This window comes from Paraburkholderia sp. SIMBA_054 (assembly GCF_046534875.1).
In the GTDB taxonomy this organism is placed as follows: Bacteria; Pseudomonadota; Gammaproteobacteria; order Burkholderiales; family Burkholderiaceae; genus Paraburkholderia; species Paraburkholderia hospita.
This window is the reverse complement of record NZ_JAWRXV010000022.1, coordinates 1-57,671: the sequence shown is the minus strand read 5'-3', so window position 1 is coordinate 57,671 and position 57,671 is coordinate 1. Positions and strand designations below refer to the sequence as shown.

At 60.8% G+C, this 57,671-nt stretch carries 45 protein-coding genes and 2 pseudogenes (1 of these 47 running past the window's edge); 18 read left to right on the top strand and 29 right to left on the bottom strand.

The window, feature by feature from the left end; translation table 11 throughout:
* Window positions 1–83, top strand: partial view of a hypothetical protein gene (locus tag SB822_RS25690; RefSeq protein WP_007584519.1) — the 3' portion only. It extends 124 nt beyond the left edge of the window; only the last 83 of its 207 coding nucleotides appear in the window; its start codon lies beyond the left edge, outside the window; its stop codon occupies window positions 81–83.
* Between the two features lie 114 nt (window positions 84–197).
* On the opposite strand, the gene SB822_RS25685 is transcribed toward SB822_RS25690, so the two are convergent.
* The 3 genes and pseudogenes from SB822_RS25685 to SB822_RS25675 form a co-directional block, all read right to left on the bottom strand.
* Window positions 198–500: a transposase gene (locus tag SB822_RS25685; protein ID WP_407671917.1), complete on the bottom strand. Its 303-nt coding sequence runs from the start codon at window positions 498–500 to the stop codon at window positions 198–200.
* Window positions 500–1,397: pseudogene (locus tag SB822_RS25680) on the bottom strand (acyl-CoA desaturase); the annotation flags it as partial. The gene SB822_RS25685 and the pseudogene SB822_RS25680, both read right to left, overlap by 1 nt.
* A 305-nt stretch (window positions 1,398–1,702) precedes the next feature.
* Window positions 1,703–10,300 carry a GH36-type glycosyl hydrolase domain-containing protein gene (locus SB822_RS25675; protein ID WP_410855914.1) on the bottom strand — a complete coding sequence of 2,866 codons (8,598 nt, stop codon included), beginning with the start codon at window positions 10,298–10,300 and terminating at the stop codon, window positions 1,703–1,705.
* A 1,135-nt stretch (window positions 10,301–11,435) separates the two neighbouring features.
* Here SB822_RS25675 and SB822_RS25670 point away from each other — a divergent pair.
* Entirely contained in the window at window positions 11,436–12,155 is a 720-nt protein-coding gene (locus tag SB822_RS25670) for a Crp/Fnr family transcriptional regulator (protein ID WP_007738321.1), read from the top strand.
* 151 nt (window positions 12,156–12,306) lie between these two features.
* Here SB822_RS25670 and SB822_RS25665 read toward each other — a convergent pair whose 3' ends face one another.
* Window positions 12,307–13,134, bottom strand: a complete 828-nt coding sequence (locus SB822_RS25665; RefSeq protein ID WP_410855913.1) for a PRC-barrel domain-containing protein — start codon at window positions 13,132–13,134, stop codon at window positions 12,307–12,309.
* A 94-nt stretch (window positions 13,135–13,228) separates the two neighbouring features.
* The gene (locus SB822_RS25660; RefSeq protein WP_094298329.1) at window positions 13,229–13,819 is read right to left on the bottom strand and encodes a YSC84-related protein; all 591 of its coding nucleotides are present in this window, start codon (window positions 13,817–13,819) and stop codon (window positions 13,229–13,231) included.
* 714 nt (window positions 13,820–14,533) lie between these two features.
* On the opposite strand from SB822_RS25660, the gene SB822_RS25655 reads away from it, so the two are divergent.
* Window positions 14,534–14,692 carry a hypothetical protein gene (locus tag SB822_RS25655; RefSeq protein WP_158660551.1) on the top strand — a complete coding sequence of 53 codons (159 nt, stop codon included), beginning with the start codon at window positions 14,534–14,536 and terminating at the stop codon, window positions 14,690–14,692.
* A gap of 365 nt (window positions 14,693–15,057) precedes the next feature.
* Here the strand turns inward: SB822_RS25655 and SB822_RS25650 are convergent, their stop codons facing one another.
* From SB822_RS25650 to SB822_RS25640, 3 genes are all read right to left on the bottom strand, one after another.
* Entirely contained in the window at window positions 15,058–15,264 is a 207-nt protein-coding gene (locus tag SB822_RS25650) for a hypothetical protein (protein WP_007584503.1), read from the bottom strand.
* A gap of 755 nt (window positions 15,265–16,019) precedes the next feature.
* On the bottom strand, window positions 16,020–16,394 hold the full coding sequence (locus SB822_RS25645) for a HicB family protein (RefSeq protein WP_410855912.1): 375 nt from the start codon (window positions 16,392–16,394) through the stop codon (window positions 16,020–16,022).
* A 43-nt stretch (window positions 16,395–16,437) separates the two neighbouring features.
* Entirely contained in the window at window positions 16,438–16,710 is a 273-nt protein-coding gene (locus SB822_RS25640; protein WP_007738330.1) for a hypothetical protein, read from the bottom strand.
* Between the two features lie 706 nt (window positions 16,711–17,416).
* On the opposite strand from SB822_RS25640, the pseudogene SB822_RS25635 reads away from it, so the two are divergent.
* A pseudogene (locus tag SB822_RS25635) lies at window positions 17,417–17,557 on the top strand (IS6 family transposase); the annotation flags it as partial.
* A 75-nt stretch (window positions 17,558–17,632) separates the two neighbouring features.
* On the opposite strand, the gene SB822_RS25630 reads toward SB822_RS25635, so the two are convergent.
* From SB822_RS25630 to SB822_RS25600, 7 genes are all read right to left on the bottom strand, one after another.
* Window positions 17,633–18,589, bottom strand: coding sequence for a ribokinase (locus SB822_RS25630; RefSeq protein WP_079491223.1), 957 nt, complete (start codon window positions 18,587–18,589; stop codon window positions 17,633–17,635).
* Window positions 18,586–19,362, bottom strand: coding sequence for a BtpA/SgcQ family protein (locus SB822_RS25625; RefSeq protein ID WP_410855911.1), 777 nt, complete (start codon window positions 19,360–19,362; stop codon window positions 18,586–18,588). The genes SB822_RS25630 and SB822_RS25625 overlap by 4 nt, the downstream gene beginning before the upstream one ends.
* 91 nt (window positions 19,363–19,453) lie before the next feature.
* Complete coding sequence (locus SB822_RS25620) at window positions 19,454–20,110, bottom strand: TenA family protein (protein ID WP_410855910.1); 657 nt, start codon at window positions 20,108–20,110, stop codon at window positions 19,454–19,456.
* A gap of 16 nt (window positions 20,111–20,126) precedes the next feature.
* Window positions 20,127–21,125, bottom strand: coding sequence for an ABC transporter permease (locus tag SB822_RS25615; protein WP_007584491.1), 999 nt, complete (start codon window positions 21,123–21,125; stop codon window positions 20,127–20,129).
* The gene (locus tag SB822_RS25610) at window positions 21,122–21,889 is read right to left on the bottom strand and encodes an ATP-binding cassette domain-containing protein (protein ID WP_236674335.1); all 768 of its coding nucleotides are present in this window, start codon (window positions 21,887–21,889) and stop codon (window positions 21,122–21,124) included. Before SB822_RS25610 ends, SB822_RS25615 begins: the two co-directional genes overlap by 4 nt.
* Window positions 21,890–21,909: 20 nt before the next feature.
* Window positions 21,910–22,818: a substrate-binding domain-containing protein gene (locus SB822_RS25605; protein WP_410855977.1), complete on the bottom strand. Its 909-nt coding sequence runs from the start codon at window positions 22,816–22,818 to the stop codon at window positions 21,910–21,912.
* Window positions 22,819–22,888: 70 nt separating this feature from the next.
* Window positions 22,889–23,905, bottom strand: coding sequence for a LacI family DNA-binding transcriptional regulator (locus tag SB822_RS25600; RefSeq protein WP_007738342.1), 1,017 nt, complete (start codon window positions 23,903–23,905; stop codon window positions 22,889–22,891).
* A gap of 369 nt (window positions 23,906–24,274) precedes the next feature.
* Between SB822_RS25600 and SB822_RS25595 the strand changes: the two genes are divergently transcribed.
* Together SB822_RS25595 and SB822_RS25590 are read left to right on the top strand one after the other, a co-directional pair.
* Complete coding sequence (locus SB822_RS25595) at window positions 24,275–25,366, top strand: phosphotriesterase (RefSeq protein ID WP_410855909.1); 1,092 nt, start codon at window positions 24,275–24,277, stop codon at window positions 25,364–25,366.
* Between the two features lie 25 nt (window positions 25,367–25,391).
* Window positions 25,392–26,159, top strand: a complete 768-nt coding sequence (locus SB822_RS25590; protein ID WP_410855908.1) for a glutamine amidotransferase — start codon at window positions 25,392–25,394, stop codon at window positions 26,157–26,159.
* Between the two features lie 116 nt (window positions 26,160–26,275).
* Here the strand turns inward: SB822_RS25590 and SB822_RS25585 are convergent, their stop codons facing one another.
* The gene (locus tag SB822_RS25585) at window positions 26,276–27,907 is read right to left on the bottom strand and encodes an amino acid ABC transporter permease/ATP-binding protein (RefSeq protein WP_410855907.1); all 1,632 of its coding nucleotides are present in this window, start codon (window positions 27,905–27,907) and stop codon (window positions 26,276–26,278) included.
* Window positions 27,907–28,836 carry an ABC transporter substrate-binding protein gene (locus tag SB822_RS25580; RefSeq protein WP_007584481.1) on the bottom strand — a complete coding sequence of 310 codons (930 nt, stop codon included), beginning with the start codon at window positions 28,834–28,836 and terminating at the stop codon, window positions 27,907–27,909. The genes SB822_RS25585 and SB822_RS25580 overlap by 1 nt, the downstream gene beginning before the upstream one ends.
* 389 nt (window positions 28,837–29,225) lie before the next feature.
* Here SB822_RS25580 and SB822_RS25575 point away from each other — a divergent pair, with 389 nt between their 5' ends.
* The 7 genes from SB822_RS25575 to SB822_RS25545 all read left to right on the top strand — a co-directional run bounded on the left by SB822_RS25575 (window position 29,226) and on the right by SB822_RS25545 (window position 38,547).
* Window positions 29,226–30,257, top strand: a complete 1,032-nt coding sequence (locus SB822_RS25575; protein WP_410855906.1) for an acetamidase/formamidase family protein — start codon at window positions 29,226–29,228, stop codon at window positions 30,255–30,257.
* Between the two features lie 137 nt (window positions 30,258–30,394).
* Complete coding sequence (locus tag SB822_RS25570) at window positions 30,395–32,770, top strand: acetamidase/formamidase family protein (protein WP_410855905.1); 2,376 nt, start codon at window positions 30,395–30,397, stop codon at window positions 32,768–32,770.
* A gap of 138 nt (window positions 32,771–32,908) precedes the next feature.
* Window positions 32,909–33,811, top strand: coding sequence for a polysaccharide deacetylase family protein (locus SB822_RS25565; protein ID WP_086917145.1), 903 nt, complete (start codon window positions 32,909–32,911; stop codon window positions 33,809–33,811).
* A 69-nt stretch (window positions 33,812–33,880) separates the two neighbouring features.
* Entirely contained in the window at window positions 33,881–34,738 is an 858-nt protein-coding gene (locus SB822_RS25560) for an ABC transporter substrate-binding protein (protein ID WP_114223961.1), read from the top strand.
* 59 nt (window positions 34,739–34,797) lie between these two features.
* Window positions 34,798–36,501, top strand: a complete 1,704-nt coding sequence (locus tag SB822_RS25555; RefSeq protein WP_410855904.1) for an amino acid ABC transporter permease/ATP-binding protein — start codon at window positions 34,798–34,800, stop codon at window positions 36,499–36,501.
* 13 nt (window positions 36,502–36,514) lie between these two features.
* The gene (locus SB822_RS25550) at window positions 36,515–37,531 is read left to right on the top strand and encodes an alpha/beta fold hydrolase (RefSeq protein WP_410855903.1); all 1,017 of its coding nucleotides are present in this window, start codon (window positions 36,515–36,517) and stop codon (window positions 37,529–37,531) included.
* Window positions 37,532–37,761: 230 nt separating this feature from the next.
* Window positions 37,762–38,547: a Crp/Fnr family transcriptional regulator gene (locus SB822_RS25545; RefSeq protein ID WP_007584464.1), complete on the top strand. Its 786-nt coding sequence runs from the start codon at window positions 37,762–37,764 to the stop codon at window positions 38,545–38,547.
* Window positions 38,548–38,565: 18 nt separating this feature from the next.
* On the opposite strand, the gene SB822_RS25540 is transcribed toward SB822_RS25545, so the two are convergent.
* The 4 genes from SB822_RS25540 to SB822_RS25525 form a co-directional block, all read right to left on the bottom strand.
* Entirely contained in the window at window positions 38,566–39,225 is a 660-nt protein-coding gene (locus SB822_RS25540; RefSeq protein ID WP_007738355.1) for an aspartate/glutamate racemase family protein, read from the bottom strand.
* Between the two features lie 48 nt (window positions 39,226–39,273).
* Entirely contained in the window at window positions 39,274–40,776 is a 1,503-nt protein-coding gene (locus SB822_RS25535) for a sugar ABC transporter ATP-binding protein (RefSeq protein ID WP_079491195.1), read from the bottom strand.
* Between the two features lie 85 nt (window positions 40,777–40,861).
* Window positions 40,862–41,836 (bottom strand): sugar-binding protein, encoded by a 975-nt coding sequence (locus SB822_RS25530; protein WP_079503397.1) that lies wholly within the window; start codon window positions 41,834–41,836, stop codon window positions 40,862–40,864.
* An 87-nt stretch (window positions 41,837–41,923) separates the two neighbouring features.
* Complete coding sequence (locus SB822_RS25525) at window positions 41,924–42,880, bottom strand: ABC transporter permease (protein ID WP_007584460.1); 957 nt, start codon at window positions 42,878–42,880, stop codon at window positions 41,924–41,926.
* Window positions 42,881–43,324: 444 nt separating this feature from the next.
* On the opposite strand from SB822_RS25525, the gene SB822_RS25520 reads away from it, so the two are divergent.
* The gene (locus tag SB822_RS25520; RefSeq protein WP_410855902.1) at window positions 43,325–44,215 is read left to right on the top strand and encodes an NAD-dependent epimerase/dehydratase family protein; all 891 of its coding nucleotides are present in this window, start codon (window positions 43,325–43,327) and stop codon (window positions 44,213–44,215) included.
* Between the two features lie 385 nt (window positions 44,216–44,600).
* Here the strand turns inward: SB822_RS25520 and SB822_RS25515 are convergent, their stop codons facing one another.
* The 3 genes from SB822_RS25515 to SB822_RS25505 form a co-directional block, all read right to left on the bottom strand.
* Complete coding sequence (locus tag SB822_RS25515) at window positions 44,601–45,761, bottom strand: porin (protein ID WP_079503510.1); 1,161 nt, start codon at window positions 45,759–45,761, stop codon at window positions 44,601–44,603.
* Window positions 45,762–45,918: 157 nt separating this feature from the next.
* A complete protein-coding gene (locus SB822_RS25510) occupies window positions 45,919–46,803 on the bottom strand; it encodes an amidohydrolase family protein (RefSeq protein WP_114223958.1) in 885 nt (294 codons plus the stop codon).
* A 22-nt stretch (window positions 46,804–46,825) separates the two neighbouring features.
* The gene (locus SB822_RS25505) at window positions 46,826–47,806 is read right to left on the bottom strand and encodes a Bug family tripartite tricarboxylate transporter substrate binding protein (RefSeq protein WP_007584455.1); all 981 of its coding nucleotides are present in this window, start codon (window positions 47,804–47,806) and stop codon (window positions 46,826–46,828) included.
* A 466-nt stretch (window positions 47,807–48,272) separates the two neighbouring features.
* Here SB822_RS25505 and SB822_RS25500 point away from each other — a divergent pair, with 466 nt between their 5' ends.
* From SB822_RS25500 to SB822_RS25485, 4 genes are read left to right on the top strand one after another with little or no spacing between them, the layout of a single operon-like run.
* Window positions 48,273–49,094 (top strand): tripartite tricarboxylate transporter substrate-binding protein, encoded by an 822-nt coding sequence (locus SB822_RS25500; protein WP_242680971.1) that lies wholly within the window; start codon window positions 48,273–48,275, stop codon window positions 49,092–49,094.
* A 13-nt stretch (window positions 49,095–49,107) separates the two neighbouring features.
* On the top strand, window positions 49,108–49,920 hold the full coding sequence (locus SB822_RS25495) for an amidohydrolase family protein (RefSeq protein ID WP_007584453.1): 813 nt from the start codon (window positions 49,108–49,110) through the stop codon (window positions 49,918–49,920).
* A 30-nt stretch (window positions 49,921–49,950) separates the two neighbouring features.
* Window positions 49,951–50,457: a tripartite tricarboxylate transporter TctB family protein gene (locus tag SB822_RS25490; RefSeq protein ID WP_007584452.1), complete on the top strand. Its 507-nt coding sequence runs from the start codon at window positions 49,951–49,953 to the stop codon at window positions 50,455–50,457.
* A gap of 4 nt (window positions 50,458–50,461) precedes the next feature.
* On the top strand, window positions 50,462–52,012 hold the full coding sequence (locus tag SB822_RS25485) for a tripartite tricarboxylate transporter permease (RefSeq protein ID WP_007584450.1): 1,551 nt from the start codon (window positions 50,462–50,464) through the stop codon (window positions 52,010–52,012).
* 61 nt (window positions 52,013–52,073) lie between these two features.
* Here SB822_RS25485 and SB822_RS25480 read toward each other — a convergent pair whose 3' ends face one another.
* The 5 genes from SB822_RS25480 to SB822_RS25460 form a co-directional block, all read right to left on the bottom strand.
* Window positions 52,074–52,994: a LysR family transcriptional regulator gene (locus SB822_RS25480; protein ID WP_410855901.1), complete on the bottom strand. Its 921-nt coding sequence runs from the start codon at window positions 52,992–52,994 to the stop codon at window positions 52,074–52,076.
* A 366-nt stretch (window positions 52,995–53,360) separates the two neighbouring features.
* Window positions 53,361–54,620, bottom strand: a complete 1,260-nt coding sequence (locus SB822_RS25475) for a methyl-accepting chemotaxis protein (protein ID WP_242684240.1) — start codon at window positions 54,618–54,620, stop codon at window positions 53,361–53,363.
* A gap of 77 nt (window positions 54,621–54,697) precedes the next feature.
* Window positions 54,698–55,783 carry a porin gene (locus tag SB822_RS25470; protein WP_086917141.1) on the bottom strand — a complete coding sequence of 362 codons (1,086 nt, stop codon included), beginning with the start codon at window positions 55,781–55,783 and terminating at the stop codon, window positions 54,698–54,700.
* 132 nt (window positions 55,784–55,915) lie between these two features.
* Window positions 55,916–56,878 carry a PDR/VanB family oxidoreductase gene (locus SB822_RS25465; RefSeq protein ID WP_410855900.1) on the bottom strand — a complete coding sequence of 321 codons (963 nt, stop codon included), beginning with the start codon at window positions 56,876–56,878 and terminating at the stop codon, window positions 55,916–55,918.
* Window positions 56,879–57,056: 178 nt separating this feature from the next.
* Window positions 57,057–57,557, bottom strand: coding sequence for a hypothetical protein (locus SB822_RS25460; RefSeq protein WP_410855899.1), 501 nt, complete (start codon window positions 57,555–57,557; stop codon window positions 57,057–57,059).
* Window positions 57,558–57,671: the final 114 nt, after the last annotated feature.

Here is a 57,671-nt window from a genome sequence, read left to right as displayed (position 1 = left end):
GGAACCAATACGGATCGCAGAAGCAATGGGTTCGGCTCGCAAGGAAGCGGCTTTATGCGGTCTTCAATGCCAGTGATTCATAAAAAGACATTGCTCCGCTTAAAAATGGGCGGAGCTGGAACGATTGTGACAGACATGCATCTTGCGTGGTGCGCATCAGGTGTGAAGCCGATTCCGCGAAGCGCCCTTGCTATCCATCACGTGTACTGACGCAGGCACACCGAGAATTCTCTGAGCGGATTGATACCGCTATGCTCGGCGCGACGACACCATTCCTGTAGCTGTGATCGCAATTGCTCGCGCGACCTGTTCGACCGCTCCCAGATTGCCAACAGGCCATCGTGCAGGTCCAGGTAGATACGCAGCGTCTGGCTACCGTCGTACATCTCAGCCAATCGCTGCTGACGTCGATGGCTGTGTGCGCCGGCGCAGGCGCCGCCAAACCATTTTTTTACTCCCCGTTTGAGCAGAAAGCGTTCACATAGACCAATGTGTCTCATATGATCGAGTTCCTGCCGGTACGCGCGTTCGACCGTCCGGGCATAGCGCGCCATCACCTCATAGCGGTTGCGGAGGATGGCTTGAACCGTATCGTCATCGAGCACCGTCTTGCTCTTGACCAGGTGCGGCGTCGGCGCGACTTTCTTCACCTTTGCCATTCCCAGCGAAGAAAGGATGCAGATGTACATCCATCCAATATCGAATTCGAACCATTTATTCGAGAACCTGGCAGACGTTGCATAGGTGTGGTGGTTGTTGTGAAATTCCTCGCCGCCTATCAGGATGCCCAATGGAACTACGTTCGTACTCGCATCGGGCGAAGCGAAGTTGCGGTAGCCCAGAAAATGTCCAACGCCGTTTACCACACCGCCTGCCCAGAACGGGATCCAGATCATCTGGACGGCCCAGACCGAGACACCGACGAAGCCGAACAACGCTACGTCGATCACCATGAGCAAACTGATGCCGAGATTCGGATACTTCGAATAGACGTTGCGCTCCATCCAGTCGTTCGGCGTGCCGTGGCCGAATTTCCGTAGCGTTTCTTCGTTCTTCGCTTCGGCGCGGTACAGTTCTGCGCCGCCCAGCAATACCGTCCAAATGCCACGGACTTGAGGGCTGTGTGGATCCTCATCGGTCTCGCACCTCGCGTGGTGCTTGCGGTGGACGGCAGCCCACGTTCCCGTCACCATGCCCGTTGTCATCCACAACCAGAAACGGAAGAAATGGCTGGCAACCGGATGCAACTCAAGCGCCCGGTGTGCCTGGCAACGGTGCAGATAGACCGTCACGCTGACGATCGTGACGTGCGTCAGCAGCAGAGTCGTGAGCAGGATTTGCCACCACAGCAGCGAAAGCAGGCCGTGTGAGAAAAACGTCAATGAGGAAGTAAGCAAATGGACCTTCTGTTTGAAGCAACATTGACAGCGGACACCCGCTCCCGCGGATTGAACTGTCCGGGAACGCAATGGCTCTACAACGACATCTATGGAGAATGTGCGCGCACCTGTGCCGGACGTCGGTACGGTGCCGTACCTGCCTGTGAGCGCCGCAGCCCGCGACGAGACGGATGCCGTACGGGATGACGGGTGTGCTTTCGCCAGCATCAACTCCTTGAGGAGAATGTTGCACGCGCGGCTTCGCCGCTGCATCTAAACTCACGACTGGGTGTTGAATGGAGATCCGCTAAAGAGCCGCCGCTTTACGTAGCCGGCTCACGCGAGTTGACCTCGACATCGACTGCCAAACGCAGTGAAATGGACAACCTGTGTACGCCCGCATCGAGCGGTACACGCACGCCTTCAGCACCGCAATCGACGCTCCTGCCGTCAAGAACGGCATGCATCGTGCGGGCCTCTGAGGTGGACTCCACGCGGATCTCATAGCGCGTCGAGCGTATGTTGACCGTTGCTTCAAAGCCCGGCCACGCGTCGGGAATACACGGGTCAACCACCAGAAAATCCCCTTCCCTGCGAATCCCCAGAATGCCTTCGACGCCCGCCCGGTACATCCATCCCGCCGACCCCGTATACCAGGTCCAACCGCCGCGCCCAACATGAGGCGCCACGGAATAGACATCGGCCGCGACGACGTAGGGCTCGACCTTGTAGCGCTCAACCTCGGTTGGCGTGCGCGCATGATTGACGGGATTCAAAAGCGAAAACAGCTCTGTGGCCCTGTTACCGTCGCCCAGTTTCACAAATGCGAGAATTGCCCACATGGCGGCATGACTATATTGGCCGCCGTTCTCGCGCAGCCCCGGCGGATAGCCCCTGATATAACCCGGGTCCTGCGACGTTTTATCGAATGGTGGCGTGAACAGCAACGCGATTCCGTCCTCGGGCCGGATAAGATGTTTCTCCAGCGAAGCCATCGCCTGTGCGGCGCGTATCGGATCCGCCGCCTCTGACAAGACAGCCCACGACTGGGTAATCGAATCGATCCTGCACTCTACGTCGCTATTCGAGCCGAGCCAGCTGCCGTCGTCGAACGTCGCACGACGGTACCACTCGCCGTCCCAGGCCTCACGCTCAAGCGCATCGCGCACCGACGTCGCATGGCCGCGCCAGCGCGCGACACGCTGCGCATCGCGCGATTCGGCCAACGGTGCGAACAGCTCGATCGTGCGCAGGAACAGCCAGCCGAGCCACACACTCTCTCCCTTGCCGTTTGCGCCGACGCGGTTCATCCCGTCATTCCAGTCCCCCGTGCCGATTAGCGGTAAGCCATGTTCCCCCGTCAATTCGATGCACTGATCGAGACCGCGCGCACAATGCTCAAACAGCGATGCGGATTTTTCCGCGATCATGGGCTGGAAGAATGCATCGTGTTCGTCGGGTTGCAGCAGCGGCCCGTCGAGGAACGGCACGATCTCGTCGAGAACCGCGTCATCGCTCGTGCAGCCGATGTACGTCGCGACCGCGTATGCGAGCCACACGCGATCATCGGAGACCCGGGTGCGTACTCCCTGCCCGGAATGCGGCAGCCACCAATGCTGGACATCTCCCTCGCCGAATTGCCGCGACGCGGCGCGCAGCAGGTGCCGCCGCGTTTCGTCGGGCCGCACGTGCGTCAGCGCCATCGTGTCCTGCAACTGATCACGGAACCCGTAAGCGCCGCTCGCCTGATAGAAGGCCGCGCGTGCCTCGACACGGCATGCAAGCGTCTGGTACAACAGCCAACCGTTCAGCATCAGATCCATGGCCCGGTCGGGCGTCTTCACCTGAACGGCGCCGAGCACGCTGCGCCAGTGGTGTGTCACCTCGGCGAGTACGGCATCGAGATTCGCACTGCGATAGCGTTCGATCAGTGCCCGTGCATCATCGACGGATGCGCATTGGCCGACGAATGCAACCATCTCGATGACCTCGCCCGCGTCCAGATCGACGAAAGTCTGCAAAGCCGCGCACGGATCGAGCCCCGCGCCCATCGCGCCGGATAACGGGACATGGCCGGTCAGCGCTGCGGGCGCGGCGGCTTCGCCGTTACGCCCGAGGAATTCGGTGCGATCAGCTGTCCACGCTGTTTGCCGGCCGCCGAGGTCGGCGAACGCGACGCGCGTGCCGAACGCGATATTCCATGGATTGCGGGCGAGTATCGCGCCCGTAACCGGGTCGATCTCCGTCACGATGAACGGCGCCGACGCGCCTCGCGACGTGCCGAGCACCCATTCGGTCCACGCCGTCACGGAGAGCCGGCGTGCGACGCCCGACAGATTGCGCAACGTCAGACGGGAAATCTTCAGCGGGTCGGCAAGCGGTACGTACTGCAGCAGCTCGAGTGCGATACCGTTCGCGCTGTGTTCGAAACGGCTGTAGCCGTGGCCATGACGCGCGACGTATATTCCGCCGTCGCGGATCGGCAGCGCGGTGGGCGTCCAGATATCGCCCGTCGCTTCATCCCGCACGTAAAGGGCTTCAGTGGCGGGGTCTTCGACGGGATCGTTCGACCATAATGTGAGCTGGTTCTCACGACTGCTTTCAGCCCACGTATAGCCGCTGCCTTCCGCCGCGACCTGAAAGCCGAAACGGGGATTGGCAATCACGTTGATCCACGGCGCAGGCGTGGCGGCGCCCGCCCCCAGCACGATCACGTATTCAGAACCGTTTTTATCGAAGCCGCCCAGGCCGTTGAAAAATTCCAGTCCGGCTGTCACTGAAGGCGGCACGTCAGACTGATCCGGAGGCGCTGGCCACAGCGACAGAAGCGACGGCTTCCTCCGGCGCGGTGACGACGGCTGCCCTACCGTTTTCAACAGCGTCCCGAGCTGGGCGGCAATCGACCCTCGACGCGCGATCAACGCTACGCGCGCGACCGATTGCAGGAGCGTCCTCGACTCCACGCTCATCAGATCCGCACGCAACGTATAGATCGCCCCCTGCGCGAGCTCATCGTCGAAACGCGGACGTGACTGGCTGCTTCGCACGGCCGTTTCGATCGCCTCCTGCAATGCCTGAATGTATGACGAGGCCCGCTCGTTGACGATCACAAGGTCGACGGCCAGCCGTTTCATCCGCCAGTATTCATGCGCCTTCAACAACTGCCGGACCTGCGCGATATCTTCGAGGTCGCCGATACGGAGCAGCACGATCGGCAAGTCGCCCGAAATCCCCAGCGGCCACAAGCCCGCCTGCGTGCCGCCTCCGCGAACGATTGCATCCGGCTGTGCCCTGAAGCGCGCGTCGGCATAGACAATCGGCGCGGCGAGCCGCTGGAAGTCCGCCGCCTGCTCCGCCTCGATGCCCAGATAACGCAATTGAACCTGAGCCTGTGTCCACGCGAGCGTCTTGGCACGGTCGAATGCATTGCGGTCGTGGTGCTGATCGATGAGATCGAGCAACTGCGCGCGTGAGGTGGCCACCATCGTCCAGAACGTGACACGCGCAATCTTGCCCGGCGGCACCAGCAGACGATACCGAAGCGCAAAGACAGGATCGAGCACCGTTCCCGTCGTATTGGAGAGCGCCTGATCGTCAACTATCGAGGTAGCCGTGCGCGTATTGCGCCCCCTGCCCAGAAAGCGCATGCGATCCGTTTCGTATTGCGGTTCGGCGACTATCTCACCCTCGACAACAGCAAAATGAGCGGCCCAGATCTGCGGATCGTCATGCGAACGCGGACGACGCATCGCCACCAGCGCCCCGAATTCGGCAAGATGCTCGGTCTGCACGAACATGCGCGAAAAAGCAGGATGCGCGATATCGGCGGCCTGCGCGCCCAATGCGAGTTCGGCATACGAAGTCAGCTCGATATCCCGAATGCTGCGCCCGCTGTTTGCGAGCGAGACACGACGGACTTCGCCGTCCGCCTCACCCGACACGAGGACATCCATGCTGGTCGTGAGAGATCCGTCGTCACGGGTAAACTCAGCGTGATCTTCACCGAACACGACGCCGCTCGTTTCGGGTTCGCCAGCGAGCGGCCGTGCACTGGCGGACCACACCCGTCCACTGGACATGTCGCGCAGGAAAATGAACGTCCCCCAGTTGTCACGCGTCGCGTCTTCGCGCCAGCGCGTGATAGCCACGTCACGCCAGCGGCTGTAGCCGGCGCCTGTCGCCGTCAGCATCACTGCGTACCTTCCATTCGACAGCAGATGCGTAATGGGTGCTCCGCCGACGGACGCGGGCTCCATGACGCGACGTACCGTCGACGGCGCGGTCCCTGCTTCGGCGGCCGACGTGCTCACCTCTTCGGCACGCGGATGCGCCACCGCGACGTTGCGCGGCATGCGCTCCTGCAATAGCAGTTCGCTCGCCTGGATCATCGGTTCACGATGAAAGCGTGTACGCATCACCCCATCGAGCAAGGTGTTTGCAATTGCAACGATCGTCATGCCCTGGTGATGAGCCATGAAGCCGCGGACAAGCGCGAAGCTCTGCCCTTCGGCCAGACGCGCGCGGGTGAAATCGAGCGCTTCGTAGTACCCGTAGCGGCCCAGTGCGCCCAGCGCGGCGAGTCGCACGTAGTTTTCGCGGGCGGCCTGCGGCGCAACCATCGTCGCCAGTCCCGTTGCGTACGGTGCGATTACCCGGTTTTCGGACAGTCCGCGTTTGAGGCCGAGGCCAGGCACGCCAAAGCTCGAGTACTGGTAAGTGAATTCGATGTCGCGAGCTTCGTAAGCAGATTCCGAGACGCCCCATGGAATGCCAAGCGATCGTCCATACGATCTCTGCCGCTCCACCACCAGCCGGTTCGTCTGTTCCAGCAGACTGCCGACGGGTTCGCGCGCCACCAGCGACGGCATCAGGTACTCGAACATCGACCCCGACCATGAAATCAGCGCGGATGCATTGCCGATTGGTGTGGCCGAACGCCCGAGGCGGAACCAGTGACGCGTGGTCACATCGCCCTTCGCGATTGCAAACAGACTGGCAAGCCTAGCTTCGGACGCGAGCAGATCGTAGCAATTCGCGTCGAGGCTGTTATCCGACTGCGAGTAACCAATCGACAACAGCTTACGTTCCGGATCGAGCAGAAATGTGAAGTCCATACCGAGCGCAAGTGCACGCGAGGCGTCGGCTAGCGAGGTCAACCGTGCTTGCAGAAGATATGGCACAGTGGCGAGTTGCCGCACGTCGCGGCTGTGTTCGAAAATGCTTCGCCGCAAGGCTTCGACCCAGAACGTCAGGTCTGCACTACTATCGTCGCCATCGGCGGGCACGATGGCGCGCGTCGCCTCCGCCGCCTTTTTCGCCAGCCGCGCCAGCGACCCCGAAAGCGCGCGGTACGTCTGCGGACCGCGCAGTTGTGCATGGATTTCTTCGAGGGTCGCGGCAAGCTGTCTGCCACGCTCTCCGTTGGCAGCAGGCAGCGCGGCCACAGCCTCGAGCGCCAGTTGCAGGTTATCGAGTATCCCGGATCGGACAGAGGGCGCGAGCGCTGTTTGCACCCATTCTTCGCACGCGTTGGCGAGTACGATCAAATGCCCGGCGAGATTGCCGCTATCGACCGACGAAACGTACGCAGGGGCCAACGCCCGCAGGTCCTGTGTGCCATACCAGTTATAGAAATGGCCCTTGAAGCGCGGGAGCTTTTCAAGCGAAGCAAATGCGGCCTCGAGTCGCTCGACGGTTTCGATCGTCCCCGCCCAGCCGAAATCGCGCGCGGCGACTGCCGACAGCAAATACAACCCTAGATTGGTTGGCGAAGTGCGGTGCGCGACGACGGGCTTCGGATCTTCCTGGAAATTGTCCGGCGGCAGCATGTTTTCTGCCGGCGTGACAAAGGTCTCGAAGAAACGCCACGTGCGGCGCGCGATCAGGCGCAAATCGCGCGCGTCTGAGTCTGACATCGCGAGACGCTGCCCGACCGTCGGCGAGCGGCTTGCCCACATCGCAAGCGCTGGCGCGGCCAGCCATAACAACGTGAACGGCAAAACGAGCGGCCACCGCGACGGCGCGCATGCAAGCGTGCCGATAGACAGCGCCAGCCCAAGCGCGGTGCCGCCAGCCATCTGCCGATAAAAGCCGTGCAGATCAAGACGAGGGCTGCCCTTGGACTGCGCCGCCGTCGTCCATTCGAGTAACCGTCGATGCGTGACGTACAGCCGCACAAGCGTCCGGACGATCGCATCGCCCATGCGCCACGCGTGGTCGACAAGGAACGCGACCGAAAGAAAGGTTTGCCATGTCGCGAGCCGCAGGTCGCCGCCCAGCACGTCGAGGTGATTACGCAGCCGGATACCGGTATGCCTCGGCACGATCGCCAATAGGGGCGGCAAGAAAGCGGGAATGGCGAGCGTGGCGAACATCAGCAACGCGCCCGCTATGCCGGCGCGAATCGGCATCAACCAGCACAGGCCGAGCGTGGCAACCATGAGCGGTGCCAGCAGCGAGCGCCGCAGATTGTCGAGCATCTTGAAGCGACCGACCACCGGCATGGCAAGGCGGTCATGGCCTCGATGCCCAACGATCCACGGCAGCAACTGCCAGTCGCCACGGGTCCACCGATGTTGACGTTTGGCCGTAACGTCATAACGCGACGGCACTTCCTCCACAACCTCGATATCCGATGCCAGCCCGGAGCGCGCGAAAACCCCCTCGAACAGATCGTGACTGAGCAGCGTATTTTCAGGCACGCGGCCATGCAATGCTGCTTCGAATGCATCCACGTCGTAGATGCCTTTCCCTGTAAAGGAACCCTCGCCGAACAGGTCCTGATAGACGTCGGAGACGGCTGCCGCATACGGGTCCATCCCGCCGGGACCGGAGAAGACACGCTGATACAGTGAACCTTCCTCGCCGACGGGCAGCGAAGGCGTGACGCGAGGCTGAAGAATCGCATAGCCGTTGACGACGCGTTGTTCGACGGCACTGAATGTTGGCCGGTTCAGCGGATGCGCCATCTTGCCTATCATCCGCAACGCGGCGTCTCGGGGCAGACGCGTGTCGGCATCGAGCGTGATGACGTAGCGCACGTCGGATGGTACTTGCGGCGGGCGCCCGGCGATAGGGACGAAAGTTGTATCCGTCGCGCCACGCAACAACCGGTTGAGTTCGTGCAGCTTGCCGCGCTTGCGTTCCCAGCCCATCCATTTGTTCTCGCTCCTGTTGAATACGCGGCGGCGGTGCAGAAGCAGAAAACGGTTGCCACCTGGAGCTGGCTCATAACGGCGGTTCAGTGCTTCGATCGCGTCTGCAGCAACGGCGAGCAAATGCGCATCACCGTCTCGCACTTCCTGGTCGGCATCGATGCCGTCAACCAGTAGCGCGAATGACAAATCTCCACCGGCTCCCGCGAGGTGATGCACTTCGAGGCGTTCGATCTGCTCGCGCAGGTCGGCTTCATTGCTCAGGAGCGAGGGCACCGCGACCAACGTCCGCAGCCCCGACGGCACACCTGCGGTCAGTTCGAGTCCCGGTAACATGACCGCGCCGAAACTCCACGTCACCGCGCGGTTGACAAGCGCGGTTGCGATCTCGGTGAAGGGCAGGAATGCACACAGGGCAAACAACACGACTAGCCACGCGTCGAGATGGCGCGGCGACTGACTCCAAAGCACCCACGACGCCAGCGCGAGCAACGTCGCGGCCAACGTCAGGATCATGCCGACATAGCCACCCATGCCGAGGCCGACATTGAACCGGGTAATGCGCAGCCGGAGGGGCGCGTGGAATCCGATTGCCTGCTCCAACGTTCGCCGACCTTCCGCAATCAGGTGGTAGCCGGGGTCGCTGGCACGTCCTGTGTGCCCGGCATCGCCCGCCTCCGCCACCGCTGCTTGCGCCGAGTGAAGCGCGAGATCGACGATTTCGAGTTCGGTGGCGGCCGAGCCGCGCGCCAGTTGCTCGATCGCACTGCGGTACAGATTGCGCGTCGGGAAGTCCATCGCGCCGAAGGAACTTCCTGCGCGCAGTCGTGCATCGACGAGACTTACACTCTCGAACAGTTCTGTCCAGTCGATATCAGACATCAGGCGCATGCTGGTGATCACATTGCGCACGGTGACATTCGACGCACCCTGCCGCTGCTGTGCATGCTGCACGACTTCATCGACCGACACACCCTGAAGCCTGAGCCGCTCCTCCAGCCACCCAAGCGCGGGCATCGTGCGCGGATCCTGATCGCGCAACCGTTTGGCGAGCTGTGCGGCGAACAGCTCCGATAACATCCCCGAGGAGCGCGTAGAGATATCCGCTTCCAGCGCCGTGCGGGCATTTCCCGTTTGCAGCAGGCGGCTGGTGAGCGCATCGGCGTCATCGCGTGCGCGCCGACCTGCCGTAATCTGATCAGCGAGTCGCCGCAGGTTCTCGATCAGGACGACGCGCAGTGTGATCGCGACTGCCCACAGTTCCCCGATAGTTAGCGGCTGAACACGCTGGTATGCGTCGATGAAACGTCGCAGCACACGCGGGTCGAAGTGGCTGTCTGTATGCGCAACGAACGCCCATGCCAAACCGAATACGCGTGGATAGCCGGCGAACGGCCCCGCAGCCAGCTTAGGCAACTGACGATAGTAACCAGGCGGCAGGTCGTCGCGAATCTCACGGATCTGCTGCTCGACAACGTGATAGTTGTCGAGCAGCCATTCAGCAGCGGGCACCACGCTCCCGCCATGTTCCAACTCTGCGGCGCTCGCACGGTAGGCCGCGAGCAGGACGGCAGCGTTGTCGTTGAGGCGGGTGTGCAACGATCGCACGGCAGGTGGCCTGTTCGTCACCGACTGTGCGGCGGCGAGGCTCTGCGCATGCTGCTCGAGGCGTTCGACGCTGAACAGTTCGTCGCGCACGGGCGACGTGTCCGTCCACGGCGGCGAGCAGGATCGAAATCGTGCGACATACTGAAGGAACGTGTTCACGGGGGTACTTCCTGCAACATCGGTGAATGCGACGCACTGGGGGGATTCCCGTCGGCGCGATACCTTTGAAGGGCAAACCGCATACCACGGTGACGTGGTCACATGGCTCACCCAGTCGACACAAGGTCGCTTTTATCCGTTTCAACGGGATCAAGCCCGACGTGTGTCAACGGAAGTCGTGCTTCCTCGCGTGCATGCATACACACAAACGGCCCAACGGAGAGCCGGACGCGTCATTCATTTGCCGGACCCGTTTTGCGTCGGTTCGCAAGCCGCGACGGCAGTACATCAGGAATGTGTCAATACGCGCGGAAAGCTTCGATTTATTGATCTTCCCGTCATCGGTACTGACACCGCACGTCTGGCCGACGTACACGCCGAATAAACAGGCGTTCCTGTGTAGCTTCATGATCTCCTGCGCCGTACTCCCGACTACCTGTAACACGAACGGCTTGCGTCAGCCAGACAGTTTTGATATGCCTCATGGCAATCCTGGGTGCACCTTCTCTGTTGGTCGGCTACGTTATCAGTCCCGTTCCCTCGCCCCATGGGAGTGCATTGGCATCGCGCCAACGTTGAATTACAGATGCTGCTCTGAACGGATACACAGCGTTGATCAACACCCGCAAATACGTTCGAAGAATGCAACGCCAGGACAACGACCATTGAGCCAACGACCTGGATGCGCATACGTCGCTCCCCGCTCAGGATTAACCGATGCCTGACTCTCGAGCACTTCAGCCTGCGGATTGTTGCGCCGTCTCCGCAAGTTCGCGCAATCTGCAAAGGCCTTTGTCATCGCCTGCTGGACGAAAGCCAACTCTTCGGCAATCGAGACGCAAGACGCCTGTGGACACGGTGCGCGCGACTGAGCCCGACGTCGGTACGGTGCCGTACGGGCATGCACCTGCGTCGACGTGCGACGCATGAAGAAGCCGGTCATGAGGACCACGGCGTCACCCACATTGAACCGTGTCCGCCCCTTTTGCCCGAGAATCCCCAGAAACACGGCACGATGCAGCGTTTGACGCGCCCGAATATAATCTGAACGAGCGCGCCCGCGCCGCCGCAGGTTGCGGAGAGCGCGGCTGCGACACCGTCGCGGGGGTTTCCGCAGGAGGTCGAGGAGTGGTACATGGCAAACGTGGATCCTGCAAGGAAAAATCATCTGCTCGCCGTTCTGCAAGAAACGGAGTGGGCGCGGCTGTCATCTCATCTGGTGCGCGTCGATATGCCCTTGGGGCAGGTCGTATACGAATCCGGTGATCGCCTCGATCACGTCTATTTTCCGACGACTTCGATCATCTCATTGCTCTACGTAATGGAAGACGGCGCGTCTGCGGAAATTGCGATCGTCGGCAATGAGGGGCTCATTGGTATTGCGCTGTTCATGGGTGGCGAAACAACGCCAAGCCGGGCGATCGTGCAAAGCGCCGGCGAGGCGTACCGGCTTGATGCGCGGATTCTGAAAGAAGAGTTCCGCCGTGCCGGCCCGGTTCAGCGGCTGCTGCTGCGTTACACCCAGGCGCTCATCACCCAGATGGCACAGACAGCCGTGTGCAACCGCCATCATTCGATCGATCAGCAACTCTGTCGCTGGCTTCTGCTCAGCATAGATCGCCTGCCGTCCAACGAACTGAAGATGACCCAGGAACTGATCGCCAATATGCTGGGCGTGCGGCGTTCCGGTGTCACTGAAGCGGCGTTGAAACTGCAGGATGCGGGGCTGATCCGCTACAGCCACGGGCATATTGAAGTTCTGGATCGCCCCCGACTGGAAGCACGCGTATGTGAGTGCTACAGCGTGGTGAGACGCGAATTCGACCGCCTGTTACCCGATCTGAAAGCCATATAGAAATTACGCCGTGTCGGCCCGCAAAACGCTCCCTGGATCTCGATGATCACCGTGAGCCCCCGCGTATCTGCTGCGTGGGAGAAGGTCGACGGCCCTTGATAGACAAGTGCTCTCATTGCCGATATCTCCATCTGGCGCAACATGGCGTGTTTTATGGCGCCGCAGAGGCGGCTGCGCCAGTTTGTTTGAGTCGCAATGCCGCCCTTTCCTCCGACCAGTACCCCGCCTTGCCGTAGAACGCGTACAGCTGCGTTTCGAAATCGCGCTCTAGCGGAATCCTGTTGTCGTAGTCCGGGCTATCCTTGATGGCGTCGCGTGTCAGCTGTGTCGAAACAGTCGACTCGAGCCAGTCGATCAGGAAGATCCACTCAGTTGCCAGCAACACTTCCCTTGACGCCCACCAGCTTTGCGTGTCGACCGTGAGATAGCGAATAGTCCAGGCCTCATCGTCGAAAACGAATCCCGACACGTACCCGATATCGCCATCGGCTGCCGCGACGTGGTAACCATCCAGCGCGTCCGTGCTATGCAGATGGCTGTCGCCTGCCGGCTTGTCGCCGAACAACGCGAGTTGCGCGAGCGTCTCCGGTGACACAACCGATAGTACCGCACGGCTGAACGCCGGATAGCTACCCGCACCCCAGACGTCTACGCCGCCCCAATACACAGGGTAACCGTAATAGCGGAGATACTCGGCTTCGTGTTGACGCGAGACGGGTTTGTCAGTGTCGACAGGAGGACTGTCGCTCACCTGCTGCCGCGTGAGATCGACGTGGACGCTCAACGCCCCCGGATCCATGCGGATGACCGAGTAAGGCGAAATCAGCACGCGCCGCCCGTCGATCCAGTTTCCCGTTTTGACAACCAGGTAACGGATACCCCACGCATCGTGATCGAAATAGACCTCTTCGACACTGCCTATTTCGCCATCGCTCGCGGCCACCCTACATCCCTTCAGACTCTCGATACTTCGCAACATGATTCGATGCTCCTGCTACGTGTGGGACGGCATCAATGAATGCCTTCGCCATTGCCGAACGAAGGATGAATATCCGCTGCGACGACATTGCCCATTACAGCGTCTTGAGTCGGGTCACCTTCGTACCGTCCACCGTCGCGCCGGCCATCAAGCCGCCATTCGTCAGTACAAATGCGTTGATCTGGCCGGTTGCCGTGCCCGTGTCGACATTGCCGTTCGCGCCGACCTTCAATACCGCCACTGATGCATCAGCCCCCGCTGACCAGCCTTCGCTGCTGCGAAACCGATCGAGTGCGTCCGCGGTCATGAACAGAAAGACGATCGCCTTCGATTGCGCGCCGGCTTGCAGGCCGACGGAAGCACTCGCGGTGCTGTAGTACCCCACCGATTTTCCACCGACACGCAGAGCGCCTTCGCCATACTGTCCGCCCAATCCGATACCGGCATTGATAACCGTCGGAAACACGAGCAAACCGTTCGACTTGCCGACCAGTTCGCGGGCGCCGGGAACCACGTTATAGAGCCGGGTGAGCGTAGAGTCGACGCCTGCGTCGATGGTACGGCGTTTGTCCTTCTGGTCGCCCATGGTGTCGGACCCGGCAGGCGTCGTCGTACAGCTGGATAGCGACAAATTGACCGCGATCATCGATCCCGGCACACCCCAGAGAAATGTTCGTCGTTGCATACCCGTCTCCTTAGTTAACGGATGCGTCCGACGCTACGCGAGAGCCGGTGCCGAAGCGGTACGGCAGCGTACAGACACGCCGCTGCACAGTCGATAAGCTCGAGCTTGACGGTGAACCAACGGCTGGCCGCCTGGTGTAGTCGTAATGGCTCTACTCGTGATAGTTCTCATGGGATAAATCTAGAGCCCAACTTTCCGCTACCAGTTCACCCAATCTGTTCACCCAATCGTGACGGACACGGCAAATCCAAAGGGAAAATATGACCTATTCAATGTGGGGCATTCTGACCGGAATGACGATGATGTTTGCCGTCTCGCTTTACAGGTATCGGCAAAGCCTGGCACGAAGGGCGAAAATCCGCTGGTTGAACGAACATCACATGATCGACAGATTGTGCGCGAAGCTCGGCTTGTAGCCACCGGCTCGCAACAGACCGGGACGGCCTCGTCAGATTGCCCCGCATCTGCAGAAGGAGCACCCGCGTTTCGCCATATTTTCCCCGGTTCCCTACGCCATCGTCTTGAGCGGCGCAGGCAACACGCCCGCTACATACGGGGGGAAGGCCGCTCGCGCAACACCGCACTGCGCAGGCGAGAACAGAGGTACAGTGCACCCATACCCGGCGTGCGCGCTGCTGCGGTGGAAGTCGGTACGGTGCCGGACGGATTCCACGACCGCCAGCGCGTAACATAAGGTGAAGGTGCACGCACTGAGTGCGGATCAAAACGGTCCCGGCCAGCGGCGCTGCAGTACAGCGCATTTTAAAGGCCTATGTCGGTGATGCCGCGACCCGTGCCGACGACGCGCTCGAACTCGCCTTGCAATTCGGCAAGGACATCGTCGATGGCGAGGTCCAGGCCGTTCCGATCTAACGCCACTAGGATCGATGTGTCACATCATCAGTTTGAAGACGATCTCGCTCACCTCGAACGCATAATCCCGCAACTCGCCGCTGACGGCCCGTTTGGACTCGCCTATTGGCGTGGCCGTATTGCGGCGCTGGAAGCAGTTCAGGCATCGCTTCCAAACGGTGCGCGGCGCGTGACGCGTCTACTGATTGCGTTCAAGCGGATCGAAAAACGATCCACTTGACAGTCGCGGCATCCTCCGCTGGCATCGCACGGAACCTTCGTTGCTACAGCGCTCCCGCTCGCGGGCGCCACGGGACGCGCCAGCAGAAGCATCGCCATGATGAACCATCATGGTGGCCCGTAGTACCCGTTGCGTCGCGATTCGACTACTCCTTCCCACCACCGTTGATCCCGCTTCCACTTCGCCAAACCTGCTTTCCTCGTTCGGAGAGTTCACCGCAACTATGCTCCGCGTCGGCCTCAGTCCCATCTATCGCCATTTCGCCTCCAGCCTGTTCCTGCGCCTTTTGCTTCTGCTTGTGCCTCGCGGCCATGGCTTCATCGTGCGACCTGCCTGCGTAATCCTGGGTCATCTCGCCCACTCCTTCAAAAGACCATCATTGCAATCCGCCAATCCGCCCAGCGGGTGTCATTTCTCAACCGACGGTTCCAGATGCTTGCGTAGCCTGTCCAATACATGATGCTCATCCAGCCAACGGATCTCCCGCTTCCGCATAACGCTGCGCCTGTACCGCCACAGCGCCACGCCTAACATCAGCGCCACTACGGCAGCGATGCCCAACATCGCGTAGGTCATATCATCCTTTTCAATCCGTTCCCGATTGACGCCAAGCGATGGAATACGCGGTAGAGACACTCGCGTGCCCCATCGCTTTCAAGAGCTGGATGTTGTGTCATTCAGTGCCTATGGCGCATCCAGTCCCGCATCGGATGCGTATCTAGCCAACGGGCAACCGGTTCGTTTTTGTGTTCCCGCCTGTACCGTCCCGCTAAAAATATCGCGACGAACATCACCACCGCGAGCCCCACTACAAAACTGATCATTGACTGACTCATGGCACCTCCTTTGAGGTCGGAACCATAGTTATATTTTAGGTGACCATAGAAATTTCATGAGACATCTTCATTCGCTGATCCATGGCTTTTGCGCCCGGCTTTCGCGCAGCTGGATAGTGAAGCACAGACGCGACGCCACTCAGCGTGACCATGGAAAAACGACGTCAAACGTGTCGTCCGCTGATGGAGTCAATTCGACAAGAATCCCGAAGCCGCGACACGCGATCGTTCGGCGTATGGATGCCTCCGTCCGACCGGCCAGCCGTGCATGTCATCTGTTCACGAAACCGCGTTGGGAAACCGGTACGCAGGACAATTGTCCTTCGTACCGGGCCGCAAGTTCGTGTACGACAGCCAGCGTGATCAACGCCGAGCGCGTCATATGACGTTCTCTTGCTGCCAGATCGACTTGCTGCAGCAGATTGACCTGGATGCCAATGGCTTGCGACGCATGCGACTCCGACGCACAGCACGTCTGAGCCGGTATGCGTTGCTCGCTACCGTCATACATTGATTCGACGGCCTGCTTCGCATCGACCTTTAGTTCGTCCATTGACTTGCCATGCGCAACGGCACGAGGGGAATCGGGAAAATTGCCGCGAAAGCTGGTGTCGCCTTCGCGGTGTACATAAAGCGGATACTGCATGACATTCTCCACTCGAGCTTCGGACTGACTCGAACCCGATGCGTCAGAGCCCGTTCGCCTGAACCTTGCCGTCGACGATGTCCTTCCCGTATTGCATCGCGAGGTCGATGGCATCGCCCGCGGTGGTTGGACTTGCTGTAGCGAACAACGTCACATAGCGCCGGGCCTTGGCCTCGCTGGGCTGAATGGTGTCGATTCGCACGACGGACGAGAACTGACGCGGACCTTTGGCATACGGGTCACGATGCAGCGGGAATTCCTGATGAGAATACGCACGTAGCTCGTACCCTCTGTATTCGATGGTGGGAATGGTCATGATGACGCGCTCCGTGAGTGGTGCTGACCGTCATTGAATTGTGTCTGTCCGGATGCGCAAAAAGGGGCGGCCAGAGGTACATCTGAACCAGTTCACAATGCGCTTAATGGCGCCGCAAAGCAAACTAAATCGTGCGGATGCAAAAATAGAGGCCAGCGACTCGCCAGCCTCCCATCGGACGGCGAGACCGTCCAGCGATCTGCTTATTCAGGGCGTGGTTCTCGTGCTTGCATACGCAGGAACGCTGGGCCGACCGGACGGAAACGAGATCGGGACCGTGACGTCGATCGTGCCGCGTGAAATCAATTGCGGCATATCGCTCTCCGGCGTGAAGACGCTCACGCCGACCTACGGCTGGTCCAACAGGACGTCTGCATTCCTACTTTTTTCCCATCCAGAATCATCGGAAGTCGCAGTTCTTTGAACAGGCAGGTCAATTTACTTCAGTTGATACTCGCCAATAACGGCGCAGGTAGCAGGTCGACTTTCCACGCTGTGAAAAATCATGTACGCACTATTTTTTCGAGATTCCGCGTTCTAGCGAAGGTATGGAAATTTTTGCTCCTGGATACACACCGAGACGATGCAAAAGAGCTCTGAGCCGCGATTCCCAATTGACGGGCCTTCCAAACCGATCTGGTGAATGACACTGCTCGCCTAATGCATCGTATTCGAGAATTCGACTAATCAATGGCACGTTTAGTGACCCATGCTGGGATTCAAAACTTTTCGCTGTACGCGGATCCTTCTGGGCGGCATCGAATTAATGCACATGATCGGCAAAGGACAGATGAAGTGTGCTCGAGGTTATCATCCGTCCGCTGCCGATCAATTCTATGAGCTGGCAACGGAAGCAGTACTTTGTATATCGATTCGACTTTACTGCGCGAGCCTTACTGCGACAAAACCTCCGGCGCGCCGCTCATCGCCCCGCCGCGAGTGCTCCAGTTGCGGCACAAGCTGCCTCGGACGGTTCGCTGGACACCGCCTGCATCATCTGCCGCATCTCGATGGCGGCCGGAATCGACGCAAAGGTGCCGTGCCGCTCGACGGCCAGCGCAGCAGCCCGTTGCGCGCAGCCGATTGCCGGCAGCAACGGCGCAGCCTGCGAAAGCATCGCCGCCAGCACGCCGCAAAACACATCACCGGCACCCGACGTGTCGACTGCCACCACCGGCAACGCCGGCAGATGCACCGCCTGGTCGGCACGCACCAGCAATGCGCCGCGTGCGCCAAGGGTGACGACTACCCATTCAGGCCCCCGCGCCAGCAGCCAGCGCGCCGCTTGCTCGGGCTCGTCAATGCCGGAGATGTCGCGAATCTCGCCCTCGTTGGCGATCACCCCCGTGCAACGCTCGAGCGCCGACGTATCCGGCCAGCACCACGGCGCCGCGTTGATAATGACCACCGCGCCCCTTTCGCGTGCATGTTCGATCACACTGAGCGTGCAGTCGAGCGACAGATTGCCTTGCATCAGCAGCGTATCGCCTGCGTCGATATCAGCAATCTGCGCGACCACCTGCGGTGTATCGAGCGCACGCGTGCAGCCAGCGGCCGTCACGATGGAATTTTCGCCGCTGCGGCTGACGATGACGACCGACATGTCTGTCGCGACGCCGCAGCTGACCATGCGCAACGCATGCATCTGTTCGGCTTCGAGCCGCTTGCGGATGCCCGTTCCCTCCGCATCGTTGCCGATGGCTGCGTGAAACACCACTGCCGCCCCTGCGCGATGCGCGGCCACCGCCTGGTTCAGACCCTTGCCGCCCGGCGCACGCTGCACGGCCACCGCCAGCAACGATTCGCCCGCGCGCGGCGCGCGCTCCACCAGAAAGGTAAGATCCGCCACCGCGTTGCCAACCACGAACAGCCGCTTCATAAGCGTGCCTTCACGGCTTCCTTCATGAACACGTCGACCCGCTCGCGGTCGACCGGATTCCACCACACGCCATCGCGTTTCAGAAAGCTGGCGATGATCACCGCATCGGCGACGGTAAACAGCTCGCCGACGTTCGACGGATTCACACCCGAGCCGATCATCACCGGCAGCGAGGTGCCCTTTGCAATAGCCTGCAGTTCATCCATCGTGGCGGAATCGCCGGTACGCTGACCGGTCACGATCGCGGCATCCGCATCAAAAAATTCGACGTCACGCGCGAGTTCAGCGAGCGAGCGGTCCGCCGTGATCGCGTGCGCGCCATGTTTAACGTGCACGTCCGCGACGATCTTGATGTTCTGTGCGCACAAACGGGCGCGATAGCGCGTGGCCAGCGCCGCCGGCCCTTCGATAAAGCCTTCGTTGGCCACGTAGGCATTGGCCCACTGGTTCACCCGCACGAACGACGCGCCGGCGGCTTTGGCCACAGCGAGCGCCTGGATGGCGCCGTTGGCCAGCACGTTAATGCCGATCGGCAGCCCGACTGCGCGCCGCACCGCGTCGGCAATCACGGCCATCGCCGCGGCGGTTTCGGGCCCGAGGTCCTCGGGTTTGGCGAACGGAATGTCGCCGTGGTTCTCGACGATGATGCCGTCCAGGCCGCCCTGTGCATAGGCTTTTGCTTCATTGACCGCATAGTCGACGAGCTCCTCGATCGGCTGGCCTTCATAGTGCGGCGCGCCGGGCAGCGGCAAACAGTGGATCACGCCGATCACTGCCTTACGTCTGCCGAACAGGCCTTCGATCGCGTTGGGTTTTTGCTTGAAAACGGGTTGTGTGCTCATTTGATCGTATCCGCAATAGTCGTCAGACTTCGTAACAGGCACTGTGAAAATCGATTTCCAGGGCGAGCACCTTCGCAAAGATCGCGCTGCTGCGCTCGAAATCGAACTGCTCCGCGCTCCAGCCGTTCACCTGTGCTTTCAGCCATTGCACCTGGGCATTGAACGTAGCATCCGCATGCAGTGCGACCCAGTCGCGTATGTAGCCGTTGTCGTGCGGCGTCCGGTTCGCGCGCGTGCACCAGGTGCCATACATCCATTCCGCCGTCAGCATCGCGACGATCACGTCTTCGTACCGGCCTTGCTGCGCGATTTCGAGCATGCCGGTATCGAATGCAGTGACACAGGCAGGCAGCCGCGCATCGCTGCGTGGCGCCGGCAACGCGAGCGCTGCGAAGGTACGGTCGAAATATGGCACCTGCTCGGTGGACAATGCGTTCAGCACGCCGATCAGCCAGTGTTTCTGCGCGATCGCTGGCGCCTTGATCAGCGCATGGCCGAATATCCCGATGGCGGTTTCGACGAATCGCCCTTCATACGCCAGGTAACGGTTGAACGTGTCTACCGGCAAACGGTTGCGCTCGATGTCGACCACAAACCGGTGCTCCTGCATGGCCTGCCACGGGCCGGCATTGGCCGCGAGCAGACGTTCCGTGTGAGTCGTTGAATGTTGCGTAGTCATCTAAAAGAAGCCCTCGCTATTTCTTTGACGATTTGTAGCGGCCGAACATCCGGGTGTTCAACCAGATCGCGCCGAGAATGATCACGCCGGTGATGATCTGCGTGAAGAACGGCGAGATGTGCATCAGAATCAGCCCGTTGCCGATCACCGCGATGGTTAGTGAGCCAAGGATCGTGCCGGTGATGGTGGCGCGGCCGCCCATCAGCGACGTGCCGCCCAGCACAACCGCCGCGATCACATCCAGCTCGAAGCCCACCGCCGCATTCGACGAGCCCGAGCCGAGCCGCGACGCGAGAATCAACCCCGCCGCCGCGGAGGCGAGACCGGTCAGCAGGAACACCGAACTCTTGATGCGCAGCGTCGGCATGCCGGCTCGCCGCGCAGCTTCGGCATTCGCGCCGACCGCGACCACGCGTCGGCCATAGCGACCGCGGTTCAGATACACGTAGCCGAGCACGCATACGATCACCGCGATCAATGCCGGCACCGGAACGTCGAACAGCATGCCGGTGCCGATGAAGTCGAAGCCCGTGCCCGATTCGATTGGCACTGAAAAGCCCTTGGTCGAATAGAGCGCAATGCCGCGCAGCGTCGACATGGTGGCCAGCGTCACGATGAAGGACGGTATGGCCTGGCTGGCCGAAATCCATCCTTGCAGCCAGCCGATAGCGCCGCCGAGCGCGAGGATCGCGAGCATCGCAGCAGGCCACGGCACGCCATGCTGGATCAGGATCGCGACCAGCGCGTTGGTCAGCGCCGCCATCGAGCCGACCGACAGATCAATGCCGCCGGTCGTGATGACGAAGGTCATCGCAATCGCCACCACCAGAATCGGCGCTAGCTGACGCAACACGTTTAGCGCATTGCCGGTGGTCAGAAACGTGTTGCTGCCGAGCGCAAACACCACGCAACATCCGACAAAAAAACCGGCAATCGACAGCACCTGCGCGTGATTGGCAAAGTAGTCGCGCGAGCGCGAGCCGAATTCGCGCTCGGTATAAGGCGTGGTGCTCATCCGTGTCTCCTTCCGACAATCAGCTGAACCAGTTCTTCGAGGCTGGTCTCGTCGAGCTGCCGCTCGGCAACCTTGGTGCCTTCGTACATCACGGCGATCCGGTCGCAGACCCGGAACAGATCCTGCAGCCGGTGCGTAATCAGCACGACGGCCACTCCCTGCGCCTTGACGCGATTGATCAGGTCGAGCACCGCATCGACTTCTGCGACGGCGAGCGCCGACGTGGGTTCGTCCATGATCAGCACGCGCGGTGAAAACGACGCGGCGCGCGCGATCGCGATCGACTGCCGTTGCCCGCCCGACAACTGCTCAACGGTGTTGCTCAGGTTCGGAATGCGAATCTTGAGCCGGTCGAGCAGCGTGCGCGCTTCGGCCAGCATGCGCTTGTGCTGCAGCATGCCGCCCTTGCACAGTTCGCGCCCGAGATACAGGTTGCCGACCACATCGACGGTGTCGCACAGGCTCAGATCCTGATAGACCATTTCGATGTGACGGGCCCGCGCGTCGGCCGGTCCAGTGAAGCGCACTTCGTTGCCTTCGATGTGAATCGTGCCGGCGTCGGGCAAATAGGTGCCTGCCATCACCTTGGTCAACGTCGATTTGCCGGCCGCGTTGTCGCCGATCAGGCCGACGCATTCGCCGGCGTAAAGATCGAGATCGATGCCGCGCAACGCGGGAAACGAGCCGAACGATTTGCGAATGCCCTTCATCGCGAGAATCGGCACGCGCGGCCTGGCGGCTGCGGCGGTCGGGGATGGCTTCATAGTGATGAGCGCCTGCATGGTCATTTCGCCGCAAAGAGGTTGCGATACGCGCCGACGTTCGCCTTCGTCACGTAGGTCACCGGCGTCATCACCACCTGCTGCACCGGCTTGCCGCTGTGCGCGTTATCGATCTGCGCGATCGCCGCGCGGCCCATCGCGGGGGGATCCTGCTGCAGCACGCCGAGCACCACGCCGCGGTCGATGCCGCGAATCACTTCCGGCGCGAGGTCCCAGCCGATCACCTTCACCTTGTCGGCGCGCCCTTGCGCCTGCACCGCGGCGATCGCACCCAGCATGGCCGGCTCGCCGGTCGCGTAGATGGCGTCGAGGTCGGGGTTGGCGGTCAGCAGGTTTTCGGCTGCCGAAAGCGCGATATCCTGAGTGTTCTGGCCGTCGACCACACCGGCCACCGTCACCTTTCCGCTCGCCGCGATCACGTCCTGGAAGATCTTCTGGCGCGTGTTCTGGATCACCGAACTCAGCGCGCCAACGATGCCGATATGCGCGCTGCCTTGCGGGTTCTTTGCGACGTAGTCCAGGTAGCGCGCCGCCAGCTCCTTCGAGCCGACCGTATTGTCCACGGCGACCTGCGCCTTCTGCGGGCCCGGCGGCAGCACAGCGTCGAGTCCCACCACCGGAATCCCCGCGGCAGTTGCGTTGCGGATCGCACCGCGCACCGCGTTCACGTCGATCGCATCGACCACGATACCGTCGACTTTCTGCTGTACGTAGTCGTCGATCGCGTTGACCTGCGCTGAAGACACGTCATTGGCGTTGAACACGACTAGCTTGACGCCGCGCTTCTTCGCCTCCTCCTCGGCGCCGGCGCGCATCTGGTTGAAGAAAGCCGCCTGCTGGTTGATCACGATCAGCGCGTAAGTCGGCGTGCCGGCTGCAGGCGCAGGCGCGCTGAAGCTCGCGAGGCCCATTAGCGCAACGGAACAGCTAAACGCAAAACGTAGTGCCTTGTTCATAACTCCTCCAGAGTACGGGCAGCAATCAGACGGATGCCGGCGGAGCCACGGAAGCCCGTTTCACGAGCTCCACCGGAAGACGGACTTCGGTTTCTGCGGGGTCGCCGTGCGAAGCGGCGAGCATCAGTTCCACGGCACGCGCGCCCAGCTCCGCGATCGGTTGGCGGATCGCGGTCAACGGCGGATCGAACAGATGCAAAGGGCCTGCGTCGTCGAACACGATCAGCGACAGACGTTCGGGCACCGCCACGCCGGCGCGATGCAGCGCGTCGAGCAGGCCGATCATGATTTCGCCGCTCGATACGAATACGGCGGTCGGCGGTCGCCCGAGACTCAACAGCGCGCGCGCCGCGTCCTCGCCGTGCGCGGCGGCATAAGCCCCGTACATTTCGAACGTGACTTCGGCGTCCGCCTGCGCGGCCGCATCGCGCAAGCCGGCAAAGCGGTCGCGCGTGCTCGCAAGTTCCGACGGGCCGCCGATGAATGCAATGCGCCGATGGCCGTGTTCGACGAAGTGCTCGCCGGCCAGCCAGCCGCCGCGATAGTTGTCGTACAGCACCTTCGCGCTGTGCACGCCCGGAATGTCTTCGTCTATCAGCACGAGGCCGCGCGTGTCGTTCAGCGCCTGGACCAGTTCGGGGGTGTGGTAATGCGCGCTGACGAACAGCAGGCCGCTCACCTGGTTGCGCCGCATCCGCGCCACGTGCTGCAATTCGCGGCTCGCATTGTTCGACGTCGCGTTTAGCAGCACGCCTAAGCCCTTCGCTTCGGCTGCCTCCTCGACGGCGGCAGCGAGCAGCGCGAAGAACGGGTTGGCGATGGTCGGTATGACGAGGCCGATCGTGTCCGAACGCCCGCGGCCGAGACTGCGCGCATGTGGGTTCGGCACGTAGCCGAGCTGGCGGATCGCCGTGTCGACGCGTTGCGCGGTGTCGGGCGGCAGCACGAGGTCCGCGTTCAGGTAGCGCGACACGGTGGTCATCGAAACGCCCGCTGTGCGTGCCACGTCCTTCAAACCCGGTATGAAACGGCGTTGCGTCACGCGTACCTCACAGGAAAATTCATCAGATGGCTGGTTGCTGCGCTTCGGACTTGTAAAGCGCTTTACTTGATTGAATGCAACCATATTTCGATTGTCAAGCGCCTTGCCAAAATTTTTCCGCATGCGAAATGCAGCCTGACCTGCTCAGTGATTCGTGTGGAAAATACCTATAAACAAGCACCAAAATGGTGTTCAGGTGTTCACCGTGTGTGCTCATACATTTCCAACCGTCTTTTTTTGATTTCGTTGACAGCCAGGCTTGAATCGACATAATTTCTAGTAAAGCGCTTTACTTTGATGCGCGTTAATTAACTTTGGCCCACCTGCCAGGACTGCCCGGCGGCAACATGGGCACACGCGAGGCACACGATGACAGTGTCCGAATCTACCCGGCTCCAGCCGACCGTCGGCGTCGACAGCGGCTATGTGATGACCGTCCTGGGACGGGTGCCCGTCAGCGAGATGGGCATCACGCTGATGCACGAGCACATCCTGATCGATGCGTCGAACAAATGGGTGCCGCCCGCATGTTGCGCGGCAGGCCATATCGGCGAACAGAAAGTCCACATCGGGATACTCGGCGCGTTGCGCATGAATCCGCTAATGAATCGCGACAACTGCCGGCTTGTCGACGTCGATCTTGCCGTCGAAGAGTTGCTTAAATTTCGCGAGCTGGGCGGCGCGACCGTGGTCGACCCGACCAATATCGGGATCGGGCGCGACCCGGCGGCACTGCGGCAGATCGCGCGCCGCACCGGCCTGCATATTGTGATGTCGACGGGCTTTTACCTCGAACCCTCGCATCCGGCCTATGTACGGGAGCGTTCAGTCGAAGAACTCGCCGAACTGTTGATGTTCGAGGTGGGCGCGCTCGAACGCAAACCGGAGGTGGCCTCCGGCCTGATCGGCGAAATCGGCGTGTCCGCGGCATTTACCGCCGAAGAAGAAAAGTCGCTGCGCGCCGCCGCGCGCGCGAGCGCCGCGACCCGCGTGCCGTTGTCGGTGCATCTTCCGGGCTGGGTGCGGCATGGTCACCGGGTGCTCGACATTGTCGAAGCGGAAGGCGCAGATGTGCAGCACACGGTGCTGTGTCATATGAATCCAAGCCTCTACGACGTCGCTTACCAGCACTCGCTGGCGCAGCGCGGCGCGTGGCTCGAATACGACATGATCGGCATGGACTACTACTACGCGGACGAACAGGCACAGTCGCCTTCGGATGAGGAAAACGCGCGGGCGATCCGCGCGCTGATCGACGCCGGTTATGCAGACCGGGTGCTGCTTTCGCAGGACGTATTTCTGAAGATGATGCTCACCCGCTACGGCGGCTTTGGTTACGGGTACATTCTCGAGCACTTCGTGCCGCGCCTGAAACGGCATGGCGTGACCGACGCGCAGATCGAAACGCTGCTGGCGGCCAATCCAGCGCGCGTGTTCTGGAGCCGCGCGAACGCCAGCTAACGATCACCCTGCGCAAGGAAATCACATGAAGAAGAAAGTGCTGCTCGCCGGCGAATCGTGGACCTCCACCGCCACCCATGCCAAGGGCTTCGACCAATTTGCGTCGATCACGCATCACAGCGGCGCGGATGCGTTTCTGAAACTGTTCGAGCATGGCGATTATGCGGTCACCCATATGCCGAGCCACGAAGCGCAAACGCACTTTCCTGCGACGCTAATCGACCTCAACGCGTGGGACGCGATCATCCTTTCCGACATCGGTGCAAATACCTTGCTGCTGCACCCCGACACCTGGATCAGAAGCGTACGCACGCCGAACCGGCTCAAGCTCTTGCGCGATTACGTCAGCGGCGGCGGCGGCGGCGGGCTGATGATGATCGGCGGGTATCTGAGTTTTCAGGGCATCAACGGTAGCGCCCGCTTTCGCAATACGCCCGTGGAAGAAGTGCTGCCGGTGCGCTGCCAGCCATACGACGATCGCGTGGAGGTGCCTGAAGGTTTCACGCCGCATGTGGCCGCCGCGCATCCGGTAGTCGAAGGTCTGGGCACAGACTGGCCTCATCTGCTCGGCTATAACGAAGTCGAATTGAAGCCCGATGCGCAACTGATCGCGACAGTACCCGGCACCGGGCATCCGCTGCTTGTCGCCGGACACTTCGGCGCGGGCCGCACGCTCGCATGGACTAGCGACATGTCTGTGCACTGGCTCCCGCCCGAGTTTTCGGCATGGCCGGGCTACGAGCGGCTATGGCGCAATTGCCTGAACTGGTTGACGCAACCGGCCAGCCGATAACTTGCGCAACCGGTACCGCGTTGCGCGCCATTGACTGACCACGGTTCATGCTTGCGACGAAACGCTACACAACACAACGTCACCGTCGCGGCGGGCGAGCGAGCGCACGCTACCGCTCATGAGGCGACTTCGAACCCGCTGTCGGCGCCCATCACGCTCAGAAATCGACTCGTCAAAGGATGCCTCGGATGCGTGAGCACATCGTGCGCAGGTCCCTCTTCGACGACCATGCCGCCGCTCAAAAAGACGACGCGATCGGCAACCTGATCGGCGAAACGCAATTGATGGGTGGAGATGATCATGGTCAGGCCGTCTTCGATCGCGAGCCGCTGGATCACGTCTAACACCTCGCCGACGAGTTCCGGGTCGAGGGCGGACGTCGGTTCATCGAGCAGCAGTACACGGGGATTGGGAGCCAGCGCACGTGCGATCGCAACACGCTGTTGCTGCCCGCCAGAAAGATGGCGCGGCAATGCGTGGGCGCGATGACCGAGGCCGACGCGTTCAAGCAGCTCATGTGCGCGGCGCTCCGCGTCGGCGGGCCCCATGCCATGCACCCACCGCAAAGGCCCCGCGATGTTCTCGCACGCGCTCAGGTGACTGAACAGATTGAACTGCTGAAACACCATGCCGACGCCGATGCTCGCGCGCTCGTTCGCGATGTCGTGCTGCGTCATTGGCCGGCCGTCGGCGCGAAAGCCAACGCGCCTTCCGTCAATGCGAATTTCGCCCGCGTCCCAGTGTTCGAGGTGGTTGATGCAACGGAGCAGCGTGCTCTTGCCTGAGCCGCTCGGCCCGAGCACCACGACGACTTCACCGAAGCGAACAGTCAGGTCGAATCCATCAAGCACTGGCTGCTTGCCGTACTGTTTGCGCAGGGCGCTCACCTTCACCGCTGCGCCCTGCCGGGCAAGTTCCGCGTAGCGCTTTGCATGATCTGCCCGGCTGTACGCCGGTCTGCGTGTGGGCGGATCGCTCTCGCGAAGCGGGTCGGCAGTGAACGGCTCGGGCCGATGCGCCGCTCGCGCGCCTGGCGCTGCCTCCTCCGTCACGGCGGCACGGCGCCACGGCAACAACCGCGCGAAACCCCCGGACGCGGGACGATCGAGATCGAGCGCGGCTTCCGCGATCAACTGGATCACGGCGACCGCCCCTGTCAAAATCAGGTACATCAGCCCGGATGCGAAGAAGATCGAGAAGAAGTCGAACGTCGATGACGCGAGCTGCGTGCTGCGCAACGTCAGCTCATCGACGGCGATCACCGAGGCCAGCGATGAGTTCTTCAACGCGCTGACCGATTCGTTGCCAAGCGCCGGCACGATTGCGCGGATTGCCTGCGGTGCGATCACGCGGCGCATCAGGACGGACGGCGTCATGCCAAGCGCCTGTCCTGCGAGCAGTTGGCCGCGTTCGACGCCGAGCACGCCAGCCCGCAGGATCTCGGCGATGAACGGTCCCTCGTTTGCTGCGAGCGCGAGACCGGCGGCGCCTATTGCACTCAGCTTCAGCCCGATATGTGGCAACGCGTCATACGCGAACACGAGTTGCAAGATGAGCGGAGTACCGCGGAAGATCACCGTGTAGCTGCGCGCGAGCGCCGCTAACGGGCCGACCCTGCTTAGTTGCATCGCCACGAGCACCAGCCCTACGACGACACCGCCCGCGAGCCCGAGGGCCGTCACCGCGATCGTGAAGCCGATGCCGCGCAGCAGATACGGCATGCCGAGATAATGCAGAAACAGTTCCATCAGTTCGACACGATCAGTTTGGGTGTTTCGAGATTTTCAGCGCCAAGCGACCACTTCTTCAGCAGCTCAGCCTCGATGCCCGCCTTCTGGATCGCGACGAGCGCCGCCATCACGGCCGCGCGAAATTCAGGCTTGTCCTTCGGTACGCCGATGCCGACCGAGTACGGCAGCGTCACCGCGCTCGCCTTCTCGAGTTTGTCCGGATACGCCTTCACCGCCTGGTCCACCGTGTTCACGTCGTTGATGTACGTATCGGCGCGACCCGACAGGATCGCCTGAATGCAGTTCGCGTTGTTGTCGTACAGTTGTATCGCGGCCTCCTGCCTGTTGGCCGCCTTGCAGGCCGGTGCGAGATTCTGGATCAGAGGCACTTCGACATAGCCGGTATTTTCCGCTGCAGTGGTACCGCACATGGTCGGGTTGATGCCCGTGATCTTCTTCGGATTACCCTTTGCGACGAGGACGCCGTCGAACACCTTCGAGTAGGTGATAAAGTCCGCCGCCTTCGCGCGCTCTTCAGTCGCATAGATGTCGGAGATCACGATGTCAGCCTGACCGCTTTGCAGCGTCGTCAATAGCGCGGCGAACGTCACCGGCTTGTACGTCATCGTGAAGCCGAGGCAGTTGCCGATCGTCTCGCCGAGGTCGATATCGAAGCCGATGTATTTGCTCGGGTCGCTCGGATCCAGCGCTTCATAACCAGGTGTGTGCGGATTGATCGCGTTGACAAGTGACTTTCCCTTGAATTGCGGATACCTGGCTTGAAGCGCCTTGCACTCGGTGGGCGTAGCCGGTGCGGCAGCCTTTGCGTGGCCCGATATCAACAGTGCCAGCAAACAGACGGCGCCGATGACGAACTCATGCCAGCGACGAAAGGCAACACCTTTGTCGAGCAAGCTATGTCCGTGTTCGATGAGATTGGTATGCATCCGGAAGACTCCCTCAGCGGCAGATGTCAATGGCCTACCCCATGTAAGCCTTGTTGCATCGCATCAGCGCAAGCGTAGGTGGAGGAAATTTCGCGGACTTGTCCCGGTGCGCACAAATCCTTGTACGGGGATGAAGGGGAATTCTGACTACCGGGGCGATGGCGGATCGCGCGGCATTATTAGAACCAGGGCGTGGGGCATCCGGAAATTGACCGGATGCGTTTCGGCTTGGACATGACAAGACCCTCGTAAGCTGAGTGACACGGAAACGGATTCGTCCACACACAAGCTTTTGTACGCAGTCAACCAAGTCTGTCTATTCTGTCGCCCGTACGATCGGTCATCAGTCGCGTCGATCAATTGGACACTCTTACGGAGCTTTAGAAAGCATGCTTTACGACTTGCCTGCCATTCAGAAAAATGTTCATTGGGGATATTTCGATGCGGCGCTAGCGCCCGCGTTGATTGTCGAGAGCGGCGACTTTATTCGCGCCGAAGCGATCACGCATCATGCAGGCGACGCGCCCGACCTCATGATGGATGACAAGGTGCGTGCGCTCTACGACACGATTCCCGAGTCCGATCGCGCGCCCGGCGTGCATCTGATGACGGGCCCGATCTTCGTGAACGACGCCAGGCCCGGCGATCTGCTCGAAGTGCGCTATCTGCAAATGACCCCGCGCTTCAACTATGGCTCGAATCTCGCGGCGCACTGGGGCCATCTGTTCACCGATTTCGAGAAAGAGCGCGTCACGATCTATGAACTCGATCAGGCGTCAAACACGGCTCACGCGCTCTATGCGTATGACTATCCCGGTAAATATCTCGTGCCGGGCAAGCGTTCGGACATTCGCGACTGCTGCCGCGAACTCGCGCTCGATGGCGTTCGCGTGCCCGTGCGCCCTCATCTGGGCACAGCAGGCGTCGCGCCCGATGTGGCGGGCCGTGTGAGCACCGTGCCGCCGGGCGCGCATGGCGGCAATATCGATAACTGGCGCATCGGCGCGGGTTCAACCATGTATTACCCGGTCGCCGTGGACGGCGGGTTGTTCTCGATTGGCGACCCGCATGTATCGCAAGGCGATGGCGAGATCAGCGGCACCGCGATCGAGGCATCGCTCAATGTCATGTTCCAGATCGTGCTGCGGCGCGACTTCGCATTTCCCTCGCCGCTGCTAGAAACGCCGGACTTCTGGATCGTTCATGGCTTCGATGAAGATCTCAACATCGCGACGAAAAACGCTTCACGCGATATGTTGTTGTTGCTCACCGAGCAGCAAGGCCTCTCGCGTGACGACGCGTATTCGCTGATGAGCGTCGCCGCGGATTTCTCCGTGACCCAGGTCGTCGATGGCCGTCAGGGCATTCACTGCAAGATCCCCCGCAGCATTTTTCCTCCTAAGAAAAAGCCTCGCGTGTGAGTAGTGCGTGCGCGCGCGGTAACGGTGCATCCACGCACCGTTACCGCGCGCTGCGGCGCTAGCGGCGTCATTATCAATGGCACGGACATTGCCTTTGAATCACTCGACTGACGTTCGTCAGGGTCCGGGAGCCTGGGTTGGACTTACTGCGTTTCACCACCGAGTCGTATGCCGAGGTAGATCGCCTGCGCGCCTGGAGCGAGGCGCTCGACCGGCTTGGCTTGCGCTGCGGCACGCCTCTCGCTGCCGGGCGCCCGTTGCATGGAACCATTACGTCGCGCAGGTCGACAAGCGGCTTTGAGCTGATCGCGCTGGCCGGATTCGCGCAAACCGTCGAGTTCAAGGTCGACGGCGCCGACAGTCTCGTGATCGTACTGCATCTCGACGGCGGCGTGACGCTCGTCGCCGACGGCGTGCGTGCGCGGGTTGCAACCGGCGATATTATTTATGCGTCGTCGCGCGAGGAAGCGCACCTGGCGTTCACATCCGACTTCCGCGCGTTCGCAATCCGCGTGCCCCGCTCCGCCATCAATGCACGCCTTCTTACGCCGTTCTCGCTGCGTGCCGGGCGTTTGCCAGGCGAGGCCGGCATCGGTCACGTGTTCTCCGGCTTTCTGCGCTCGATTGCTGAAAGCGTGGAGACGCTCACGCTCGACGAGTTGCGCCCCCTCGAACTCGCGCTCGCGGAATTCCTGGTCGCGAGTCTCGCCGCTCACGACAAGGAAGGCAGTTTCAGCGGACTCACGCCGTCTCAGGCCGCGATCTTCTCGCGAGTGTGTCGGACCATCGAGGGCAATCTCGCCGACCCCGATCTCGGGCTGACATCGATAGCCAAAGAAGAGCGCGTCTCGCCGCGCTATCTGCAGAAACTGTTCGAAGCGGTTGGACAGAATTTCTCGATCTACTTGCGCTCGCGCAGGCTGGAACGCTGCCGTGCGGAGTTGGTGAATCCGCTGTATGAAAAGGTTTCGATTGCCGATGTCTGTTTCCGCTGGGGTTTCAACGATCCCGCGTATTTCAGCCGGGTGTTCCGCGAGCAATATGGCGCGTCGCCGCGCACCTTTCGACATGAAGCGGGTCTCGAACTAGCGCGCCATCTGGTGCGGCGAATCTCGCGCGGCTTGCCTGTCAATGCCGGGAGTTTGATCGTACATGCACAACTTGCCGAGCAGGGTGCGGCTCATGAACTTGCAGATGAGGCCGACTCTGCCGAGCAGCTTGAAGCGCCTGCGGCACCAGCACAGCGGGAGTCCGGCAAGCCGCGTCATCATCTGCTGCGTGCAACGGCCAACACGATCCACTGGGGATACTTCAGTCACGATCTTAAGCCCGTGCTCGAAGTGAACAGTGGCGACACGGTAACCATCGAAACGCTCACGCAACACGCGGCGGACGACTGGGAGCGCATGGTGCAAGGCGATCCAGGCGCCGAAAGTGTGTTCCATTGGACTGCTGGACGCAAGAACGTCAACCGCCGCGGCGCAGGACCCATGGACGCGTCCATCTACGGACGTGGTGCGGGAGAAGGCATCGGCGTGCATATCTGTACAGGTCCGATCGCCGTGCGCGGCGCGGAACCGGGTGATGTGCTGGAAGTGCGTATCGTCGATATTCATCCGCGTGGTTGTGCCAATCCGAAATTCGCCGGCCGCGCGTTCGGCAGCAATGCCGCTGCGTGGTGGGGCTTTCACTATCGCGAGTTATTGACCGAGCCGAAACCGCGCGAGGTCGTCACCATCTATGAAATCGACGCCGCCGCCACCGCCGGCGAAACCGCCTACGCTCGTGCGGTCTATAACTTCCGCTGGACACCTCAACGCGATCCCTTTGGCGTGATGCATCCGACGATCGATTATCCCGGCGTGCCGGTCGATCATTCGACGGTCGTCGAGAATCACGACATCCTGAAGAACGTCAAAATCCCGGTGCGCCCGCACTTCGGCGTGGTCACCGTCGCACCGCAGCAGGACGGTCTGATAGATTCGATTCCACCGTCCACCTTCGGCGGCAATCTCGACAACTGGCGCGTAACGCGCGGCGCGAGCGTCTTCCTGCCAATCGGGGTACCCGGCGCACTGCTCTCCGTTGGCGACCCGCATGCATCGCAAGGAGACTCGGAACTGTGCGGCACTGCGATCGAGTGTTCTCTTACTGGTGACTTCCAACTGGTGCTTCATAAGAAAGATACGCTAAGCGACCAGCCGTTTGCAGACCTCACCTACCCACTGGTCGAAACCGCCGACGAATGGGTTCTTCACGGCTTCAGTTATCCAAACTATCTCGCCGAGTTTGGCACGAACGCGCAAAGCGCGGTGTATGAAAAATCGACCCTCGACCTCGCGATGCGCGACGCGTTCATCAAAACGCGGCGCTTCCTGATGACGACCAAAGGCCTGTCCGAAGATGAGGCGATCTCGCTGATCTCCGTCGCGGTCGACTTCGGCGTGACACAGGTGGTGGATGGCAACTGGGGTGTTCACGCGATCATCCGAAAGGCGCTTTTCAACTCGTGAAGTAGCGCGTGTCACCTTCGATGCGCGTGCAGACAAGAGTTTGTTCGCAACAAGCTCGATGCGGTTATTTTGGCATCCCTAACATGGGTTCTGACGTGACCACCGGCGTACGCGCCGCTCGACAGGACTCTTTGGACCATGGATTCTCCCGCACATCGCGTGCTGCCCGGCCACGGGCGCTTTCCATATTTACCGATCAACGGTCGCCCTGTTTATCGCTGGCCTGACGGTTCGCGGCTCGCGGTCTATATCGGCTTCAACATCGAGCACTTTGCGTTCGGCGCAGGACTGGGGCCAACTATCGGTCCGGTGATGCCCGAACCCGATGTGCTGAATCACGCGTGGCGAGAGTACGCATTGCGTGTGGGCGCATGGCGCTGTCTCGATCTTTTCGATGAACTCGCGCTGCCGACCGCCGCCATCATCAACACGGCGCTCTACGATCACTGCCCGGAGCTGGTCGCCGCTTTCGCTCAGCGCGGCGATGAACTGGTCGCGCACGGTCATACGAATTCGGAACGGCAAGGAACGCTTACCGAAGACGACGAACGCGCGCTGATCACTGCATGCCGGGAGCGGATTGCGGCGGAGAGCGCGCAACAGCCAGCGGGCTGGTTGTCGCCGTGGCTCTCGGAAAGTCATGTCACCAGCGATCTGGTAGCCGAAGCGGGCTATCAGTACACGCTCAACTGGTGTCACGACGATCAGCCCACGCGCCTGCACACGCGCAACGGTCAGCCGCTGTGGGCGATTCCGTATCCGGAAGAAGTTAACGATATCCCGATGATCCTTGCACGCCAGATGGATGCGAAGTCGTTCGCCGATATGGTGATCGATCACTTCGACGAAATGCTGCGGCAATCCGCGCGTCAGCCGCTGGTGATGGGCATTGCATTGCATGCATACCTGATGGGTCAGCCACATCGTTTGTGTCACTTGCGGCGGGCCCTCGAACATATTGCGCGCGCGCGCGACGAGGGCCTCGCCTGCATCACTACGCCGGGTTCGATCGCAAGCCACATGGACTTCCTCGGCCGTTAGATCACTTCATCCTCGCTTCGCTGTATCACCTCTTTCGCATTTATACGTTCAACCTGAATAGGATTCGCCATGTTCATGTCAAAGGCAATCAAGCTGCTGCTATGTGCAGTCACCGGCCTCCTCCTCGCGCAAGGCGCGTCGGCGCAATCGTGCGAACCGTCCAAGGTGGCGCAGAAATACCCCTCGCTCGCAGGCAAGACGATCAAGATCGGCGTGGACCCCGAGTCGCCGCCGTACGCGTTTCGTGACAGCAAGGATTTCAACAAGATCATCGGCGCCGATGCCGACATGGCCCGCGCCGTGTTCGCCTGCGCTGGCGTGAAGACCGAATTCTTTACCGCCGGCTGGCCTGGCTTGCTGCCCGCACTGCGTGCCGGACAGATCGATGTGATGTGGGACTTGTTGTACTACACGCCGGAGCGCGCAAAGGAGACAAGCTTCGTCACCTATATGCAGGCCGGTACGGGCGGTCTGGTCGCAGCCGGCAACCCCAAGAAGATCGATGACATCTCCAGGCTTTGCGGCCTGACGGTCACGGCAGGCATCGGCACTGTCGAACTGTCGATGGCGCAAGCGCAAGCCGCCAAATGCAAAGCGGAAAACAAGCCCGACGTAACCATCATGACATCCGCCGATATCGCGTCAGGCGCGCGCCTGGTTGCAAGCCATCGCGCCGACGTCATGATGTACGACCTGGCGCTCGTCGACGGACTCGCGAAACAGAACCCACAGCTCTACACGCGCGGCTTCATGGTGACGAGCGGTATGAAGATCGGCGTGGGCGTGAAGAAAGGCAACGCCGATATGATCGCCGCCGTATCCGATGGACTCAAGATCATGCAGGCCAATCAGACCCAGAAGAAGACCTTTCAGCAGTACGGCGTAGATCCGTCGCTGGAAACGCCGACCACGCTACTTACTCAATAAAGGCTGCCTGCCCGGCACACCACGTCGTGTGCCGGCAGCGTCATGGATCAGGTTCGGAAATGAAGGCATTGCGTATCAAACACAAGATCGTCGGCGCCCTCGGTATGGCGGCCATGTTCGTATTGCAGCCGGCGATGGCCGCCGGTCTCGATAGCGTTCAGATGCTCGACGGTTTCAAAGAGCTGGCAGGTTACGTCGGCTCGCCGTTCCTGCTCGGCGGCGCGTGGATCGCGGTGAAGATCACGCTGATAGCGATGTCGATCGGGCTGGTGCTCGGGCTCGGTCTTGCGTTGATGCGGCTGTCGCGGTTCAAGGCCCTGGACTCAGCGGCGTGGAGTTATATCTGGTTCGTGCGCGGCACGCCGCAGCTGCTGCAACTCGTATTCATCTTCGACGCGTTGCCGCTGATCGGTTTGCGTTTCGATGAAGTCACGACTGCGGTTATCGGCTTCGCCTTGAACGAAGCAGCGTTCAGCGCTGAGCTGTTTCGTGCCGGGATCCTGTCGGTAAACCGTTCGCAATCGACCGCGGCCGCCGCACTCGGCATGGGACCGTTGCTGACGTTGCGCCGCATTATCCTGCCGCAATCGATGCGCGCGGTGATCCCCGGTCTCGCCAACGACACCATCGGCATGTTGAAGCTGACGTCGATCGCGTCGGTGATCTTCGTCAACGAGCTCACGTTTCGCTCGCAACAGGTCGTCGGGCAGAACTTCAAGTTCTTTACCGTGTTCGGCGCGGCGGCGGTAATTTACCTGATCCTGACGAGCGGGATCTCATTGCTTCAGGTGTGGCTCGAACGCGTCTTCGATCACGAGCGCGACCGAAAGCTCACGTTCTCGTGGTTCGGACTGCGCGCATCGACAAGTGATGTGAAACCTCTCGACGCACCGATTGTTTTGCCCGTCGCCGCCAAAGCGCCAGAGACGAACGATCACGCATGGATCGGCACCCTGCTGCCTGCCGAAAGCCGCACGTCACGGCGGTGCGATGAACCGTTTGTCGTGTGCAAGAACGTCTGGAAATCATATGGCAAACGCGAGATTTTGCGCGGCGTCGACCTGTCAATCGCGCATGGCGAAGTGGTCGTAATACTCGGCCCGAGCGGTTCCGGCAAAAGCACGCTGCTCAAGCTCATCAACCATCTCGAACCGCTTGACTGGGGAACGATCAAGGTCGATTCGCAGTATGTGGGCTATCGCGAAGTGCCGGGTGGCGGCGGCACGGTGCGGCCCCTGCACAATCTCGCACGCGCACGCGCCGAAGCACGCGTGGGCATGGTGTTCCAGCATTTCAATCTGTTTAGTCATTTGAGTTCGCTGGACAATATCGTTGAAGCACAGCGTCAGGTCTATGACGTGCCGCGCGCGGAGGCGGAAGCGCTCGGGCGCGAGCTGTTGAAAAGCGTGGGCCTGGCCGAACACGCGGATTTTCTGCCGCACCGGTTATCGGGCGGACAGCAGCAGCGCGTGGCGATCGCACGTGCGCTCGCGATCAAGCCCAAGTTGATGCTCTTCGACGAACCTACTTCGGCGCTCGATCCAGAACTGGTCGGCGACGTGCTTGGCGTGATGCGCGGGCTTGCCGATGCCGGCATGACGATGATCGTGGTCACGCACGAAATCCGCTTTGCCCGCGATGTCGCTGACCGCGTCGTCTTCATGGATGGCGGCGAAGTGATCGAGCAAGGTACGCCGCAGCAGGTCATCGACAACCCGACTGAAGAGCGCACCCGAAAATTCCTTAACGTCGTTGCCAATTAAATATGAGGCTCAAGTGACGGACTTCGAAACTTTCAATCTTGGCCGCGTCGCGCTGCAATCCGGTGCGACGCTGCCTGACATGCGGCTCAGCTACAAGACCTATGGCCGGCTAAATGCAGCGCGAGACAACGCGATTGTCTATCCGACCTTCTATAGCGGCAGCCATGTCGACAATGAGTGGCTGATTGGCGAGCACATGGGGCTCGATCCGCGGGAGTATTTCATCATTGTGCCGAACATGTTTGGCAACGGCGTATCGAGTTCGCCGAGCAACTATCCGCCGCCGTATGATCGTGGCCGCTTCCCGCATGTGACGCTATACGACAACGTCGCGATGCAGTATCGCCTTGTGACCGAGAAGTTTGGCATCGAGTCTCTCAGGCTCGTCACCGGCTGGTCAATGGGCGCGATGCAGGCATTCCATTGGGCCGCGATGTATCCGGAGATGGTCGAGCGCATTCTGCCGTTTTGCGGGGCGGCTCGGTGCTCGCGGCACAACTTTGTGTTTATCGAAGGGCTTAAGGCGTCATTGCTGTTGGACCCAGATTTCAGGAACGGTTTCTACGATGCACCGCCGACGCGTGGAATGCGCGCTGCTGCCCGTGTGTTTGCCGGCTGGGGATTCTCGCAGGCGTTTCTGCGTCAACGGCTCGACATGGAAGCGATGGGGTATGGGTCGCTCGAGGACTTTATTACTCAGTTCTGGGAGGGTGATTTCTTGAAGAAGGACGCCAACAATATTCTGTCGATGATGTGGAGCTGGCAGAACGGCGATATTTCCGCGAACTCACTTTACAAGGGAGATTTCGATCGGGCGTTGGGCAGTATCACTGCAAAGGCCATTGTGATGCCCGGGCGCACGGATCTGTATTTCCCGCCGGAAGATAGTGAATATGAGGTTTCGAAGATGCCTAATGCGCAGTTGCGGCCCATCGAGTCGGTGTGGGGACATTTTGCGGGCGGTCCTGCAGCCAATGCTGTCGATGTTAAGTTCATCGATAGTGCGGTGAGGGAGATTCTGGCTATGTAGTGGTCGGACACTTTTCGCGTTTCGCCGGATAAAGCGCGGCTCACGCAACCCTCTTTAGATCGTGCCACGGCATGCCTGACATATCGCTTACGCCACGCAGTGCGCATCGACGCGCAAAGCTCAGCGGCGCGACAATATGCTGGTTAGAATATCTGGCAATCAGGCGCCGGCGCGTTGCTGCTTTGTTTCTTCCTTTGCAGCAATGCCGGCACGACACAAGGAGACAAGCAATGTGGTTTGTCGGAAAAAGCGAGCTTCTCGCGCTGATCGAACGCAACTGCCTCGAAGAGGTGATGCCGGCCTTCAGCGATCACCGCAGCCTGCGCAAGAACGCACTGATCTATCGCCCTGAGGAGCAAAGCGAGTACGTGTACCTGCTGAAGGTCGGTCACGTGCGGCTCTATCGGCTCACCGAGGAAGGCCAGGAAATCACGCTGTCATTTATCAAGGCCGGCATGATCTTCGGCGACGGCGACGTGCTGAACGAAGCGAGCTACTCACACTATGCGGAGACACTCGCCGCAAGCCGCATTTGCTATATCCGTAAGGCAGACTTCAAAGACCTGCTCAAGCGCTACCACGTGATCAACCAGTTCGTGTTGCGCAGTCATCACCAGCGCTGGCAGGAAGCGCAAAAGCTGATCGAGAATCTGTCGCTGCACGACGTGCGCAAGCGCCTCGTCAATATTCTCGCGATGTTCGCCAACCAGATCGGCGCACCGTTCGTGCATGGCGGCGCGAGCGGCGCGGTGCTGATAGACCTGTCGATCGCGCAGGACAAGTTGGCGGAATTTATCGGCACGTCGCGCGAATCGGTGAACCGCCACTTCAGCGATCTGAAAGCCGAAGGCCTCGTCGATACACACGAACGCAAGGTCGTGCTGACACCCGCGTTCGTCGCGCAATTTCTGCCGGGGATGCCAGCGGCGCTCGCCGCCGCGGGCACCGCGCAGCCTGTAGCCAGCAGCGTGCAGCCGGCCCATCATGCGTACAAGGCGCCGGTGGTGCGTGCTTAGTGCGTGCTTAGTGCGTGCTTAGTGCGCGTCTGACAGCGCGGCCTTGACCGTCGCCACGCCGCTTTGCGGGCTGGACAGGACCGGCACGCGCGTCTGGCCGAGCGACGGCACGAGCCGCGCCATCGACACCTGCGCGAGCACCACCACGTCCACTTCGTCGGCAAGTGCGACGATGGTGTGCTTGAGCACTTCGTCGTGACGCGCTGCGTCGCCGGCCAGGAGCGCGGCGAACGCTTCTTCGGCGACGCGCTCGACCACACTGATCTCGCGGCCCGCTTCGGCGGCTTTCTTGCGGATCAGCCGCACGGTCGGCTCAAGTGTGGTTTTCACGGTGGCCACCACACCGATCCGCGTGCCGAGCCGGCTCGCTTCCTGCGCCATGGTTTCGTCGATCTTGATGATCGGCGTACGGATCATGCCGCGCAACGTATCGACCGCTTCGCCGACCGACGAGCACGCGTTCAGGATAAAGTCCGCGCCCATCGCCTGCGCGTTCGACATATACGAGTACAGCCGGCCCGTGACTTCGGGCGTCAGGTGTCCGGCGCTGCGTACGTCGTTCAGCAGGCTGTCGTCGACAATATTGATCATCCGCACATCCGGCAGTTGCGCGGCGAATTGATCCTTGAGCGGCTGAACCGTCACCGGACCGGTATGCACTACGACTATCGTGGCCATCTGGATTGAAGCTCCGTGTTGAATAAAACAGACCGTTGCGGCGGGACTTTATGCGGTTGCCGCCGCCATTACTCGCTCCTGGGTTGCGTCTGCGCGCTCGAACGTACCGTTCAGCCGACCTTCGCGCACCACCAGAATGCGATCGCTGATCGCCAGCACTTCCTGCAGGTCCGACGAGATCGCGATGATCGCAATGCCCTGCGCGGCAAGCCGCCCGAGCAGAGCATGCACTTCCGCTTTCGCGCCGATATCGATACCGCGGGTCGGCTCGTCGACGATCAGCACGCGCGGATTGCGTGCAACCCACTTCGCGAGCACAACTTTCTGCTGATTGCCGCCGCTCAGGTTGATCACTTTCTGTTCGATGGTTGGCGTTTTGACGCCAAGCGTGCGTACGAATTCGCGGCAGCGATCGTCTTCGGCCATGCGCCGCACGAACTGAAACGGCGAGTAGGTTTCGAGGTGCGTCAGGCTGAAATTCTCGCGCACGCTCATGCCGGCTACCAGGCCCTGCCCCTTGCGGTCTTCGGTGACGAAGCCGATGCCGTTGGCGATCGCATCGTGCGGACTGTCGATCGCCACGCGTTTGCCGGCAATCAGCACGTCGCCGCTCTTCGGCCGCATCCCGAAGATCATCTCCATGATCTCGGTGCGCCCCGAGCCGACCAGCCCCGCAATACCGAGAATCTCGCCGCGATGCACAGTGAAGCTGATGTCGCGAATGCGCGCCGGCACGCTGTTGTGTGCGCGAAGCTCCAGATTGCGCACTTCGAGCACGACCTCGCGTGTCGCATGCGACGCGGACACCGCATACAGTTCGTTCAGGTCGCGATCGACCATCTTGCGCACCAGCCACTCGCGGGTAACCTCCGTCATCGGCGCACTGCCGACGGTTGCGCCGTCGCGCAGCACCGTTACGCGGTCAGCCAGTTCGAACAGCTCTTCGAGCCGATGCGAAATATAGACAATGCCGATGTTCTGCATCCGCAGCCGCTTGATCAGGTCTAGCAGAATGCGCGTTTCGTGATGGCTCAACGACGCAGTCGGCTCGTCCATGATGATGATCTTCGAATCGCATGAGATCGCCTTCGCGATTTCGACCATCTGTTTCTGCCCGACGCTCAGGCGGCTCACCTGTTCGCGCGGATCGACGCGCATGCCGATCGTTTCGAGCAGGGTGCGCGCCGCGTCGTTCATCCGCGCACGGTCGATCATGCCGAAACGCGTCAGCGGCTCCCGCGCGAGAAAGATGTTCTCGGCGATGCTCAGGTTTTCGACGACCGACAGTTCCTGATAAATGATGCCGATGCCCAACGCGCGCGCATGATTACCGTCGCGCAATGTCACCGGCTCGCCTTCGATGCGGATTTCGCCACCGGCATCAGGTTCGAGCACGCCGGTGAGAATCTTCATCAACGTGCTCTTGCCCGCGCCGTTTTCACCCGCCAGCGCCAGCACTTCGCCGCGCGCGATCTCAAGCGTTACGCGGTTCAACGCGCGCACACCGGGAAACGTCTTCGAGATGTCGCGCACTTCGAGAAACGGCGTCATCGGCGGTCCTTGGCTGGTTGCATGGCGGGTTGTGCTTGCCGCGTGTTCGGCTCGCGCGGCTACCTGGCGCAGTTCCTTGGTGCGGTTACTTGGTATAGCTGCCGAGATTGTTCTTTGTCACCACGGTCACGCCGGTGTCGATATCGTTCGCCTGCTTCTCGCTGCCCTGGATCTGCGAAACCAGATGCTCGACAGCCAGCTTGCCCATCGTCACGGGGCGCTGCACCATGATCGCCTGGATCGAGCCATCGCGGACGCCCTTCACGGTGTCAGGCAGATCGTCGAACGCGATCACTTCGAGTTTCCCCTTCATCGCGCCGAACTCTTTGGTGTTCAACACCTTTGCAACCGCCGGCCCGCCGACCTGGCTGACACCGAAGATGCCCTTCAATTGCGGATGCGCACGCAGCGTCGTCTCCACCACGGAAACGCCGCGCGCCAGATCGTCGTCAGTGCCCTGCGTTTCGACGACCTTGATACCCGGATATTTGGCGAGGCCCTTCTTGATGCCAGCGATGCGCTCGTTCAGATTCACCGCGCCCAGTTGCCCGGTGACGATCGCGACATCGCCCTGACCGTTCAATGCCTTGCCCATCGTCTCGGCCATCGTCTCGCCAGCCGATTCGTTGCTGGTGCCGATATACATCGAGCGGCCGCTATTAGGCGAATCCGAATCATAGGTCAGCACCTTGATACCGCTCTTTTCCGCGCGCTTCATCACGCTTTCGACCGACTTCGGCTCGTTCACCGAGATCGCAATACCGTCGACGTGCTTCGAAATCAGGTCTTCGATGATCTGCACCTGCGTCGAACCCTGGGTGTTCTGCGGCACCACCCATTGGTAATTGACCGACAGCTTGTCCGCAGCAGTTTTCGCGCCGTTATTGCAATCGTCGAAGAACGGCACGGCGACTTTCGGAATCACCGCGACGGAAATGTCCTTCGCGTCTTTCGCGTGAGCGGTACCGGCCGGGAGCGCACAGAGTGCCGCTACGGCCGACACCGCGAGCAATGCGCTCAGGCTGCGCGTACGGGCCGCGAGAGTCAGGGTTCGTTGCATGATGTCGTCTCCAGAATGCGTCGGTTTTTAGGAATTTGAGAAAGTCACAAGACAGCCTGGCGCATGCGCCAGACCTCGCCTGCGGCCTTAGCGCCCTTTAGAGCGCAGCCGCCAGATATCGATGCTTACCGCAATCAGGATCACGCAGCCGGTGATGGTTTGCTGCGCATAGGTGTCGATATTGAGCAGCACCACGCCATTGGTGATGATGCCGGCCAGCGCCGCGCCGATAATCGCGCCTTCGACGCTGCCTACACCACCCGACAGGCTCGCGCCGCCGATCGCGGCGGCCGCGATCACGTCGAGTTCCGCGCCGAAGCCCGCGGCCGGCTCGGCCGAAACGAATCGCGAAAACGCGAGCACGCCTGCCAGCGCCGCTATCGCGCCAGACAGCGCATAGACGGTGAACTTCACGCGCGCTGTGCGTACGCCGCTCAGCCGGGCGGCAGTTTCGTTACCGCCCGTCGCATACACATGACGGCCGAAGCGCGTGCGCCGCATCACGATCGAAAAACACACCGCAAGCACCGCCATCACTACGACCGGGAACGGGATAAAGCCGAGATAGCCTTGACCGAGGAACGTAAAGCTCTCAGGGACATCCGGCGTGAGCGGGACCCCTTTAGTGATGATGTACATCAGGCCGCGACCGATCGACAGCGTGCCGAGCGTCGCGATAAACGGCGGTAACTGGACACGCGTGACAAGAAAGCCATTGAACGCGCCGACTACAACGCCAGTTGCGAGTCCCGCCGCAACGGCAACCATCGCGCCGAGACCGTGCTGGAACGACAGCGCGGTCACCAGCGACGACAGTCCCATCACCGAGCCGACCGACAGATCGATGCCGCCGGTAATGATCACCAGCATCATCCCGACTGCCATGATCGCCGTCAGCGAAAACGAGCGGAACACGCCCATCAGATTGTTGGTCGTCAGGAAGTATGGCGAGAACAGACTGATCAGTGCGCCGACCAGAATCAACACTGCGAAGATGTTGAATTCGCGCACCCTGACGCAAGCGCGCAGCAGCGCGAGCGGCATCGGCAAAGCGGGCACGTCGGTTTTCGAAGAAAGGGCTCTCAACGGATGGTCTCCTCGGTGTCGCGCACGGACATCGCAGCGGGCCCACTACAATGTGAGCGCTCGACATCGTGGACGATCATAGGTTGAGAGCGCGCCGCAAAACTGTGACGGGCGTCATACAAACCTATTGGGGTTGTCCCGGGATCCGTGATTGCTGCAGTGCGATCGACCTGTGACTGCAATGCGCGTGCAATCTGGCTGCAAGACAGGAACAGGCGAAAGAACCGCCGAAAAGTGCTGTGACAACCCGCAAATCGCGCATCGAACCCGCACGGCGATGCCGACTATGACGTCCGTCACAGAAACGTGCCCCACAAATTCATTAAGCTATCGGCAAGGTCCGCCGGCTAGACACGCGACACACATCCGGCCCCTCTGACATTCTTTCAAGGAGCAAACCGCATGACGAAGCGAGTGATTGTGACCGGCGGCAGCGGACTCGCCGGTAAATGGGTAGTCGAGAATCTGGTCGAGCACGGCTATGAAGTCCTGAACCTCGACCGCGTGCCGATGCCCAAGCGCACCGCGCGCACGCTGATCACCGATATCACCGATGCAGGCCAGGTGTTCAACGCGCTCGCGGCGAGCACCGCGCCGACCGAATTCGTGCCCGACCTCGAGCCGAAGCCGATCGATGCGATCGTCCATTTCGCGGCAATTCCGCGCATCATGGTCACCACCGACAACGAGGTGTTCCGCATCAACGTGATGGGCACCTACAATATTCTGGATGCTGCGTCGAAGCTTGGCATCCGCAAGGTGATCGTTGCATCGAGCGAAACCACTTATGGCGTGGTGTTCGCTCACCGGCACCGCAATCCGCAGTACTTCCCGCTCGACGAGCAGTATCCGGTCGACCCAATGGATAGTTACGCGACGTCGAAGGTCATCAACGAGGTGACCGCGAAGGCGTTTCATGCACGCACCGGCGCCGACCTGTACTGCTTCCGGATCGGCAACGTGCTGGATCCGGAAGACTATGCGAAGTTCACGCAGTGGAATAAGGACCCGTCGCTGCGCAAGCGCATCGCATGGAGTTATATTGACGGCCGCGATCTCGCTGAAGCGGCGCGCCTTGGTATAGAGAAAGACGGCCTCGGCTTCGAGGTGATGAATATCGCCGCCGACGACGTATCTTCCGATCTGCCGACCGCGGAACTTTTGAAGCGGTTCTATCCGGAAGTGCCGGTGAAGAAGCAGCTCGGTGAGTTCGAGACGCTGCTGAGCAATGAGAAGCTCAAGCGCCTGCTCGGCTGGAAGCAGAAGTACTACTGGCGCGATCAGGCGAAGTAAGAGCCACGTCAATTCACTTATCTCAGCTGCTTCACCCGCTTCGCAGCTAGATTGTTTCTGCCGCGCGCGCCGCGAAATTTTGCGGCGCACGCCCACGCTGCGGAGCATCGAGCCAGTTGCAAACGTCTATCGCAGAGGTCCGCAACGGGTTGTGTCGCGATGTGATGCGGCAGCGAAGTGGCCCAAGCGTTGCGACGCTACCCAAATACCGAGGTAATCAAGACTCCTTATGGACTGGGATTGAATAGTGAATTGCGCGGCGAATTCCAATCGTGCTCTTCGCCGCGCGTATGAGATGTCGCTGTGAGAAGGGATTCTCGGGGCGTCGACGCTATAGTGTGTCGCGCGTTGCCCGGCGGAATCGCCCGGCCGTTAAAGACGCGCTTTAAAATTTTTCGCGCATGCCGATCCGCACCAGCGCCTGGCGATTTGAACTGGACGGCGTGACTGTGTTGATCGCCGCGACTGCCGGTTTTCCCAGCGAATTGGTGCCGTTCGCGAGCTCATAAGCGGCGCTCGCGTAGACGTCGAAGCGTTTCGACAGGAAGTAGTCGACAATCATGCTGAACTGGCTATAGTGCTGCGCGCCATGCCCACCGACGCCCGCACCGTTGGTGAACTGGTATGCACCCGCCAGCATCAATGCCGGCGACACAAAGTAGCGGCCGTTGAGTTCGACCGTATTGAACGCCGCGGTGCCGTCGCGGAAATGCATCGGGTTCGGGCCGCCGTCCGAACCGAGTCCATTGAAGCGGTAGTTGGTGTAGTTCACGTTCACAGCCGCATCGCCGACGTCATAACCGGCGCCGAGACCCGTGATCTTCAACGAATTGGCCGATGCATAGCCGCTGAAGACCGGCGCCGAGAACAGTAGCACGCCGAGCGTGGTCGGAGTGCCGTCCCACATCGTCGTGTTCGGACGATTGTAGTTGCCGTATGCGGCGGCGGCCTTGAACGGGCCGTGCGCGTACCGTACGCCGACGCTGTAGGTGCTGTTCGTCGAGATCGAACCTGGCTGGCCGCCGAGGCTGCCCATCACGGTGGCCGCGAAACCGGCGAGGTCCGGCGTCGTGTACGACACGGAGTTGTTGATCCGGTAGGAACCGACCAGATCGTCGACGTCGCCGGGGTGGCCAGTCACTGAGCCGATCGTCGATTGCGCGCTGCCGAACGGTCCGACGTAGTTCGTGATCGAGTCGTACATGCGGCCCGCCTTAAGCGTACCGAACCGGTCGCTCGCCAGACCCACAAACGCCTGGCGGCCGAACAGCCGGTTGTTCTGCGACAACGTGCCATTGTTGGGATTAAAGCCGTTTTCGAGCGTGAAGATGGCCCTCAACCCGCTGCCGAGATCTTCGCTGCCTTGCAGGCCCCAACGGCTCAGCGCCGGGCCTCCGTCCAGCATCTGCACATTTTGCTTGCCGCCCTGATTGCTCGTCACGCTCAATGTCGTATCGACAATGCCGTACAGCGTGACCGAACTCTGTGCGGCACACACGGCTGGAATGCCGAACGCGGCGACGCCGCACATGATGATCGATTTCATTGGATAGTCTCCAGTCTGATTGTTGTTGCGCTGCGTTTTCAAATAGGTCGAGAGCGCGGGATGAGAAAGTCGTTGCGGCGAGAAGTGCAATACGAGAAGCGAGGAAGTGCGGACGGCCGTCTCCGGCGGTCGTCATCAGCGTTGCGCCGGCCTGGCGTCAGCGCCCGGCGCCGCCAAACGGCCCATACACCTCGCGCGGATTCGTCACCAGAATCTGCTTGAGCGTGTCGGCGTCGTCGATCCATTCGCTGAGCAGATCGACGAGGTCGCCGTCGTTGGGCATGCCTCGGCCGCTCATGTTGACGTGCGGCCAGTCGCTGCCCCACAGCAGGCGATGCGGTGCATGCGCAACCAGCGCGCGGGCGAGCGGCGTGACCGGTGCGTACGGATAGTCGCCGGGCGTGCAGCGCATGGGGCCGGACAGCTTGACCCAGATGCGGCCGGTGTCGATCATCTTCAGCAACGCCTTGAACGCGGGCTGGTCGACGCCGCCGTCGGCCGGAATGCAGGCGAAGTGATCGAGCACGACGGGCACGGGCAGATCGAGCAGCGCCTGCGATTTCTCCAGCAGATCGTCGGGGCCCGGATAGAACTGCACGTGCCAGCCGAACTCCGCGATCAGCGCGGCGATGCGCGACGACAGCCGCGGCAGTGCGCCTTTGTGACTGGTGCCGACGAAACGGGCACCCCGCACGCCGAGCCGGTCGAGCCGTTCGACATGCGCGGCATCGGCGTCGTCCGGCAGCAGCGCGACGCCGCGAAAGCGCTCACCGAAACGTTCCAGCACGTGTTCGAGGTGCTGGCTGTTCTGGCCGTAGCCGCCGCCGCTCACGACTACCGCACCGGCGAGGCCGAGGGTGTCCTGCTGAGCGATCTGCGTTTCCGGCAGCGCGTCGGCGGCGATGTACTTGCTGTCCGGATGAAACGGATATTGCGCCGCGGGGCCGAACAGATGAATGTGCGTATCGATCGAGCCGGGCGGCAGCCGCAGCCTCGGTGTCTTTGGATGCGGGTCGGGCGGTTGGGTCAGTGACGGCGGCATGTTCGCGGCTCTCCTGGTGGACTCAATTGGCGGTGATATTGGCGCGCTGGACGACCGTGGCCCATTGCTTGAGCTCGAACGAGATCTGGCTCTGGAACGCTGCGGGCGTGCTGCCGACCGGCTCGACGCCGTACACGGCAAATTGCTTGAGCAGCGCCGGACGCTTCAATGACTGCACGATGGCCTGATTGACCGTGTCGACGACCGCCGCAGGCGTGCCCTTCGGCGCGAGGATGCCCATCCACAACGTGCCTTCGTAGCCGGCCACGCCGCATTCGGCCATCGTCGGAACATTCGGCAGCAGCGGCGAGCGTTGGGCGCTGGCGAGAGCGAGCGGCTTCAGGCGGCCGGCGTTGAGCTGCGGCAGTGACGTGACGATGGTGTCCATCTTGATCGCCACCTGGCCGCCCAGCAGATCGTTCATCGCGGGCGCCGCGCCCTTATAGGGGATGTGCGTGACCTTAATGCCGAGCTTTTGCAGCAGCAACTCCATCGTTACGTGAGGCAAGGTGCCGATGCCGGCGGAGCCGTAGTTGAGCTGGCCCGGATGGGCCTTCGCATACGCAACAAAACCCTTGAAGTCCGAATACGGCTGCTTCGAATTCGCGATCAGCAGTTCGGGAATCTGCGCGGCGAGCGAGATCGGCGCGAAGTCCTTTTCGGTATCGAACGGCAGGTTGTGGAGGATCGCGGGATTGATCGTATGGTTGGGTGTCGCGAACAGCAGCGTCAGGCCATCGGGCTTCGAGCGCGCCACGCGTTGCGTGGCGATGGTGCCGCCCGCGCCCGGCGCGTTCTCGACTATCACGTGGGTTTTCAGTTCGGCACCCATCTGCACGGCCAGCAGGCGCGCGACGGAATCGACCGTGCCGCCCGCCGAAAACGGCACGATGAGCGTGATGGGGCGATCGGGATACGCGCTGTGCGCCGCGGGCGCCACGCAGCCGGCCAGAGCCGCCAGCGCAATGCACACACGCCGCCGCAGATGAGGGGTGATCTTCATGACCGTCTCCGTTGGGGGATTCTGTGGATCCCGATTCATTAGTAGAGCGAGACGATAATGCGTGCGGGCTTGCCGGACAAATGATTGATTTTCACGGTCCCATGAATTGCTTGAGGTGAAGCGGCAACGCGTCGCGACGGTGAAAAAAACGAATCTCCCCAGCAAAACAATTCATTTGATACGGTAGAGGCCCCTTATTTAGACTATCTGCCGACCGACTGTTCGGGCAGGTTCGTGCAGTTCACCTGCCCGGCACACAGAAGCGGCCAACCTTGGAGACAGAAAGATGATTTTTCAACACGCCGGATCGCCGCTGCGCATTGCGCGCCGCCTGCTGGCTTCGCTTGTTCTTGCCACCGGCGCGACCGGCTTGTGCGCCGCGCCAGCGGCCGCGCAGTCGAAATATCCCTCGCAACCGATTCGCGTGGTGGTGCCGTTCGGGGTCGGCGGGCTCGCCGACATCACGATGCGCATCGTCGCGAAAGAACTGAGCCTGCGTTTCGGCGACAACATCATCATCGACAACCGGCCCGGCGCGGGCGGTATCGCCGCGGCCAACGCCGTGCTCAGCGCGGCGCACGACGGCTATACGGTCGCGCTGTTCGCCAACGGCACCGCGATTGCCGGCTCGCTGATCAAGCTGCCGTTCGATCCGGAAAAAGACTTCAAACCGGTTTCACGCATCGCCTACTTCGACTTGCTGGTGCTGGCGAAAGGCGGCGGTAAGCTGAATACCCTGCACGACGTGCTCGCGGCGGCCGCCAAACGGCAGATCACGATGGGCGCGATCAACCCCGGCAGCACCCAGAACCTTTCCACTGAACTCTTCAAATCCACCGCGAAGCTCAATGCGGTGGTGGTGCCCTATCGAAACACCGGCGACGTGATCTCGGGACTCGTGCGCGGCGATATTGACGTCGGCTTCGAATCGTATGCGGCGGTGAAGGGCTCGATCGCGGCCGGACAGGTCCGCGCGCTCGCCACCACCGGCTCGAAGCGCACGGCATGGCTGCCCGATGTGCCGACGGTGGCTGAAGCCGGTGTGCAGAACTATGAAGTCACCGGCTGGAATGCGCTTTACGTCGCAAACGGTACGCCACAGGTAGCGGTCGACACACTGAACCGCCAGCTCGGGGAAGTGTTGTCGTCACCGGCGCTGCGCACACAACTGCGCGCGCTCGGCACCGAGCCGATGGGCAGCACGCCCGCTGAGATGGCAAAGATTTTTCACGACGATGCAGTGAAGTGGCACGAGGTCATCGAACGTGCCGGCATCAAACCCCAATGAACAAAGGATTAATGTGCAAGCAAATCTGGTGGAAAACGACCTGCTGATCATCGACACGCACGTGCATGTCTTCGAACGGAACATGCCGCTCGTCAGCAACCCGCGTCATACGCCGACTTACGATTTCTCGACTGAACAGTTGCTGGCGGTGATGGACGGCAACGGCGTCAAACAGGCGGTGATCGCCGCGGCGAGCCCGTGGGGTGACTACAACGACTACGTGATCGCTGCCGTGCGCGGTCATTCGCGGCTGCGCGGCACGGTGATCCTCGAACCCGGCGTCGAACGCGTGGTGCTCGACGAGATGGACCGCGCCGGCGTGGTGGGCGTGCGCCTGCCGTTCATCAGCATGAGCACGCTGCCCGATCTGACCACGTGGGAATACCGCAAGCTGCTGCGCCGCCTCGTCGACCTCGACTGGCACGTGCATCTGCATCTCGACGGTCCGCGCTTGCCGCAGGTGCTGCCGCTGCTCGAACAGTCGGGCGTGAAGATCGTGATCGACCATATCGGTCGGCCCGATCCGCAGACCGGTATCGAGAGCGAAGGATTCAAGGCGATGGTGCGCTCGGTTGAAAAGGGCCGCACGTGGGTCAAGCTGTCGGGCGCGTACCGGCTCGGTGCGAATGCGCGCGAGTGCGCGCAGGAACTCTACCGCCGGGTGGGCGACGACAAGCTGGTGTGGGCAAGCGATTGCCCGTTCGTTGGCGCGGAAGGCCAATTCGAATACGCCAGAACCATCGAGTGGCTGCGCGGCACGATTACCGATCCGGTATCGCAGCGCAAGATTTTTGGCGAGAACGCGCAGGCGTTCTACTTTTCGTGAACGCAGCGGGTGACGGCTACGGAGATTCGCATGGATGACCTGATCGAGCGTATCGGCAAGGACCGGCTTGGCGGTGCGCTGATGGTCCTGACCGGCGCGGGCGCCGCGCAACAGGGCATCACCTATTCACTGGGCACGCTCGCCGCGCCCGGTCCGGGTCTGTTTCCCGGGGCGCTCGGCGTCTTGCTGATGCTGGTCGGTCTGGCCATCGCCATCACCGGCACACGCAATCCCGCTGCGGCGAGCGCGGCTGCACGCTCGCTCGCCGGCGCTGACGCCGCCCCGCCCGAGCCTGCGCCGCGGCCCGAATGGCGAGGCTGGTTCTGCATCGTGCTCAGCATCGTCGCGTTCATCGTGTTGGGCAGCCACGGCGGTCTCGTGCCGGCGAGTTTTGCGGTTGCCTTCATCGCGGCGCTCGGCGACCGCGACAACACGCTGCTCGGCGCGGGCATGCTCGGCGTGGCGATGGCGGTGGTATCGGTGGTGGTGTTCTGGTGGCTGCTGCAACTACAACTACCTTTGTTTCAGTGGAATTGATCCAATGATTGCGCAATCGATTCTGGATTTGTTGCAAGGCTTCGGCGTTGCGCTACAGCCTCATAATCTGATGTGGTCGTTCGTCGGTGTGCTGATCGGCAATCTGATCGGTGTATTGCCGGGCATGGGTGCGCTATCGGCGATTTCGATGCTGCTACCGCTCACGTACACCATGCATGCGGTGCCGGCGATCCTGATGCTCGCCGGTATCTTCTACGGTTCGCAATATGGCGGAGCGATCGGCGCGATTCTGCTGAACCTGCCCTGCCATCCGCCTCACGCGGTGACCTGTCTCGATGGTTATCCAATGACGCGCCAGGGCAAGGGCGGCACGGCGCTGGGCATTACGATGATTGCATCGTTCTTCGCTGCGTCGGTCGGGATCATCGTGATGATTTTCGCGTCGCCGCTGCTGGTGAAGATTGCCTTCAAGTTCGGGCCGCCGGAGATATTCTCGATCATGCTGCTCGGTTTGCTGGCCGGTGGGACGATGTCGCGCGGCTCGCCGCTCAAGGGCATCGCGATGACGATTTTCGGGCTGCTGGTCGGCAGTGTCGGCACCGACGTGAACAGCGGGCTAATGCGTTTCACTTTCGGCATGCCAGATCTGTCAGACGGCATTGAACTGGTCGCGCTGGCGCTCGGGTTCTATGGCGTCACCGAATTTCTGCGCAACGTGAACCGGATGCATTCGGTGGGCGGCACCACCACGCTGCGCATGCGCGACATGCGCCCCAGCAAATCGGAACTGAAGCAGGCTTTCTGGCCGATGATGCGCGGCACAGCGGTCGGCACGCTGTTCGGCGCGATGCCGGGCACCGGGCCGACCATCACCACGTTTATCGCCTACGCGCTCGAGCGGCGTCTGTCGAAGAATCCCGAACGCTTCGGCCAAGGCGCGCTAGAAGGGGTCGCGAGCCCTGAAGCCGCGTCGCACTCGAAGACCCAGGTCGATTTCATTCCGACCATGAGTCTGGGCATACCTGGCGACGCAGTCATGGCGCTCATTCTCGGCGCGCTACTGATTCACGGCATCCAGCCGGGTCCGCAACTGATTACCGAGCACGAAGATCTGTTCTGGGGGTTGATTGCAAGCTTCTGGATCGGCAACGTGCTGCTGGTGTTGCTGAACGTGCCGATGATCGGCGTGTGGGTGAAGCTATTGCGCGTGCCGTATCGTTTTCTGTTTCCGTCGGCGCTGTTCTTTATCTGCGTCGGCGTGTACAGCACGAATAACAGCCTGTTCCAGGTCGGTGAGGTAGCGGTGTTCGGGCTGATCGGCGCGTTGCTCGTCGCCCTCGAATTTCCGGTGTCGCCAATTCTGCTCGGCTATGTGCTGGGGCCGATGGTCGAGGAAAACTTCCGGCGCGCGATGCTACTCTCACGGGGCAGCCTGACGATCTTTACCGATCGTCCGATTGCACTCGGCTTTCTGATCGTCGGCACATTGCTGATCGTGGGCCAACTGTTCTTCGCGTCGCGCACCTGGGTGCGCCGGCGCGACGAGGCGCGTATCCGGCTCTTGCCGGAGGCTGCAACAGCGACCGACGACTGAGCGGGAGGCCTGGCTGATTGTCAGCGGGGTCGAGTGTCCTGTCTGCGGGCAGGACACCCGGTTATGCGTGCGCCTTGTCAGTACTGGCCGGTCGCTGCCACGCGTTGAATGCCGCCAGACGGTTGCCGATGTCCTCGATGATCATTTCGCACAGCGCGGTCGCCGCGGGCACCAGCAAGGTTTCCGGCCGCATCACGGTAGCGAGGCAGCGCGTGATCTGCGGCTCGACGAGCGGCAGCGCCACGACGCCGGGGTAACTGGTGGCTGCGAGACACGGCACAACCGTCAGCCCTAGGCCGGCGCGCACAAAGTCGATCGCGGCACCGGTGTGCTGCGTCTCATACCCCCAGCGGTATTGCATTCGGCGATTGCCGAGCGCGTCGTCGATTGTCGTGCTGTTGCCGGCGTGCAGACTGATGCGGACCAATGTTTCGTCGATCAGATCGTCCCAGCGCACCACCTCGCGTTCGAGCAGCCGGTGGCCGAGCGGGCAAACCAGCGCGAACGGCTCCTGCGTGAATCGCTCGATGGCGAGATTGAAACGTGTCGGCGCATTGACCGATATGCCGAACGCCGCCGATTCGGAATCCACCAGCTCGGCAATCTCGGCAATCGAGTTGTCGAACATGCGCACCGCGATGTCGGGATAGACCGTCGCAAAACGCTTCAGCACGTTTGGGATGTGCGATGTGGCCAGGGTCGGCAGGCACGCGAACGTCAGCCATTGCGGCGCGCTGCTGCGATGCTGCCGCAATGTGTCGTACGAGCCTTCGAGTTCACGGATCGCGCCGCGCACGCGCGGCAATAATGCGCGGCCGGCGTCGGTCAACGTGAGTTCGCGTGTCGTGCGCGCGATCAGGCGCACGCCCAGCCCTTCTTCGAGCTTGCGGATGCGGTGGCTGATGGCGGTCTGCGACAGATTGAGCTGCACGGCGGCGGGCTGGAAGCCGCCGTTTTCGACAATGCTCAGAAAGGCCTGCATGCCCAAGAAGTCGATTTGCATCCCGCGATAGTAGCGGCAAGGTTTCGATCCTGCAATTCTGGCTTGCCCGGGGATCGCTGAGTGGAAAAGCACGGGCCAGACTGCGGCACGGACCGGCCGAAGTGGCGGCGGCGCGGCGGTCCGCAACACAGGATTGCGCTGTATGGCAGGCCGTGCAGACGCTGCGGTCCGTCAACCGCCGGCTTTACGATTGATTGTGCCGCCGCCGTTTATCCCGGCCTTCGTCGTTGTTGACGGTGCGTATGGCCGAAGCCGGAGACCGCGCGAAACCGGGATGAGACTGAAGGACGAATATCGTGGCGCGGCGCGCGACCACATGTCGACTGAATTTCAAGCAGGACAAGTCTATTCAAAATCCACGGGCAGCTTGAACGATGCGACAGTCATTCCCAGCTTCTCCGTCTGCTCTTCAAGTGACTGCGCTGCGAATGCCCCTTGTTCCACGACCGCAGCGTTTCGCTGTGTCACTTGGTCCATCAAGATGACCGCCTGATTCACCTGTTCGATACCTCGACTTTGCTGTTCAGAGGCATTAGCAATCTCCGTCACCATTTGAGACGCATGTTCAATAGCAGTCTTCATCTCATCCATTGCTGCGCTAACCCGAGCAGCTTGCTCGGACCCGTCGCTAGTCGTTGCAACAGATGAGACGATCAATTCCTTGATTTCTCTCGCAGCAGATGCCGAACGTTGCGCGAGGCCGCGCACCTCACTTGCAACAACGGCAAATCCTCTTCCCTGCTCGCCCGCACGAGCTGCCTCAACGGCGGCGTTCAGAGCCAGAATATTGGTTTGGAATGCTATCCCTTCAATGACCCCGGTTATCTCGGAGATCTTGCTCGAACTCGCGTGTATCTTCCCCATTGTCGCAACCATGTCATGAACGACGCCACCCCCTCTCTCAGCAATTCTCGTTGCCTTCAATACCTCCTCCTTCGCCCATCGCGCATTGTCCGCGTTCTGTTTCACGGTTTCTGTCAGTTGCGTCATGCTCGACGCCGTCTCCTGCAGCGACGCAGCCTGCTCTTCGGTACGTGCAGAAATATCAACGTTTCCAGATACGAGTTCTCGCGTAGCCCTTGAGACCGTGTCAGCAGACACGCGAACGGCGTAGACCGTCTCCTGGACCCGCATCATTAACGCATCGAAAGCGATTGCCGCACGCCCGAATTCATCCATGCGCGGACTCGATGACCGCTTCGATAAGTCAAGTGTCTCTGCGATATCCTCAAGCTTCTTGCCCATCCGATTCAGTCCTCCACATACGACTGCATTGAGATGCGCGCCGCAGTAGATCGAAACGATGCACCCCATCGTTGATAGAAGAACCATGCCCATCGATACCGTCCGGTACATTGGTAACCTGGCTACATCCGATTGAAGAAGTGTGATCAGATTCCATACTCCTGACACGAGCAGGAACGCGCCCATCACCCCGAAAGCACCAAATAATTTGAATCTGATCGTGAGAACCCGTGTCTTCAATTTTCTTCCTTCGTGGCTCGCGGCATAAACCCAGAACAGGGTCCAGTAATGCGAACGCCGCACATCAACCTGTACGGCGCGCACATCATCAACCCTTCTTAGATGTGCACGCAATTCCAACCGCATCGATCCGCAAGCCGATTCGACATACTTCGTGCGTAGCACCTCTCCAAAGAAACTGGACGAACAAAGCGAGGCTAGAAACGCTGCTGCATGCCCACCATGAAGCCCACCTGGTTCTTGCCCGTACCAACTGAGCCTCCAGCCGAGACCGGGATTGCTGAAGACGGACTGTTGAATATGTATCCAGCAGACGAATACACTGAGGTTCGCTTTGAAAGGAAGTAGCTTACGCGCCCAACCACCAACGTCGCGTCCGAACGAGTACGCAATATATACCGGACCGCCTGTGCGTCAACCGATATCGCGGGCGTCAGCAGATAGGTACCGCCTGCGAAGAAAATATCTGACTGGCTATGAGTGGTGCTGGACGTGTTTCGTCTGATCCAGCCCGCTCCAAGTTTCAGGTTTCCGTATTTTGCATAGCCGTCAACGATAGTCCGTGTGTCAGTATCTGCGCTGCTGGACAACGGCGCAGAAGCTCCCGTACCTCCGCGCATGACGTCATAGGACGCGGTGACTCCAAAATTGTCCGACGCATATGCGAGCATGGCGGTGTACTGCCGACACGCGACGAAGTCGCCGGGGACTTGACCTGCACAATTGGTCGCTGAAGCTCCTGCAGGGCCTGCAGCATCACGGCCAAAACTATATGTTCCGCCGAGGGTAAAACCACGCCACTTTCCCATGTATCCAATCGCGTTGTCGCTGCGCGCGTTTGGCAAATATGTATCAAAAACTGCCAGTGAGTGGTTTGACGGTCCGATGACATCCGCGTCGGTCAACGCGTACAACGTCATGTTCATTTGTCGGCCCAATGTCAAACTTCCGTACTGGCTGTCAATCCCCACATTTGCTGCGCGGCCGAATATTCTTCCGCCGTAACCTAACGCGCCGTTGTTAACTGCGAATCCGTTTTCGAGCACAAAGAACGCTCTATACCCACCACCGAGATCTTCGACCCCCTTCAGCCCAAAACGCGATGGCAACTTGCCCGACAGACTCGGCATTCCAACAACGGATCCACCCGCCGCTGTTGCGTTGTTGTAGTACTGAATTCCCGTGTCGATAATGCCGTATAAGGTAACGTTGCTCTGCGCATGGGCGTTCCCCGCCAGCACGGCTGAAATCGATAAGAAACCTAAACTCCATCTCGCTTTCATGAAAGTCTGTCTCCAAACAATGTAGTAGTACTTATTAATATCTAAGTTATTATTTTTTAACGACTAGCCGATGTCATTCCGAGCTTGATCCAGACAACAGTGAAGCCATGCCACCGATGGCATGACGACCTACTACAAATCCAGTACAAGCAACTTCGATTTGGAGCGGGAGATGCAAACCGCCATACAATCTCCCTGCCTTTGCTCCTGGGCTGTCAGGAAACAGTCGTGATGCTCCGGTACACCGTCAAGCACTCTTGTCACACACGTTCCACAAACACCTTGCTCACAGGAAGTCTCTACCTCGACACCTTCGACTCGCAGCATGTCGACGATCGTCTTGTCGGCAGGAACCGTGAGAACTTTCCCGGAACGTGCAAGCTTCACATCAAACGACGTCTGCGTGCCTTGATCGGTAGGATCTGCACCGGCAAAGTACTCGAGATGAACAGCATCTTCCGGCCAACCGCAGCGAGCCGCGACAGCACGGACCGTGTCCATAAAGGCTTTCGGTCCGCACAGGTAGAGATGACTGTCCTCATACCTGTCGTTAAGAGCGCCTTCGAGGACTTCTTCGACCGCGTCGTGTTCCAGTCCAAAGAGCAATCGGCAGGACGCCTGGAGCGGCCCAGCTTCGAGTTCATCGCGGAAAGCGGCGTGACGATCGGAGCGCGAGAAGTAGAGAAGTTCAAATTGCTGCTGCTTGGCCCCTAGAGCGCGCGCCATGCTGATGATCGGCGTAATTCCGATGCCGCCGGCGACGAGCAGAGTGTGGCCGGCATTTGCGCTCATCTCGAAATGATTTCGGGGAGCAGAAATGCGCAGTTCACTCCCAATCTCAAGCGATTCATGGACGAATTTCGACCCACCACGTGACGTGGGCTCCAGCTTGACAGCAACCTGATATCCAGATGTATCGCCGTGCGGGCCACACAAGGAATATTGCCTGGTAATCCCTTGCCCCAGATGAAGATCGATGTGTGAACCGGGGTTCCAGTTCGGCAAGCTGGTCCCGTCTTGGGGCTCCAACCTCAATAAGCGAATATCTTGAGCAATAGCGTCAGCGACTGCGACTCGAACGGCGATAGTGTTCATGACCAGAAAAATCTCGATGAATCAAACAACACACAAACGGAGCGTCGATACCAAGCTGGCAAACCAGCGTCCTCGTTGATGGGAAAAAACTGCAACGAGGCCTTTCCCGTTCAATAGAAGGCCCGGGCTTGCCAGACATGTCCATGTGACGCTACTTCACGGTCTATCGGCGTATGTGCTAACCAGATGAACTCTCTTGCGGGCGGAACAGGTCGAGACTCTCGGTATAACGGGCGCAATACTCTTCCTTGGTGTCGCCATTTGTGATCTCTCCCGTCACTACGACCATGTCACGGAAATCATTGTCGGCTTCGCTACGAACCACGCCACGTGGATCTCCACCTTCGGCGATAACCTGGGCCGCCTCGTCAAGCATCCGACGCGCGCGCACGATGGCAATGTCCGACGACGACAGGTGCTCGTTCGCCTGTTGGTGAATCGTGCCCTGCGACTGCGTGATAGCAATGTCGTGTACGGAAAAGCATTCACCAAGCCCCAGGTAGGCTTTCCCCTTCATTGACTCCCGATCTTGGGAATAAAGGTTGTCCCATTTCCGACGCATGCGATCGCCCTCTTCCTTTTCGGATTGGTACTGGGCCTCAAGAGCGTCCTTGTTCAGCTGCCCGCTGCGATGGAAGATGAATTCCCACCGCCAGTGATGCTGGTCGTCGATGGGCACGTCCCAAAGCATCGTCAGACCCCCCTCACCCAGGTACCCCTTCTATGAGCAGGAAGTTGTCAAGGCCTTTCACGAACTGGACCCCCAGGTAGGTTTTGTGGACGCCATGAACTG

Bases quoted from the DNA above. Each gene is read 5' to 3' on its own strand.
- SB822_RS25555 (WP_410855904.1), top strand. From the start codon at position 34,798: ATGAAGGCATTGCGTATCAAACACAAGATCGTCGGCGCCCTCGGTATG.
- SB822_RS25525 (WP_007584460.1), bottom strand. From the start codon at position 42,880: ATGCCGCTCGCGCTGCTGCGCGCTTGCGTCAGGGTGCGCGAATTCAAC.
- SB822_RS25530 (WP_079503397.1), bottom strand. From the start codon at position 41,836: ATGCAACGAACCCTGACTCTCGCGGCCCGTACGCGCAGCCTGAGCGCA.
- SB822_RS25660 (WP_094298329.1), bottom strand. From the start codon at position 13,819: ATGCAACGACGAACATTTCTCTGGGGTGTGCCGGGATCGATGATCGCG.
- SB822_RS25515 (WP_079503510.1), bottom strand. From the start codon at position 45,761: ATGAAATCGATCATCATGTGCGGCGTCGCCGCGTTCGGCATTCCAGCC.
- SB822_RS25485 (WP_007584450.1), top strand. From the start codon at position 50,462: ATGATTGCGCAATCGATTCTGGATTTGTTGCAAGGCTTCGGCGTTGCG.
- SB822_RS25630 (WP_079491223.1), bottom strand. From the start codon at position 18,589: ATGAAGCGGCTGTTCGTGGTTGGCAACGCGGTGGCGGATCTTACCTTT.
- SB822_RS25670 (WP_007738321.1), top strand. From the start codon at position 11,436: ATGGCAAACGTGGATCCTGCAAGGAAAAATCATCTGCTCGCCGTTCTG.
- SB822_RS25650 (WP_007584503.1), bottom strand. From the start codon at position 15,264: ATGACCCAGGATTACGCAGGCAGGTCGCACGATGAAGCCATGGCCGCG.
- SB822_RS25615 (WP_007584491.1), bottom strand. From the start codon at position 21,125: ATGAGCACCACGCCTTATACCGAGCGCGAATTCGGCTCGCGCTCGCGC.
- SB822_RS25590 (WP_410855908.1), top strand. From the start codon at position 25,392: ATGAAGAAGAAAGTGCTGCTCGCCGGCGAATCGTGGACCTCCACCGCC.
- SB822_RS25585 (WP_410855907.1), bottom strand. From the start codon at position 27,907: ATGGAACTGTTTCTGCATTATCTCGGCATGCCGTATCTGCTGCGCGGC.
- SB822_RS25470 (WP_086917141.1), bottom strand. From the start codon at position 55,783: ATGAAAGCGAGATGGAGTTTAGGTTTCTTATCGATTTCAGCCGTGCTG.
- SB822_RS25535 (WP_079491195.1), bottom strand. From the start codon at position 40,776: ATGACGCCGTTTCTCGAAGTGCGCGACATCTCGAAGACGTTTCCCGGT.
- SB822_RS25580 (WP_007584481.1), bottom strand. From the start codon at position 28,836: ATGCATACCAATCTCATCGAACACGGACATAGCTTGCTCGACAAAGGT.
- SB822_RS25665 (WP_410855913.1), bottom strand. From the start codon at position 13,134: ATGTTGCGAAGTATCGAGAGTCTGAAGGGATGTAGGGTGGCCGCGAGC.
- SB822_RS25605 (WP_410855977.1), bottom strand. From the start codon at position 22,818: ATGGGCCTCGCGAGCTTCAGCGCGCCTGCGCCTGCAGCCGGCACGCCG.
- SB822_RS25510 (WP_114223958.1), bottom strand. From the start codon at position 46,803: ATGCCGCCGTCACTGACCCAACCGCCCGACCCGCATCCAAAGACACCG.
- SB822_RS25640 (WP_007738330.1), bottom strand. From the start codon at position 16,710: ATGACCATTCCCACCATCGAATACAGAGGGTACGAGCTACGTGCGTAT.
- SB822_RS25575 (WP_410855906.1), top strand. From the start codon at position 29,226: ATGCTTTACGACTTGCCTGCCATTCAGAAAAATGTTCATTGGGGATAT.
- SB822_RS25500 (WP_242680971.1), top strand. From the start codon at position 48,273: ATGCGCATCGTCGCGAAAGAACTGAGCCTGCGTTTCGGCGACAACATC.
- SB822_RS25645 (WP_410855912.1), bottom strand. From the start codon at position 16,394: ATGCAGTATCCGCTTTATGTACACCGCGAAGGCGACACCAGCTTTCGC.
- SB822_RS25490 (WP_007584452.1), top strand. From the start codon at position 49,951: ATGGATGACCTGATCGAGCGTATCGGCAAGGACCGGCTTGGCGGTGCG.
- SB822_RS25465 (WP_410855900.1), bottom strand. From the start codon at position 56,878: ATGAACACTATCGCCGTTCGAGTCGCAGTCGCTGACGCTATTGCTCAA.
- SB822_RS25610 (WP_236674335.1), bottom strand. From the start codon at position 21,889: ATGAAGCCATCCCCGACCGCCGCAGCCGCCAGGCCGCGCGTGCCGATT.
- SB822_RS25565 (WP_086917145.1), top strand. From the start codon at position 32,909: ATGGATTCTCCCGCACATCGCGTGCTGCCCGGCCACGGGCGCTTTCCA.
- SB822_RS25620 (WP_410855910.1), bottom strand. From the start codon at position 20,110: ATGACTACGCAACATTCAACGACTCACACGGAACGTCTGCTCGCGGCC.
- SB822_RS25505 (WP_007584455.1), bottom strand. From the start codon at position 47,806: ATGAAGATCACCCCTCATCTGCGGCGGCGTGTGTGCATTGCGCTGGCG.
- SB822_RS25540 (WP_007738355.1), bottom strand. From the start codon at position 39,225: ATGGCCACGATAGTCGTAGTGCATACCGGTCCGGTGACGGTTCAGCCG.
- SB822_RS25560 (WP_114223961.1), top strand. From the start codon at position 33,881: ATGTTCATGTCAAAGGCAATCAAGCTGCTGCTATGTGCAGTCACCGGC.
- SB822_RS25595 (WP_410855909.1), top strand. From the start codon at position 24,275: ATGACAGTGTCCGAATCTACCCGGCTCCAGCCGACCGTCGGCGTCGAC.
- SB822_RS25545 (WP_007584464.1), top strand. From the start codon at position 37,762: ATGTGGTTTGTCGGAAAAAGCGAGCTTCTCGCGCTGATCGAACGCAAC.
- SB822_RS25685 (WP_407671917.1), bottom strand. From the start codon at position 500: ATGAGACACATTGGTCTATGTGAACGCTTTCTGCTCAAACGGGGAGTA.
- SB822_RS25480 (WP_410855901.1), bottom strand. From the start codon at position 52,994: ATGCAGGCCTTTCTGAGCATTGTCGAAAACGGCGGCTTCCAGCCCGCC.
- SB822_RS25520 (WP_410855902.1), top strand. From the start codon at position 43,325: ATGACGAAGCGAGTGATTGTGACCGGCGGCAGCGGACTCGCCGGTAAA.